The organism is Pseudomonas sp. S30 (genome assembly GCF_016518545.1).
In the GTDB taxonomy this organism is placed as follows: domain Bacteria; phylum Pseudomonadota; class Gammaproteobacteria; order Pseudomonadales; family Pseudomonadaceae; genus Aquipseudomonas.
Window position 1 is genome coordinate 57672 of the sequence record NZ_JACVTO010000003.1, and the last position, 56036, is coordinate 113707.

The 56036-nt window shown below is 66.3% G+C and carries 53 protein-coding genes (2 of these 53 cut by a window edge); 28 read left to right on the forward strand and 25 right to left on the reverse strand.

Annotated features, from left to right (window positions below; genetic code table 11):
• The 3 genes from purH to IAE34_RS04775 form a co-directional block, all read left to right on the forward strand.
• A protein-coding gene (gene purH, locus IAE34_RS04765) for a bifunctional phosphoribosylaminoimidazolecarboxamide formyltransferase/IMP cyclohydrolase (RefSeq protein ID WP_200137712.1) crosses the window boundary here: on the forward strand, positions 1–952 show its 3' portion. The gene continues 656 nt to the left of window position 1, outside the view; only the last 952 of its 1608 coding nucleotides appear in the window; its start codon lies beyond the left edge, outside the window; its stop codon occupies positions 950–952.
• A gap of 181 nt (positions 953–1133) precedes the next feature.
• A complete protein-coding gene (purD, locus tag IAE34_RS04770; RefSeq protein ID WP_200137713.1) occupies positions 1134–2429 on the forward strand; it encodes a phosphoribosylamine--glycine ligase in 1296 nt (431 codons plus the stop codon).
• A gap of 105 nt (positions 2430–2534) precedes the next feature.
• Entirely contained in the window at positions 2535–5297 is a 2763-nt protein-coding gene (locus IAE34_RS04775; protein WP_200137714.1) for a hybrid sensor histidine kinase/response regulator, read from the forward strand.
• A gap of 21 nt (positions 5298–5318) precedes the next feature.
• On the opposite strand, the gene IAE34_RS04780 is transcribed toward IAE34_RS04775, so the two are convergent.
• From IAE34_RS04780 to cobG, 7 genes are all read right to left on the reverse strand, one after another.
• On the reverse strand, positions 5319–5942 hold the full coding sequence (locus tag IAE34_RS04780; RefSeq protein WP_200137715.1) for a hypothetical protein: 624 nt from the start codon (positions 5940–5942) through the stop codon (positions 5319–5321).
• Positions 5935–6612 (reverse strand): hypothetical protein, encoded by a 678-nt coding sequence (locus IAE34_RS04785; RefSeq protein ID WP_200137716.1) that lies wholly within the window; start codon positions 6610–6612, stop codon positions 5935–5937. The genes IAE34_RS04780 and IAE34_RS04785 overlap by 8 nt, the downstream gene beginning before the upstream one ends.
• A gap of 59 nt (positions 6613–6671) precedes the next feature.
• Positions 6672–7352 carry a hypothetical protein gene (locus IAE34_RS04790; protein ID WP_200137717.1) on the reverse strand — a complete coding sequence of 227 codons (681 nt, stop codon included), beginning with the start codon at positions 7350–7352 and terminating at the stop codon, positions 6672–6674.
• 90 nt (positions 7353–7442) lie between these two features.
• Positions 7443–9164: a precorrin-3B C(17)-methyltransferase gene (gene cobJ, locus IAE34_RS04795; RefSeq protein ID WP_200137718.1), complete on the reverse strand. Its 1722-nt coding sequence runs from the start codon at positions 9162–9164 to the stop codon at positions 7443–7445.
• The gene (locus IAE34_RS04800; protein WP_200137719.1) at positions 9152–9883 is read right to left on the reverse strand and encodes a precorrin-2 C(20)-methyltransferase; all 732 of its coding nucleotides are present in this window, start codon (positions 9881–9883) and stop codon (positions 9152–9154) included. Before IAE34_RS04800 ends, cobJ begins: the two co-directional genes overlap by 13 nt.
• On the reverse strand, positions 9883–10509 hold the full coding sequence (locus tag IAE34_RS04805) for a precorrin-8X methylmutase (protein WP_200137720.1): 627 nt from the start codon (positions 10507–10509) through the stop codon (positions 9883–9885). Before IAE34_RS04805 ends, IAE34_RS04800 begins: the two co-directional genes overlap by 1 nt.
• On the reverse strand, positions 10502–11833 hold the full coding sequence (gene cobG, locus IAE34_RS04810) for a precorrin-3B synthase (protein WP_442793183.1): 1332 nt from the start codon (positions 11831–11833) through the stop codon (positions 10502–10504). Before cobG ends, IAE34_RS04805 begins: the two co-directional genes overlap by 8 nt.
• Positions 11834–11936: 103 nt before the next feature.
• Here cobG and cbiE point away from each other — a divergent pair, with 103 nt between their 5' ends.
• The 11 genes from cbiE to cycA all read left to right on the forward strand — a co-directional run bounded on the left by cbiE (position 11937) and on the right by cycA (position 23110).
• The gene (gene cbiE, locus IAE34_RS04815; protein ID WP_200137722.1) at positions 11937–13148 is read left to right on the forward strand and encodes a precorrin-6y C5,15-methyltransferase (decarboxylating) subunit CbiE; all 1212 of its coding nucleotides are present in this window, start codon (positions 11937–11939) and stop codon (positions 13146–13148) included.
• A complete protein-coding gene (locus tag IAE34_RS04820; RefSeq protein WP_200137723.1) occupies positions 13141–14247 on the forward strand; it encodes a cobalt-precorrin-5B (C(1))-methyltransferase in 1107 nt (368 codons plus the stop codon). The genes cbiE and IAE34_RS04820 overlap by 8 nt, the downstream gene beginning before the upstream one ends.
• A complete protein-coding gene (locus tag IAE34_RS04825; protein WP_200137949.1) occupies positions 14244–14963 on the forward strand; it encodes a cobalt-precorrin-6A reductase in 720 nt (239 codons plus the stop codon). The genes IAE34_RS04820 and IAE34_RS04825 overlap by 4 nt, the downstream gene beginning before the upstream one ends.
• 154 nt (positions 14964–15117) lie before the next feature.
• On the forward strand, positions 15118–15555 hold the full coding sequence (locus tag IAE34_RS04830; RefSeq protein ID WP_200137724.1) for an NfeD family protein: 438 nt from the start codon (positions 15118–15120) through the stop codon (positions 15553–15555).
• A gap of 24 nt (positions 15556–15579) precedes the next feature.
• Positions 15580–16434 (forward strand): SPFH domain-containing protein, encoded by an 855-nt coding sequence (locus IAE34_RS04835; protein WP_200137725.1) that lies wholly within the window; start codon positions 15580–15582, stop codon positions 16432–16434.
• A 94-nt stretch (positions 16435–16528) separates the two neighbouring features.
• Positions 16529–16915: a DUF2946 domain-containing protein gene (locus IAE34_RS04840; protein ID WP_200137726.1), complete on the forward strand. Its 387-nt coding sequence runs from the start codon at positions 16529–16531 to the stop codon at positions 16913–16915.
• A gap of 42 nt (positions 16916–16957) precedes the next feature.
• Complete coding sequence (locus IAE34_RS04845) at positions 16958–17443, forward strand: copper chaperone PCu(A)C (protein WP_200137727.1); 486 nt, start codon at positions 16958–16960, stop codon at positions 17441–17443.
• 19 nt (positions 17444–17462) lie between these two features.
• Positions 17463–17930, forward strand: coding sequence for a DUF2946 domain-containing protein (locus IAE34_RS04850; protein ID WP_200137728.1), 468 nt, complete (start codon positions 17463–17465; stop codon positions 17928–17930).
• Between the two features lie 67 nt (positions 17931–17997).
• Positions 17998–20052, forward strand: coding sequence for a TonB-dependent copper receptor (locus tag IAE34_RS04855; RefSeq protein ID WP_200137729.1), 2055 nt, complete (start codon positions 17998–18000; stop codon positions 20050–20052).
• A gap of 58 nt (positions 20053–20110) precedes the next feature.
• Complete coding sequence (locus IAE34_RS04860; protein WP_200137730.1) at positions 20111–21478, forward strand: PepSY-associated TM helix domain-containing protein; 1368 nt, start codon at positions 20111–20113, stop codon at positions 21476–21478.
• 225 nt (positions 21479–21703) lie between these two features.
• Positions 21704–23110: a D-serine/D-alanine/glycine transporter gene (gene cycA / locus IAE34_RS04865; RefSeq protein WP_200137731.1), complete on the forward strand. Its 1407-nt coding sequence runs from the start codon at positions 21704–21706 to the stop codon at positions 23108–23110.
• Positions 23111–23148: 38 nt separating this feature from the next.
• Here cycA and IAE34_RS04870 read toward each other — a convergent pair whose 3' ends face one another.
• Complete coding sequence (locus tag IAE34_RS04870) at positions 23149–23442, reverse strand: hypothetical protein (RefSeq protein ID WP_200137732.1); 294 nt, start codon at positions 23440–23442, stop codon at positions 23149–23151.
• A 520-nt stretch (positions 23443–23962) separates the two neighbouring features.
• Here IAE34_RS04870 and urtA point away from each other — a divergent pair.
• The 6 genes from urtA to IAE34_RS04900 all read left to right on the forward strand — a co-directional run bounded on the left by urtA (position 23963) and on the right by IAE34_RS04900 (position 30059).
• A complete protein-coding gene (gene urtA / locus IAE34_RS04875; protein ID WP_200137733.1) occupies positions 23963–25228 on the forward strand; it encodes an urea ABC transporter substrate-binding protein in 1266 nt (421 codons plus the stop codon).
• 107 nt (positions 25229–25335) lie between these two features.
• A complete protein-coding gene (urtB, locus tag IAE34_RS04880; protein WP_200137734.1) occupies positions 25336–26823 on the forward strand; it encodes an urea ABC transporter permease subunit UrtB in 1488 nt (495 codons plus the stop codon).
• Entirely contained in the window at positions 26823–27902 is a 1080-nt protein-coding gene (gene urtC / locus IAE34_RS04885) for an urea ABC transporter permease subunit UrtC (RefSeq protein ID WP_200137735.1), read from the forward strand. Before urtB ends, urtC begins: the two co-directional genes overlap by 1 nt.
• Entirely contained in the window at positions 27899–28756 is an 858-nt protein-coding gene (urtD, locus tag IAE34_RS04890) for an urea ABC transporter ATP-binding protein UrtD (RefSeq protein ID WP_200137736.1), read from the forward strand. The genes urtC and urtD overlap by 4 nt, the downstream gene beginning before the upstream one ends.
• A gap of 58 nt (positions 28757–28814) precedes the next feature.
• A complete protein-coding gene (gene urtE, locus IAE34_RS04895) occupies positions 28815–29513 on the forward strand; it encodes an urea ABC transporter ATP-binding subunit UrtE (protein WP_200137737.1) in 699 nt (232 codons plus the stop codon).
• 30 nt (positions 29514–29543) lie between these two features.
• A complete protein-coding gene (locus tag IAE34_RS04900) occupies positions 29544–30059 on the forward strand; it encodes a GNAT family N-acetyltransferase (RefSeq protein WP_200137738.1) in 516 nt (171 codons plus the stop codon).
• Between the two features lie 82 nt (positions 30060–30141).
• Here IAE34_RS04900 and IAE34_RS04905 read toward each other — a convergent pair whose 3' ends face one another.
• The 3 genes from IAE34_RS04905 to cbpA form a co-directional block, all read right to left on the reverse strand.
• Positions 30142–30471 (reverse strand): thioredoxin family protein, encoded by a 330-nt coding sequence (locus IAE34_RS04905; RefSeq protein WP_200137739.1) that lies wholly within the window; start codon positions 30469–30471, stop codon positions 30142–30144.
• 101 nt (positions 30472–30572) lie between these two features.
• A complete protein-coding gene (locus tag IAE34_RS04910) occupies positions 30573–30878 on the reverse strand; it encodes a chaperone modulator CbpM (RefSeq protein ID WP_200137740.1) in 306 nt (101 codons plus the stop codon).
• 2 nt (positions 30879–30880) lie between these two features.
• Positions 30881–31846 carry a curved DNA-binding protein gene (cbpA, locus tag IAE34_RS04915; RefSeq protein WP_200137741.1) on the reverse strand — a complete coding sequence of 322 codons (966 nt, stop codon included), beginning with the start codon at positions 31844–31846 and terminating at the stop codon, positions 30881–30883.
• A gap of 163 nt (positions 31847–32009) precedes the next feature.
• On the opposite strand from cbpA, the gene IAE34_RS04920 reads away from it, so the two are divergent.
• On the forward strand, positions 32010–33281 hold the full coding sequence (locus IAE34_RS04920; protein ID WP_200137742.1) for an Hsp70 family protein: 1272 nt from the start codon (positions 32010–32012) through the stop codon (positions 33279–33281).
• A 34-nt stretch (positions 33282–33315) separates the two neighbouring features.
• Here IAE34_RS04920 and IAE34_RS04925 read toward each other — a convergent pair whose 3' ends face one another.
• Positions 33316–34323: an AI-2E family transporter gene (locus tag IAE34_RS04925; RefSeq protein ID WP_200137743.1), complete on the reverse strand. Its 1008-nt coding sequence runs from the start codon at positions 34321–34323 to the stop codon at positions 33316–33318.
• A 70-nt stretch (positions 34324–34393) separates the two neighbouring features.
• Positions 34394–34675, reverse strand: coding sequence for a PsiF family protein (locus IAE34_RS04930; protein WP_200137744.1), 282 nt, complete (start codon positions 34673–34675; stop codon positions 34394–34396).
• A gap of 191 nt (positions 34676–34866) precedes the next feature.
• Between IAE34_RS04930 and osmE the strand changes: the two genes are divergently transcribed.
• On the forward strand, positions 34867–35208 hold the full coding sequence (osmE, locus tag IAE34_RS04935) for an osmotically-inducible lipoprotein OsmE (RefSeq protein WP_200137745.1): 342 nt from the start codon (positions 34867–34869) through the stop codon (positions 35206–35208).
• 48 nt (positions 35209–35256) lie between these two features.
• Positions 35257–35787 carry a ferritin-like domain-containing protein gene (locus IAE34_RS04940; RefSeq protein WP_200137746.1) on the forward strand — a complete coding sequence of 177 codons (531 nt, stop codon included), beginning with the start codon at positions 35257–35259 and terminating at the stop codon, positions 35785–35787.
• A 250-nt stretch (positions 35788–36037) separates the two neighbouring features.
• Here the strand turns inward: IAE34_RS04940 and IAE34_RS04945 are convergent, their stop codons facing one another.
• The gene (locus tag IAE34_RS04945; RefSeq protein ID WP_200137747.1) at positions 36038–38101 is read right to left on the reverse strand and encodes an AsmA family protein; all 2064 of its coding nucleotides are present in this window, start codon (positions 38099–38101) and stop codon (positions 36038–36040) included.
• Positions 38102–38430: 329 nt separating this feature from the next.
• Here IAE34_RS04945 and IAE34_RS04950 point away from each other — a divergent pair, with 329 nt between their 5' ends.
• From IAE34_RS04950 to IAE34_RS04960, 3 genes are all read left to right on the forward strand, one after another.
• Positions 38431–38796 carry a hypothetical protein gene (locus tag IAE34_RS04950; RefSeq protein ID WP_200137748.1) on the forward strand — a complete coding sequence of 122 codons (366 nt, stop codon included), beginning with the start codon at positions 38431–38433 and terminating at the stop codon, positions 38794–38796.
• A 124-nt stretch (positions 38797–38920) separates the two neighbouring features.
• Positions 38921–39553 carry a TetR family transcriptional regulator gene (locus IAE34_RS04955; protein WP_200137749.1) on the forward strand — a complete coding sequence of 211 codons (633 nt, stop codon included), beginning with the start codon at positions 38921–38923 and terminating at the stop codon, positions 39551–39553.
• Between the two features lie 108 nt (positions 39554–39661).
• Complete coding sequence (locus tag IAE34_RS04960) at positions 39662–40771, forward strand: AGE family epimerase/isomerase (protein WP_200137750.1); 1110 nt, start codon at positions 39662–39664, stop codon at positions 40769–40771.
• Positions 40772–40806: 35 nt separating this feature from the next.
• On the opposite strand, the gene IAE34_RS04965 is transcribed toward IAE34_RS04960, so the two are convergent.
• The 6 genes from IAE34_RS04965 to IAE34_RS04990 form a co-directional block, all read right to left on the reverse strand.
• Positions 40807–41574 carry an SDR family oxidoreductase gene (locus IAE34_RS04965; RefSeq protein WP_200137751.1) on the reverse strand — a complete coding sequence of 256 codons (768 nt, stop codon included), beginning with the start codon at positions 41572–41574 and terminating at the stop codon, positions 40807–40809.
• Between the two features lie 613 nt (positions 41575–42187).
• Positions 42188–42904: an ABC transporter ATP-binding protein gene (locus tag IAE34_RS04970; RefSeq protein ID WP_200137752.1), complete on the reverse strand. Its 717-nt coding sequence runs from the start codon at positions 42902–42904 to the stop codon at positions 42188–42190.
• A complete protein-coding gene (locus IAE34_RS04975; RefSeq protein WP_200137753.1) occupies positions 42901–43776 on the reverse strand; it encodes an ATP-binding cassette domain-containing protein in 876 nt (291 codons plus the stop codon). The genes IAE34_RS04970 and IAE34_RS04975 overlap by 4 nt, the downstream gene beginning before the upstream one ends.
• Positions 43773–45074: a high-affinity branched-chain amino acid ABC transporter permease LivM gene (livM, locus tag IAE34_RS04980; RefSeq protein WP_200137754.1), complete on the reverse strand. Its 1302-nt coding sequence runs from the start codon at positions 45072–45074 to the stop codon at positions 43773–43775. The genes IAE34_RS04975 and livM overlap by 4 nt, the downstream gene beginning before the upstream one ends.
• Positions 45075–45076: 2 nt before the next feature.
• A complete protein-coding gene (locus IAE34_RS04985; protein WP_200137755.1) occupies positions 45077–45991 on the reverse strand; it encodes an ABC transporter permease subunit in 915 nt (304 codons plus the stop codon).
• Between the two features lie 156 nt (positions 45992–46147).
• Entirely contained in the window at positions 46148–47284 is a 1137-nt protein-coding gene (locus IAE34_RS04990) for a branched-chain amino acid ABC transporter substrate-binding protein (RefSeq protein WP_200137756.1), read from the reverse strand.
• 453 nt (positions 47285–47737) lie between these two features.
• On the opposite strand from IAE34_RS04990, the gene pncB reads away from it, so the two are divergent.
• Together pncB and nadE are read left to right on the forward strand one after the other, a co-directional pair.
• The gene (pncB, locus tag IAE34_RS04995) at positions 47738–48943 is read left to right on the forward strand and encodes a nicotinate phosphoribosyltransferase (RefSeq protein ID WP_200137757.1); all 1206 of its coding nucleotides are present in this window, start codon (positions 47738–47740) and stop codon (positions 48941–48943) included.
• Positions 48944–48946: 3 nt separating this feature from the next.
• Positions 48947–49774 carry an ammonia-dependent NAD(+) synthetase gene (gene nadE / locus IAE34_RS05000; protein ID WP_200137758.1) on the forward strand — a complete coding sequence of 276 codons (828 nt, stop codon included), beginning with the start codon at positions 48947–48949 and terminating at the stop codon, positions 49772–49774.
• A 53-nt stretch (positions 49775–49827) separates the two neighbouring features.
• On the opposite strand, the gene IAE34_RS05005 is transcribed toward nadE, so the two are convergent.
• From IAE34_RS05005 to IAE34_RS05025, 5 genes are all read right to left on the reverse strand, one after another.
• Positions 49828–52290 carry a TonB-dependent siderophore receptor gene (locus IAE34_RS05005; protein ID WP_200137759.1) on the reverse strand — a complete coding sequence of 821 codons (2463 nt, stop codon included), beginning with the start codon at positions 52288–52290 and terminating at the stop codon, positions 49828–49830.
• An 88-nt stretch (positions 52291–52378) separates the two neighbouring features.
• Positions 52379–53332: a FecR domain-containing protein gene (locus tag IAE34_RS05010; protein ID WP_200137760.1), complete on the reverse strand. Its 954-nt coding sequence runs from the start codon at positions 53330–53332 to the stop codon at positions 52379–52381.
• Positions 53329–53844: a sigma-70 family RNA polymerase sigma factor gene (locus tag IAE34_RS05015; protein WP_200137761.1), complete on the reverse strand. Its 516-nt coding sequence runs from the start codon at positions 53842–53844 to the stop codon at positions 53329–53331. Before IAE34_RS05015 ends, IAE34_RS05010 begins: the two co-directional genes overlap by 4 nt.
• 156 nt (positions 53845–54000) lie before the next feature.
• Positions 54001–54450: an azurin gene (azu, locus tag IAE34_RS05020; protein ID WP_200137762.1), complete on the reverse strand. Its 450-nt coding sequence runs from the start codon at positions 54448–54450 to the stop codon at positions 54001–54003.
• 357 nt (positions 54451–54807) lie between these two features.
• A protein-coding gene (locus IAE34_RS05025; protein ID WP_200137763.1) for a YgiQ family radical SAM protein crosses the window boundary here: on the reverse strand, positions 54808–56036 show its 3' portion. The gene runs 1072 nt beyond the window's last position; only the last 1229 of its 2301 coding nucleotides appear in the window; its start codon lies off the right edge, out of view; the stop codon is at positions 54808–54810.

Genomic DNA, 56036 nt, shown 5'->3' on the forward strand with positions numbered 1-56036 from the left:
CCAGTTCGTCAAGGCCCAGGAAATGCGCTACGGCGAGAACCCGCACCAGAGCGCGGCGTTCTACGTCGAGGCGAACAAGGGCGAGGCCAGCATCTCCACCGCCACCCAGTTGCAGGGCAAGGAACTGTCGTTCAACAACGTCGCCGACACCGACGCCGCGCTCGAATGCGTGAAGAGCTTCGTCAAGCCGGCCTGCGTCATCGTCAAGCACGCCAACCCGTGCGGCGTGGCCGTGGTGCCGGAAGAACAAGGCGGCATCCGCAAGGCCTATGACCTGGCCTACGCCACCGACAGCGAGTCGGCGTTCGGCGGCATCATCGCCTTCAACCGCGAGCTGGACGGCGAAACCGCCACGGCCATCGTCGAGCGCCAGTTCGTCGAGGTGATCATCGCCCCGAGCATTTCCCAGGCGGCCCGTGACGTGGTCGCGGCCAAGCAGAACGTGCGCCTGCTGGAATGCGGCCAGTGGCCTGCCGAACGTGCGCCGGGCTGGGACTTCAAGCGCGTCAACGGTGGCCTGCTGGTGCAGAGCCGCGACATCGGCATGATCGGCGCAGACGACCTGAAGGTGGTGACCCAGCGCGCACCCACCGAGCAGGAGCTGCACGACCTGGTGTTCGCCTGGAAAGTGGCGAAGTTCGTCAAGTCCAACGCCATCGTCTACGCCAGCAACCGCCAGACCATCGGTGTCGGCGCCGGGCAGATGAGCCGCGTCAACTCGGCCCGCATCGCCGCCATCAAGGCCGAGCACGCCGGTCTGCAGGTGCAGGGGGCGGTCATGGCCTCGGACGCATTCTTCCCGTTCCGCGACGGCATCGACAACGCCGCCAAGGTGGGCATCCGCGCGGTGATCCAGCCAGGCGGCTCGATGCGCGACGCCGAGGTGATCGCCGCCGCCGACGAAGCGGGCATTGCCATGGTCTTCACCGGGATGCGCCACTTCCGTCACTGATTCATGCAATCGGCCGCACTGGGGCAGGCAGCTGCCGGGTGGGCGTCGGGTGCGCCGATGCACGTTGCCAACCGGCAACCGTGCTCGGCGCCGCCGACCGAGCCTGGCGCCCAGCCGCTTCGGTGCGACCTGGTACAGCGCGCGGTCCGTCCTCGCGCCCGACAGCATTCGAGGTTATGAAATGAACGTTTTGATCATCGGCAGTGGCGGTCGTGAGCACGCCCTGGCCTGGAAAGTCGCCCAGGACCCCCGTGTGGAAAAAATCTTCGTCGCGCCCGGCAACGCCGGCACCGCCACCGAAGCCAAGTGCCAGAACGTCGCCATCGATGTCTGCGCCCTGGAGCAACTGGCCGACTTCGCCGAGCACAACGTCGACCTGACCATCGTCGGCCCCGAGGCGCCGCTGGTCATCGGCGTGGTGGACCTGTTCCGCAGCCGCGGCCTGGCGTGCTTCGGCCCGACCAAGGGCGCGGCCCAGCTGGAAGGCTCCAAGGCCTTCACCAAGGATTTCCTGGCGCGTCACCAGATCCCGACCGCCGACTACCAGAACTTCACCGAGATCGAGCCGGCCCTGGCCTACCTGCGCGAGAAAGGCGCGCCGATCGTGATCAAGGCCGACGGCCTGGCCGCCGGCAAGGGCGTGATCGTCGCCATGACCCTCCAGGAAGCCGAAGACGCCGTGCGCGACATGCTTGCCGGCAACGCCTTCGGTGACGCCGGTTCGCGCGTGGTGATCGAGGAGTTCCTCGACGGCGAGGAAGCCAGCTTCATCGTCATGGTCGACGGCCACAACGTGTTGCCGATGGCCACCAGCCAGGACCACAAGCGCGTCGGCGATCGGGACACCGGGCCGAATACCGGCGGCATGGGCGCCTATTCGCCCGCCCCGGTGGTCACTGCCGACGTACACCAGCGGGTGATGGACCAGGTGATCTGGCCCACCGTGCGTGGCATGGCCGCCGAAGGCAATGTCTACACCGGTTTCCTCTATGCCGGCCTGATGATCGACAAGGCAGGTAACCCCAAGGTCATCGAATTCAACTGCCGTTTCGGCGACCCCGAGACCCAGCCGGTGATGCTGCGCCTGGAATCGAGCCTGGTACTGCTGATCGAGGCGGCCTTCGCCAAGGCGTTGGACAAGGTCGAGGCGCAGTGGGATCCACGGCCGAGCCTGGGCGTGGTACTGGCGGCCGGGGGTTATCCGGGCGACTACGCCAAGGGCGCAGTGATCAGCGGTCTGGACGCGGCGGCCAGGCTGGAAGGCAAGGTGTTCCATGCTGGCACCGCTCTCAAGGACGGTCAGGTGGTCACCGCAGGTGGCCGTGTGCTCTGCGCCACCGCTCTGGGTGACAGCGTAGCGTCGGCCCAGCGCCAGGCCTACCGCCTGGCCGAGCAGGTCACGTGGGACGCCAGCTTCCATCGCACTGACATCGGCTACCGGGCGATCGCCCGCGAGCGCGGTGAACCGTCACGCTGAGCGCCTGCGCGCGGCTCGTCGACAGGGCCCTGCGGGGCCTTGCCTTCGTTGCAGCACGCCGCGCATAGTTGTCGCCCGGCCCCTCAGCCCTGAAAGGATCTCGTCGTGCGTCGGCTTCGGATTGCCACTGCCCTGCTCGTCAGCCTGCTGACCCTGTTCTTGCCGCTGCCGGCTTCGGCCGAACAAGGCTCGGGGTGGTCGATGCTGCTCGACGAGCAGGCCAACCTGCAACTGTCCGACGTGCGCTCCGAGCGTTACCGCAGCCAGTTCAGTCCAGTGGAGCTCGAGGCACTGGACGCCGCCGAGCCCGGCCAGGCGCTGTGGCTGCACTATCGCCTGGAGCCTGGCGAGCAGGCCCGCGTACTGCGCATCTTCGCGCCGGATCTGTCGCGCCTGGACCTCTACGCGCTCGACGACGGCAAGCTGCTGCGCGAGTCGCATCCGGGAAATCACCCAGGCAAGGCCCGCACGGGGGTGAGCAGCAGCGACCAGGTGCTGGTATTGCCCAACGCCACCGCTGCCCTGGACGTCTACGTGCGACTGGTATCCGAGCACTATCTGCGTCCCGCCATCAGCCTGGAATCGGCGGCGCAGGCGGCCAGCGACCAGCGTCAGCCGCTGCTGTTCGGGATGCTGTTCGGCGCACTGGTGATGCTGATCCTGCACAACCTCATCCGCTTTCTCTACACCCGCTCCGGCACGACCCTGGTGTTGGCGCTCTACCATGGGCTGATGCTGCTCAGCGCGTTGATCCTGCTCAACCTGTTCGGGCCCTGGTGGCAGCTGTGGCACAGCGCGCAGACCCCTGCCGCCTACCTGGCGCTGGTCTTCGCCGGCATCGCCGGGCTGCATTTCACCCAGCGTTTCTTCAGCCCTTGCGCCAACCAGCCGTTCAACCGGTTGCTGCAGGTCGAGATGCTGGCCGCGGCGGTGTGCGGCCTGCTGCTGTTGTTCGTCGACACGCTGCCGCTGAACCTTTCGACCTATAGCCTGCTCGCCCTGGGCAGCCTGAGCATGCTGCTGACCAGCGCCTACCACTGGTACAAGGGCTACGCTCCGGCGCGCCTGTTCACGGCGGGGATGCTGGTGTTCACCCTCGGCGGGCTGGTGCTGCTGCCGGCACTGCTGGGCCTGACCCGCACGCCCACCCCCTGGCTGCTGTGCATCCTGCTGGGGCTGACGGTGGTCAGCGGCCTGCTGCTCAACCTGGCGGTGAGCGAGCGCCTGCGCAAGACCGACGAGGAGCGGGTCCGCGCCAGCCGCGCCCTGGCCGCCAGCAACGCCGAGATCAATGCCAAGGCCGAGTTCCTGGCCAAGATCAGTCACGAAATCCGCACCCCCATGAACGGTGTGCTGGGCATGACCGAACTGCTGCTCGGTACACCGCTGTCGGTGAAGCAGCGCGACTACGTGCAGACCATCCACAGCGCCGGCAACGAGCTGCTGACCCTGATCAACGAGATTCTCGACATCTCCAAGCTCGAATCCCGGCAGATCGAACTCGACGACGTGCAGTTCGACCTGCACGCCCTGATCGAGGATTGCCTGAACATCTTCAGGGCCAAGGCCGAGCAGCAGAGCGTCGAGCTGATCAGCTTCACCCAGCCCCAGGTACCGCGCGTCATCAGCGGCGACCCGACGCGTCTGCGCCAGGCGCTGTCCAGCCTGCTCGAAAGCGCGCTGAAGAACGCCGACCAGGGCGAGATCCTGCTGGTGGTCGCCCTGGATCAGCGCGGTGACACGGTGCGCTTGCGCATCGCCGTGCAGGACAGCGGCGAGGCGATGCCCAGCGCCGAGCGCGAGGCGCTGTTGCAGGCCGAACTGCACAGTCACCATTTCCTTTCCAGCAACAAGCTCGGCGGACACCTGGGCCTGGTGATCGCCAAGCAGCTGATCGGCCTGATGCAGGGCGAGTTCGGCATCAAGACCAGCACCAGCCGGGGCAACACCCTGTGGCTGACCCTGCCCCTGGACCCCAGCCGTCTCGAACAGCCGACCGCCGACCTCGACGGCTCGCTGCGTGAGGCGCGGGTGCTGGTGGTGGACGACAACGACACCTGTCGCAAGGTGCTGGTCCAGCAATGCAGTGCCTGGGGCATGAACGTCAGCGCCGTGCCGTCCGGCAAGGAAGCCCTGGCCCTGCTGCGCACCAAGGCGCACCTGCGCGACTACTTCGACGCGGTGCTGCTGGATCAGAACATGCCCGGCATGACCGGCATGCAGTTGGCGGCCAAGATCAAGGAAGACCCCAGCCTCAACCACGACATCCTGGTGATCATGCTCACCGGCATCAGCAATGCGCCGAGCAAGGTCATCGCCCGCAACGCCGGTATCAAGCGCATCCTGGCCAAGCCCGTGGCCGGCTACACCCTCAAGACCACCCTGGCCGAGGAGCTGGCCCAGCGCGGTCGGGAAACAGCGATCGCCGCCGCGCTGGGCAGCGCACCGGCGCCACTGGAGCTGCCTGCGGACTTCCGCATTCTGGTCGCCGAGGACAACAGCATTTCCACCAAGGTGATCCGCGGCATGCTGGGCAAGCTGAACCTGGAGCCCGACACCGCGAGCAACGGCGAGCAGGCGCTGCTGGCCATGCAGCGCCAGCGCTACGACCTGGTGCTGATGGACTGCGAAATGCCCGTGCTCGACGGCTTCTCCGCCACCGAGCGCCTGCGCGACTGGGAGCGCAGCCAGCAACGGCCACGCACGCCGGTGGTGGCGCTCACCGCGCACATTCTCGGTGAGCACAAGGAGCGGGCACTGCAGGCTGGCATGGACGGCCACATGGCCAAGCCCGTGGAGCTGTCGCAGTTGCGCGAGCTGATCCAGTTCTGGGTCAACCAGCGCGACACCGCCCGCGATTGCCCCTGAGCGCGCGCTGGCCGACGAGCCTCAGAGGTCGTAGTCGAGGATGCGCCGCAGGGCCACCTCCACCACGTTCTTCTGCACCTTGGGCAGGTGGCTGTTCTCGAATGCCAGGAGGTTGAACCGCACCAGCTCGGCGCGCACGTTCTTCAGGCTGCGCTGGCGCTTGATGAACCCCGCTTCCCAGGTATCGCGCTGGTCGATCTCATGGTACAGCACCATGTCGACGCGATGCTGCCCCGCAGGGGCACAGGGCAGCAGCTGGAAGTGCTGGCGCTCGCGGGCGTGGCGCTCCAGCTCGGCCAGGGGCCGTGCAGCGTTGGCCAGCCTGGCCAGCGAGACCTGTACCGAGTCGGCGAAATGCCCACCGGCGGTCTTCGAGATCAGGCTCAGCACTTTGTCCACCTGATCGGCACGGGCGCTGTCCGGCCAGTGGATCTGCTCGGCCGTGACCGCGTCCCAGCCCATGAACTTGAGCTGGTTGCGGTAGTAGGCGAACCAGTCCTGCACCAGGCCTTGCTCGAAGGCATCCTGGGTGGCGCGCTCGGCCAAGGCCAGGGCCAGTTTGACCTTGTCCCGCTGGCTTGCCGACACGCCCGACAGGAACGACACCACACCAGCGCCGATCACCGCGGCATGGGCTTCACTCATGGCGACCCCCTTCCACTGCCAGACGGCGTGGTTTGTCGCGCTCTTTCTGCGCGACCAGGGCATGCAGCTCGTCTCGCTGCGCCGCGAACAGCGCGCCGTCGAGTTTCAGCGACAACGCCCGCAACGTCAGCGCGGTGGCCGGCAGCGTGCGCCGCAGCGCGGCGATCAGCGCGGTGCGGTCGATCGGCTGCGGGCTGTGAGTAGAGATGCTGCACAGGTCCAGTGTGGGCCCGGCGCCGAGCAGGCCGAACTCGACGCTCAGGGCATGCGTGGAGCCTTGGTCGTGAACGGCGAAGGTCAGCAACTGATCAAGCGCCTCGGGTCGATCCAACAGCCGCTGGCTGATGGTGCTCAACAGGCCGTCGAAGTCGAGGTGGCGCTGCGTCGTCCATTCGGCCAGGGGCCGCGCGGCAGCGCCCTCGACAGATGCGCCGGTGGTACTCTCGTGGGCACTGGACAGACGAAGCCAGCGCAGCGAGGCGAAGCCCTGGCGATAAGCCATGGCCCAGGCATCTTCGTGGGCGAAGCGCTCGCCGGCCTGCTTGGTGGCGACCAATTGGCAGTAATGCAACGAGTCGAGGGCATCGGCGCGCTGCCGAGGGTCGAGGTCGGGCGGCATCAGCAGTGCGCTGTGGCCGATGAGCATCAGCCCGTGGTCATCGTAGGTCATGATCGAACTCCCTTGCGTGCAGGTCGCAGGTGCGGCGCCCGCAGACGCCGCGCCCCGGATCAGATGTCGTACTGCAGCACGTTTTCGACGCTGCGCACGCCCAGCTTGTCCTCGACGGTGGCGCGCACCTTGTCGTAGACGAAGCTGTTCAAGGTCAGTACCGCCTGCCCGGCGTAGTAGTCGGCGCGGTCGAGCTTGAGCTGCACGCCCAGCACGTCGTCGTCCAGGTTCGGCGCGGTCGACTGCACGCAGCTCATGACCATCACCACGTCCCCTTTCTCGGTTTCCAGGCAGGCCGCCATGCCGATCACGCCACGGTCCTTGCTCTTCTTCTTGTGATGGACGATGCGCGTGTCGTTTTCCACGGAGGTGAGCTTGTCGAAGGCTTTCTTGGCCAGCTCACCCAGCACAGTGCCACCGATCAGCGCGCTGCCAGCAGCACCGATGACCCGCACGGCGACCGCGCCCAGGGTGACGCTCAGCTCGGTCGAGCTTTCCTTTTCGAAACTGCGCTTAGGGGTGGTGAAGCCCAGGTCGCGCATGGCATCGAGGAACTTGTCGTACCAGGCCTTGCCGTCTTTCTCGATATCCAGCGTCTTGTCCGCCGCCAGGGTGGCGAAGTGGAAAGCGTTCTTCACGTCCCGACGGTGCTGCTCGGACATGCCGGCGCCGTAGGCCAGCAGGTTGCCTTCGACCAGCAGGCCGGCGTCGGTGCTTGGGGTAGCGTTGTCGTCGCTCATGGGAATCTCCTTGGTTGTCCCTGACCATCAGGGACAACCACATTAGCCAGAGCGCGCCGGCACGGGCGCTCTGAAGGAGTTCCTCTCAGGTCAGCGGTGCGGGGGGTACCAGCGTGGGGTATAGACCCACGGCGTGCCGCCGGGATGCTGAAACACGCAGGTGGTGGACGAGCCCAGCAGCACCATGGTGCGCATGTCGACCCTTTCGGGCGTCAGTTCGGCCAGCGTTGTTACCGTCAGCGTCTGCCCGGGACGGCCGATGTCGCGGCCCAGCACCACGGGCGTCTGCCCATCGCGATGCCGGCGCACGATGTCCAGGGCCTGGCCCAGCTGCCAGGGACGGGCACGGGAGATCGGGTTGTAGAACGCCAGCACCAGGTCGGCCTGGGCGGCCAGGTCCAGGCGTTTTTCGATGATCGACCAGGGTTTGAGGTTGTCCGACAGCGACATCACGCAGAAATCGTGGCCCAGCGGTGCACCGGCCTGGGCGGCGGTGGCCAGCGAGGCCGAGACGCCGGGCAGTATCTGCAGGTCGACCCGGTGCCAGGCAGGGTCGGTCGATTCGTGCAGCGCCTCCAGGACCGCCGCGGCCATGGCGAACACGCCCGGATCGCCCGAGGACACCACCACCACCGAACGGCCTTGGGCGGCCAGTTCGAAGGCGTGCCGGGCACGCTGCATCTCTTCGCGGTTGTCGGTGCAGTGCAGCACCTGATCGGCGCGGAACGGGCCGGCCATGCGCACGTAGGTTTCATAGCCGAGCACGTCTTCGGCGCGCGCCAGCTCGGCCTTGACCGCCGGCACCATCAGCTCGGCCGCACCGGGGCCGAGGCCGATCACCGCCAGGCGACCACGACCGCGCCCCACCTTCCGGGGCTCGAGGGGCGCATTGGCCACGCCGATCAGCAAGCCGTCGCGCGCTATCAACTGCGCGGCGCTGACCGTGCGCTGTACCGTGCTGGCCAGGCCGTCGGCGGTGGTGAAGCGCAGCGGCACGTCCAAGGCGCGAGCCGCCTCGTGCAGCGCCGGTTCGGCCATGGCCCGTTCATCTGCCAGCAGGCACACCAACGAAGCCTCGGCGAGGTGCTCGGCGGCCAGCGCGGCGCGCACGCGCGCGGCCAGGTCGCCGGCGTGTACGGACTGGGCGCTGGCCGCCTCGATGGCCACCAGCACCGAGCGCGGATGAATCAGCAGCTCGTCGCGACTCGGCGCGCGTGCCGTGCAGCTCACGTGCAGGCTCAGCCGCGCATCGTCGGCCTGGGTGAGGGCGGCCTGGGCCAGCCAGGGCGCGGCGCCTTCGATGCGCAACGCCTCGCCGGCCAGCAGGTCGGAAACGAAACGCTTGCCCTGCTCCAGGTCGGCCAGGGCATAGCCCGCTGGCGGGTTGAGCAGGCAGGTGCCGAACCGCAGCTCGCCGCTGGTGGTGATCGCCGCCGCCACGCCCAGCGCCTCGCCGATCTCGCGGGCCAGGCGGTTGACCCCGCTGAGCCCGCCCAGCAGCGGTACCACTGCACTGCCATCCTCGGCCACGGCCAGCACGGGTGGCTCAGTGCCTTTCTCGTCGAGTACCGACGCCAGGCTACGGATGACGATGCCGGCGGCGCACAGGGCGACGATGGGCACGCCCTCGCGGTACAGGCCGCGCAAGGTGTCGCCGAAGTTCTCATAGAGGTGGTCCACCCCTTCGACGCGGCCGCTCAGGCCATGGATGCGGGCCTGGGGCAAGCGCTGCTGCACGCGCCTGGCGGTGGCCAGGCTACCCGCACCGAGGATGACGATGGCGATGGCGTCGTGGTCGTTCATCCCTGCCATTTTTCCCCCGGCACCACGATCAGCGAAAAATACGGCGAGGATTGCGGATCCACCTCATCGAGGGCGACGATCTTCTGGTTGGCCATGGTCGCCCGTTCCACGTAGAGCGCCCGCCGATCCAGCCCCAGTTCGGCGAGCACCTGGCGCACCTTGGGGAAATTGCGCCCCAGCTTCATGATCACCGCCGCATCGGCCTCGGCCAGACGCCGCTTGAGGTCCTCGTGGGGCAGCACACCGCTGAGCACGGTCAGGGTCTGGTTGCGGTAGACCAGCGGCGCGCCCAGCACCGAGGCGCCGCCGAGCATCGAGCATACGCCCGGTATCACCTGCGCGTCGTAGCGCGGGGCCAGGCGATCGTGCAGGTACATGTAGGAGCCGTAGAAGAACGGGTCGCCTTCACAGATCACCGCCACGTCGCGGCCGGCGTCCAGGTGTTCGGCGACCTGCATGCTGGCTTCGTCGTAGAAATCGCTGATCACCTGCTCGTACGACAGCGGTGCCGGCAGCGCTTCGGTGGTCACCGGGTAGACCAGCGGCAGCAGGGTCTGCTGCGCGTGCAGGTGGCCCTCGATGATGCCGAAGGCATTGCCGCGCTTGCCCTTGGCCACGAAGTAGGCGATCACTTCGGCCTCGCGCAGCAGGCGCAGAGCCTTGAGCGTGATCAGTTCCGGGTCGCCGGGCCCTACGCCCAGGCCGAGCAGACGTCCGCGAGGCTGCATCACTCCACCTCCGTGGCCAGGGCGTTTACCGCCGCCGCCGCCATGGCGCTACCGCCCAGGCGACCCTGCATGATCACGAAGGGCACGCCACGGCTGTCGGCGGCGAGCATGGCCTTGGACTCGGCCGCGCCGACGAAGCCCACCGGGAAGCCGAGGATCAGCGCCGGTTTCGGCGCGCCGGCATCGAGCATTTCCAGCAGATAGAACAAGGCCGTGGGCGCGTTGCCGATCACCACCACGCTGCCCTGCAGATGGCTTCGCCACAGTTCCAGGGCCAGCGCCGAGCGGGTGTTGCCGGCCGCCTTGGCCATCGCCGGCACGCGCGGGTCGCGCAGGGTGCAGATGACCTCGTTGTTGGCTGGCAGCCGGGCGCGGGTGATGCCTTCGGCGACCATGTGCGCATCGCACAGGATCGGCGCACCGCTAGCCAGGGCCTCGCGCCCGGCGCGACCGGCGCCTTCGGAGAATTGCAGGCCGTCGACGGCCTCGACCATGCCACAGGCATGGATCACCCGCACCGCGAGCTTTTCCAGGTCGGCAGGAATACGTTCCAGGCGCGCCTCCTGGCGAATGATGCGGAAGGAATTGCGATAGATCTCCTGACCATCGCGAATGTAGTCAATCATCGAGGTGCTCCGTCGGCAGGTCGAGCATGGCGCCTGCTTCTTCTGGGGTAAGGTCGCACGCGCGCAGGCTGCCGAATCCCGGCAGGCGCGCGTCGCGCAGATAGAGGTCGTAGCGACCCGGCGCCCGGGCCAGCAAGGTGGCGGGCGCGACATGGGCCAGGGCGCAGGAACGTGGGCAGCCGGTCAGGTGCACGCTGGCGGGGGCGCCGCGGTGCAGCAGGGCGGCGACGACCCGTGCGTCGCGCTTGGTGTCGGCCAGACCGCGCGCGCAGCCGTTGGCGCCGGTGCAGGCCGCGACGCGCGCCAACGGGTGCTGCACCTGGTCGATCAGGCCCAGGTGGGCCAGGGCGGCCTGTACCGGCACCCGTCGCTGCGGGTCCAGGTTGGGCAGGACCAGGCTCTGCCAGGGCGTCAAGCGCAGGCTGCCGTCCCCTGCCAGACGAGCCTGCTGAGCCGCGCCGCGCAGCATCGCCGGGGTCAGGCGACCCAACGGCGGGGCCACGCCCAAGGCCATGCCATCACGCTGGGCCAGCAGGCCCAGCCAGGCGGACGTCGCCGGCGCACGACGCCAGCCACACACGGCGGCGTCGCGACGCAGGGTCAGGCCCAGGCCGTCGATGAACACCTGGGTCGAACAGTCCTGCAACAACTGGCGCATGCGCGACTGCTCAGGGCTGGCCAGGGCCAGGAAGCGCTCCAGCACCGCGTGCACCAAGGCCAGGCCCTGCGCCAGCGGCACGGCGCCCAAGGGCGCGTCGTGGCCCGGACAGCCGGCCAGGCCGAAGGCGAGCCAGGGCCGCTGCTCCAGGGTCAGCGCCGACAGCCACAGGTCATGGGGGTGGGCCAGCATCGCCAGGTCTTCGCCGCCGTCCAACTGGAGGGCGAACTTGGCCGACAGCGCGTGCAGCGCCGGAGTGGTTTCCAGCAGGTGCAGGATCTGCCCCGCCAGCGGGCGCACATCGACCACGCTCGCCGGGTCCACCCCCGCCAGGGGGCTGAGCATCAGGTTGCGCACATCGTCGCCGGCCGCCTCGCGCGGGCCGAGGCCGGCGCCGAGCAGGTGGTCGATCAAGGCGGCGTGCTGGGCGCCGATGCCGCGGATCTGCAGGTTGGCGCGGTTGGTCGCCTCGATCACGCCCGAGCCGTAGCGTTCGGCCGCCTCGGCCACCGCCTCGGCCTGCTCGGCCGACAACTGCCCGCCGGGCAACTTGACCCGACAGATACCACCATCGGCCGCCGCGACGATGCGCCACAACCCCGGACAGGCCGAGGGACGGGGTGCAGCGACGGGGGCGTGGGTGGGCTTCAAGCGGGTGTCCGGCAATCGTCAGGGCGCGCGTGGGCAATCGAGGCGCGGTATTATGCCTGCTTTGTCCGTCCGCATGAAAAGCCGGCGGTCGAGCAACCCATCGGGACGGAATCGAGACATGGCCCCCTGGCTGACGGTAGTAGGCATCGGCGAAGACGGATTCAGCGGCCTGGGCAAGCAGGCCCGGCGCGCGCTGCTGGGCGCGTCGATCCTCTTCGGCGGCCCGCGCCAGCTCGCGCTGCTGCCGCGCTGCGTGGTCGGTCAGCGCCAGCCGTGGCCGAGCCCGTTTTCCCTGGCACCGGTGCTGGCGCTGCGCGGCCAGCCGGTGTGCGTGCTGGCCAGCGGCGACCCGATGTTCTACGGCGTCGGCGCCAGCCTGGCGCGCCAGGTGCCCGCCGAACAGATGCGCGTGCTGTCGATGCCCTCCTCCTGCGCCCTGGCCGCTGCGCGCCTGGGCTGGCCGTTGCAGGAGGTGCAGGTGGTGTCGCTGGTGGCGCGGCCATTGGCCGCGCTCAACGCCCAGCTTTACAGCGGCGTGCGCCTGCTGGTGCTGAGCAACGACGGCGACAGCCCCGCCGCCATCGCCACGCTGCTGCGCGAGCGTGGCTTCGGTCCCAGTCGCCTGAAGGTCTTCGAGCACCTGGGCGGCGCCGAGGAACGCTGCCTGAGCGGCACCGCCGAACACTGGCCCCATGCCCGCCTCGCCGCCCTCAACCTGGTGGCCATCGAGTGCCAGGCCACGCCCCACGCGGCGTGCCTGTCGCCGATCTGCGGCCTGCCCGACAGCGCCTTTCGCCACGACGGCCAACTGACCAAGCGGGACGTGCGCGCCATCACCCTGGCGCGCCTGGCACCACAGCCGGGCGAGCTGTTGTGGGACGTCGGTGCCGGCTGCGGCTCGATCGGCATCGAATGGATGCGTGCCCACCCCAGTTGTCGAGCACTGGCCATCGAGGCCGACGAGGGCCGCCAGGGCTTCGTCGAATTCAACCGTGAGCAACTGGGCGTGCCCGGCCTGCACCTGGTGCGCGGCAAGGCGCCCGAGGCATTGCAGGGGCTGGAGCGTCCCGATGCGGTGTTCATCGGCGGCGGTGTCACCGCCGAGGGCGTGCTGGCGCACTGCTGGGCGCAGCTGCGTCCGGGCGGGCGGCTGGTGGCCAATGCCGTGACCGTGCAGAGCGAGCTGGCCCTGGCGCAGTTTCGCGAGCGCCATGGCGGCGAGCTGACCCGTATCCATGTGGCCCAGGCCCAGGCACTGGGTCGTTTCGACACCTGGCGCCAGGCCCTGCCGATCACCCTGCTCGAGGTGGTCAAGCCCGTCGATGCGTGAAGAGACCCGCGAACAGCCCGCGCCCCTGCGCAGCGGCCTGACCACCGGCAGTTGCGCCACCGCCACCAGCCTCGCCGCCGCACGCCTGCTGCTCACCGGCCAGGCGATGGATGCCGTGCAGATCACCTTGCCCAAAGGGCGGCAGGTGCAGATGCGCCTGGAGTTCTGTCGCGGTGACGGCGAGCAGGCCGAGGCGGGCACCCTGAAGGATGCCGGCGACGACCCTGACGTGACCCATGGCGCCCTGCTCTACAGCCAGGTGCGCCTGAGCGCCACGCCGGGCGTGCGCTTCTTCGCCGGGCACGGCGTGGGCACGGTGACGCGCCCCGGCCTGGTGCTGGCGGTGGGCGAGCCGGCGATCAACCCGGTGCCTCGGCGCATGATCGGCGAGCACCTGCAGCGCCTGGCCGAGCACTGCGCCTATGACGGCGGTTTCGAGGTCACGGTGAACGTCCAGGGCGGTGCCGAACTGGCACTCAAGACCATGAACCCACGGCTGGGCATTCTCGGCGGGCTGTCGATCCTGGGCACCAGCGGCATCGTCCGGCCGTTTTCCTGCGCCGCCTACATCGCGTCCATCCACCAGGGCATCGACGTCGCCCACAGCAATGGCTGCACGCACATCGCCGCCTGCACCGGCAACGCCAGCGAAGACACCATGCGCCGGGTCTACGGCCTGCCGGAAATGGCCCTGATCGAAATGGGCGACTTCGTCGGCGCCGTGCTCAAGCACCTGCGCAAGGTGCCGGTGGCACGCCTGAGCCTGTGCGGCGGTTTCGGCAAGATCAGCAAGCTGGCCGCCGGGCACATGGATCTGCACAGCCGCCATTCGAGCATCGACCTGCCGCAGCTGGCCGGCTGGGCGGCCGACATCGGCGCCGACTCGGCGCTGCAAGCCTCGATCGTCGCGGCCAACACCAGCCAGCAGGCGCTGGCCCTGGCCCATGCTGCCGGGGTGGCCCTGGGCGATGCGGTCTGCGCCCATGCCCTGGCCTTCGCCCGCAGCGTGGTGCCGGCGCGGGTACAGGTGGAAGTGTTCGCCATCGACCGCCAGGGCGGGGTGGTGGGTACGGCCGGTGTGGCGCCACGGCCATGGTGACGGGACGTATCCTGCTGCTCGGCGGCGTCACCGAGGCCCTGGCCCTGGCCCGCCTGCTCGGCCCCACCCACGTCTACAGCCTGGCGGGCATCGGCCGCGTGCCCGACGACCTGGCCTGCCAGGTGCGGGTCGGTGGTTTCGGCGGTGCCGAAGGCCTGGCCGACTACCTGCGAGCCGAACGTATCGACCTGCTGATCGACGCCACCCATCCCTATGCGGCCCGCATCAGCGCCAATGCGGCACTCGCGGCGCGGGCCGCCGGCGTGGCGTGCTGGGCCTTGCGACGACCGGCCTGGCAGGCGCAGCCGGGGGACGACTGGCGCGATGTCGAGGATTGGGCCGCATTGATGCAGGCGCTGAGGCCGTTCCAGCGGCCGCTGTTCACCCTGGGGCGCGAGCCGTTGCAGCACCTGGAAGCCATCCCCGCCCATCAGTTCTGGACCCTGCGCGCCCTGCAGGCCTGCCCCGGCAATGCCCGCTGCGAAGTGATCGGCGCCCGCGGGCCCTTTCACCTGGATGACGAGCGTGCGTTGTTCGCCCAACGGCGGATCGACGTGCTGGTGAGCAAGAACAGCGGCAGCGTCGCCACCGAGCCGAAGCTGCAGGTGGCGCGCGAACTCGGGCTGCCGGTGCTGGTGCTCAAGCGTCCGGCGCTGCCCGAGGTGGATAGGCAGTTCGCCTCGGTGGCCGCCTTGAAGGCCGCCTTGATGCTCTGACGCTGCAATGGACGACATCGCCTGGCCACGCCGTGAGAAAAATCTCCAACGGCAGCGGATCGGTCCGGTTTTCCGCAAGCGGCCGGGCGCCGAATGGTCTTGATCGACACAGTGCCGTAAACTTCGTTCTCCCTCAGCCCAAGGCCCTGCCCATATGGAAATGCAATGGTGGATCTGGCTCGTCTTCGGCATCGCCCTGATCCTGCTCGAACTGGTGCTGCCGACCTTCTTCATCCTCTGGTTCGGCATCGGCGCCGTGCTGGTGGGGCTGATCGCACTGGCCGCGCCGACGCTGCAACTGGACCTGCAGGTGCTGCTCTGGGTGATCCTGTCCTCGCTCACCACCCTGGTATGGTTCAAGCTGTTTCGCAACCGCAAGCCGGACGTGCGCTGGACCGCCGACAGCGTGATCGGCGAAGCGGGCCTGCTCACCGCCAGCGTGTCGCAATTCCAGAAAGGCCGCGTGCGGTTCCAGAAGCCCGTGCTGGGCAACGAAGAATGGACCTGTGTCGCCGACACCGACATCGCCGCCGGCGAGCGGGTACGCCTGGCGGCCATCGAAGGCAACATCGCGCGGGTCACCCGCCCCTGAACCCCCGTTGAAAGGAAGCTAGCAATGACCAGCCTCATCGTCGTCGGCGCCATCGCCCTGTTCGTGCTGATCACCGTGTTCAAGGGCGTGCGCATCGTGCCCCAGGGCGAGGAGTGGATCGTCGAGCGCCTGGGCCGCTACCACAGCACCCTCAAGCCCGGCCTGAACATCCTGGTGCCGTACATGGACGTGGTGGCCTACCGCCTGCCGACCAAGGACATCATCCTCGACGTGCAGCAGCAGGAAATCATCACCCGCGACAACGCGGTGATCGTCGCCAATGCGCTGTGCTTCGCCAAGGTGGTGGACCCGCAGAAGGCCTCCTACGGCGTACAGAACTTCTCCTTCGCCGTCACCAGCCTGACCATGACCTCGCTGCGCGCCATCGTCGGTGCCATGGACCTGGACGAGGCGCTGTCCAGCCGCGAGCAGATCAAGGCGCGCCTGCGCGAAGCGATGTCCGAGCAGACCGAAGACTGGGGCGTGACCGTGCGCTCGGTGGAAATTCAGGACATCAAGCCCTCGGAAAACATGCAGAAGGCCATGGAGCGCCAGGCCGCTGCCGAACGCGAGCGAAAGGCCGACGTGACGCGCGCCGAAGGTGCCAAGCAGGCAGCCATTCTGGAGGCCGAGGCGCGGCTTCAGGCCGCGCGCCTGGACGCCGAAGCGCAGATCAGCCTGGCCGAAGCCTCGGCACGCTCCATCTCGCTGGTACGCGAGGCGGTGGGCAACGAGACCACCCCGGCCATGTACCTGCTGGGCGAGCGCTACATCGGCGCCATGGAAAACCTCGCCGGCAGCGGCAACGCCAAGGTGGTGGTGTTGCCGGCGGACCTGCAGGAAACGGTGCGCGGCCTGCTGGGCCGGGCCAAGGGCTGAAGCCGGCGCCCCGCTGCGGCAGATCACCGCACCGGGGCGTTTTTCCCTATACTGCGCCGTACAATAGCCCCCTGATTCCTGACCGGATCTCTCCATGCCCCCACGTCGGCACATCGCCTGGATCGCCTGCCTTGCAGTGCTGTTCAACCTGCTGGCCATGCCGCTGTCTTCTGCCGCGCCCAAGGGCCCGGCCGAGCAGCTGCTGTGGGGGGCCTTCTGTTCCAGCGGCGGCGGCAAGGCCACGCTGGACGTGCAGGGCCTGGCCAAGATCGACCTCGGCCAGCAGGATGCCCATTCCAACATGCAGCACTGCTGGTGCTGCTCCGGTGGTGCGCCGATGCTGGCGCTGGGTGGCCAACCGCTGCGCATGCACGGCCCGCAACCGGTGGCCTTCAGCCCACCCCCGCCGCTCGCCACGCACCAACCCACGCCGCGCCAGCAGTGGCCGGCCCTCAATCCGCGCGCCTCTCCCCTGGCCTGAGTTCCCTGCCGTTCCCGAACCTGATCAGACCGGAGAATCCCAATGCTCAAGCACGCCCTCGTCCTGGCCGCCCTGCTGCTGCCCGGCGCTTTCGCCAACGCCCATGAATACACCGCCGGCGAGCTGCACATCGTCCATCCCTGGTCGCTGCAACTGCCGCCGAACGCGCCGAATGTCGCGGCCTACTTCGTGGTGCATAACAACGGGCCGGTCGATGACCGCCTGCTGGGCGCCGACAGCCCGCTGAGCGACGACACCCAGCTGCACGAGCACGTCAAGACCAGCAGCGGCGCCATGCAGATGCAGCAGGTGCACAGCGTGGTGGTGCCGGCCGGCAAGGACCTGGTTTTCGCCCCCAGCGCCTACCACGTGATGCTCATGCAGCCCAAGGACCGCAGCCTGCTCGGCGACGGCCAGCGCTTCCCGCTCACCCTGCACTTCGAGAAGGCCGGCGACGTCACCGTGCAGGTCGCCGTGCAGAAGCAGGCGCCTGCCGACCAGCCCGCAGGGCACGATCACGCCCACTGATCGCTGATCGGCGCTGGCCATGAGCCTGTCGCGACTGCGCTCGGCCCGCAGCACCCGCCCTGATCGCAGGCGCGTCGGTGGCGGCTGGCTGAGCCTGTTCGCCATGTGGATGATCTTCATCGGACCACTGGTTTCCCAGTCGATGCCGATGGATCATCACGCCGGTATGTCAATGCCCATGGACATGGACATGCGCATGCCCATGGCGCCTGCCGCGCCGGCGGTAATCGACCCTGCTGGTCAGCATGTCGAAGCGAGCACGGCCGAGCACTGCCACGACGGCCAACTGCACGCCGACTGGGAACGCTGCGGCTACTGCAGCCTGCTGTTCAACTGCCCCGCCCTGCCCCAGACCCTCAGCCCGCTCAGCGCCAGCCGTGTGCCGCCGCCGGTGCCGGGTAGCGCTCCCACCCGCCAGGGCCATGCCCTGCACGCCGTGTTCCCCGGTGCGCGCAGTCGGGCGCCGCCACCTTCGATCGTCGTCTGAACCGCCCATTGCATGTCCGAGGCCCACTGGCCTCGCGCTTCCTCACGACTGATCGACTGGAATCATTATGTCCGGCTGCACCCCCATGTCCGCGCTCCCGCGCACCCTCGCCCTGTTCTGCGGCTCGCTGCTCAGCCCCCTGGCACTGGCCGTCGCCGCCGTCCCGCAGGACCACGACAGCGCCGAGCTGAGCCCCACGGTCATCACCGCCGTGGCCCCTAGCTCGCCGCTGACCATCGTCACCAACCCCAAGGACCCGCGCCAGCCCGTACCGGCCAGCGACGGCGCCGACTACCTCAAGACCATCCCCGGCTTCTCCGCCATCCGCTCAGGCGGCACCAACGGTGATCCGGTGCTGCGCGGCATGTTCGGCTCGCGCCTGAACATCCTCACCAACGGCGGCGTGATGCTCGGCGCCTGCCCCAACCGCATGGACGCGCCCACCTCGTACATCTCGCCGGAAACCTACGACCGACTGACCGTCATCAAGGGCCCGCAGAGCGTGATCTGGGGGCCGGGCGGTTCGGCCGGCACCATCCTCTTCGAGCGCGAGCCGGAGAAATTCGGCAGCCTCGGCAGCCGGGTCAACGCCAGCCTGCTGACCGGCTCCAACGGCCGCTTCGACAAGGTGCTGGACGCGGCGGCCGGCAACGACCAGGGCTACGCCCGCTTCGTCGGCAACCAGTCGCGCTCGGACGACTACCACGACGGCCACGGCGACACCGTGCCGTCGCGCTGGGACAAGTGGAACGGCGACCTCACCCTGGGCTGGACCCCGGATGCCGATACCTTGCTCGAACTCACCGCCGGCAAGGGCGATGGCGAAGCCCGATACGCCGGGCGCGGCATGGACGGCTCGCAGTTCAAGCGCGAAAGCCTGGGCCTGCGTTTCGAGAAATCCAACCTGGGTGAGGTGCTCGACAAGGTCGAGGCGCAGGTCTACTACAACTACGCCGACCATGTGATGGACAACTACAGCCTGCGCACCCCCTCGGGCAGCGGCATGATGGGCATGCCGATGGTCAGCAACGTCGATCGCCGCACCCTCGGCGCGCGCCTCAAGGCCACCTGGCGCTGGGCCGACGTGCAGTTGATCAGCGGTCTGGACGCGCAGACCAACGAGCACCGCACGCGCGGCGGCATGGGTATCGATGCGCACAAAGGCCAGCCATGGACCAAGGATGCCGACTTCCATAACTACGGCGTGTTCGGCGAACTGACCTGGTACGCCACCGGCCAGGATCGGCTGATCAGCGGCGCCCGTCTGGACCGCGCCTCGGCACGGGATTTCCGCCAGGCCAGCGCTACCGGCGGCGACACCCGCGCCGACACCCTGCCCAGCGGCTTCGTGCGCTACGAACACGACCTCGCCTCCCTGCCCGCCACTACTTACATCGGCCTGGGCCACGCCCAGCGCTTCCCGGATTACTGGGAGCTGTTCTCGCCAAAGCGCGGCCCCGCCGGCTCGGTCAACGCCTTCGAGGCGATCAAGCCGGAAAAGACCACCCAGCTCGACTTCGGCATCCAGTACCAGGGCGAGCGCCTGGACGCCTGGGCGTCGGGCTACGTCGGCCAGATCCGCGACTACATCCTGTTCGACTACCGCACCGGGATGATGGGCATGAGCAGCTCCCAGGCGCAGAACATCGATGCGCGCATCCTGGGCGGTGAACTGGGCGCCGCCTACCGCCTGGACGAGCACTGGAAGGCCGACGCCACTCTGGCCTACGCCTGGGGCAAGAACAGCAGCGACGGCAAGGCCCTGCCGCAGATGCCACCCCTGGAAAGTCGGCTGGGCCTGACCTACAGCCGTGACGCCTGGAGCGTCGGTGGCTTGTGGCGCGTGGTCGCCGCGCAGCACCGCATCGCCGAGAACCAGGGCAATGTGGTCGGCAAGGACTACGAAAAAAGTGGCGGTTTCGGGGTGTTCTCGCTCAATGGCGCCTACAAGGTCAACGGCAATCTCAAGCTCAGCGCCGGGGTCGACAATCTGTTCGACAAGCCCTACGCCGAGCACCTGAACCTGGCGGGCAACGCCGGCTTCGGCTACCCGGCCCCGGACCCGCAGCCGGTCAGCGAGCCTGGCCGAACCTTCTGGACCAAGGTCGATTTCAGCTTCTGACCCAACCCTTCGGGGCGCGGCCACGACCGCGCCCCATCCTGTTTCGATCGGAGACACCGTGAGCACGCCGAAACCTTCTTTCTACAACCTGGCCTGGCGCTGGCATTTCTACGCCGGGCTGTTCGTCGCACCGTTCATGATCCTGCTGGCCATCACCGGCATCATCTACCTGTTCAAGCCGCAGCTCGACCCGCTGATGTACCGCGACCTGATGGTGGTCGAGGCCGGTGCCCAGCGCCAGAGCGCCGACACCTTGCTGGCCAGCGTGCGGCTGGCTTATCCACAAGCACACGTGGGCCAGTACCTGCCCCCGCCCAGCGCCGAGCGCAGCGCTCAGTTCGTGGTACACGACGCCGGCCGCGAGCTGAACGTGTTCGTCGACCCGTACAGCGCCCGGGTGCTCGGCGCCCAGGACGGCAAGCGCAACCTGCAAGCCATCGCCCGCGCCCTGCACGGCGAGCTGATGATCGGCACCCTCGGCGACCGCCTGGTGGAGCTGGCGGCGGGCTGGGGCATCGTGCTGGTGGTGTCCGGGCTGTACCTGTGGTGGCCGCGAGGACGCAGCGGCGCCGGGGTGCTGTGGCCGCGCCTGACGGCACGCGGGCGCCTGCTGTGGCGCGACCTGCATGCGGTGGTCGGCTTCTGGGGCTCGGCCCTGCTGCTGTTCATGCTGCTCAGCGGCATGACCTGGACCGGCCTGTGGGGCAAGCAGTACGCCGCGCTGTGGAACCGCTTCCCGGCGGCCATGTGGACCGAGGTACCGGTGTCCGACCAGCAGGCCGGTGCGCTGAACACGGCGCATCGCCAGACCGTGCCGTGGGCGCTGGAGAACACGCCCATGCCGGTGTCCGGCGCGCATGCCGAGCACATGGGCCACGGCCAGGCTCACAGCGCGCCGGCCGCGCCGCAGGTCAGCCTGCAACAGGTGCAGGACCTGGCCGATGCCCGTGGCGTGGCGCCGGGCTACAGCATCACCGCGCCGACCACCGCGCAAGGTGTGTTCACCGTATCGGTGTTCGCCGACGACCCGCGTCACGACGCCACCCTGCATGTGGACCAGTACACCGGCAAGGTCCTGGCCGATGTGCGCTGGCAGGACTACGGCACCGCGGCGCGTGCCACCGAGCTTGGGGTGATGCTGCACGAGGGGCGGATGTACGGGCCGGTGCACCAGGCGTTGATCCTGCTGGTGTGCCTGATGATCCTGCTGGGCGCTTTGAGTGGCCTGGTGATGTGGTGGAAACGCCGGCCCCAGGGCGGCCTGGGCGTGCCTCGGCTGCGCCATGACCTGCCACGCTGGAAGACGGCGGTGGGCGTCATGCTGGTGCTGGGCGTCGCGTTTCCGTTGGTCGGGGTGTCGATGGTGGTGATGTGGCTGATCGACGGTGTGGTGCTGCGGCGCAGCCGGCGTGCGCTGACGGCCTGATCGTGTCGAGCGAGTGTTCGCCGCACCGGCACCGGTTCGCGGCGTACGCGGCGTACCCGGCACTGAAGCGGTAGTCATCGGACTATTCCTTGATACCTATCAGCCCTTTCCGACGACCACGCCGCCAGAATCGTGCCGATCTGCCACACCCGCGTTCGGCGTGCAGCGTGGTAGCCTAACCGACTTTCGCTCACAAAAAGACTGACCCTCACCGGAATGCAGCCTATGACCCCAACCTCGCCTCCACCGGCAGACGACCAGCATCTGCAACGTAATCTGACCAACCGCCACATCCAGCTCATCGCCATCGGCGGCGCCATCGGCACCGGCCTGTTCATGGGCTCGGGCAAGACCATCAGCCTGGCCGGGCCGTCGATCATCTTCGTCTACATGATCATCGGCTTCATGCTGTTCTTCGTCATGCGTGCCATGGGCGAGCTGCTGCTGTCGAACCTGAACTACAAGTCGTTCATCGATTTCTCCGCCGACCTGCTCGGCCCCTGGGCCGGCTACTTCACCGGCTGGACCTACTGGTTCTGCTGGGTGGTCACCGGCATCGCCGACGTGGTGGCGATCGCCGCCTACACCCAGTTCTGGTTTCCCGAACTGCCGCAGTGGATCCCCGCGCTCACCTGCGTGGCGGTGCTGCTGTCGCTGAACCTGGTGACGGTCAAGCTGTTCGGCGAAATGGAGTTCTGGTTCGCCCTGATCAAGATCGTCGCCATCCTCGGCCTGGTCGCCACCGGCCTGTACATGGTGGTCACCGGCTTCACCTCGCCGAGCGGGCGCACCGCGCAACTGGCCAACCTGTGGAACGACGCCGGCATGTTCCCCCACGGCCTGATGGGCTTCTTCGCCGGGTTCCAGATCGCCGTGTTCGCCTTCGTCGGCATCGAACTGGTAGGCACCACCGCCGCCGAAGCGAAGAACCCCGAGCGCACCCTGCCGCGGGCGATCAATTCGATCCCGATCCGCATCATCGTGTTCTACGTGCTGGCCCTGGTGGCGATCATGGCGGTGACGCCGTGGCGCGACGTGGTGCCGGGCAAGAGCCCGTTCGTCGAGCTGTTCGTGCTGGCCGGCCTGCCGGCGGCGGCGAGCATCATCAACTTCGTGGTGCTCACCTCGGCGGCGTCCTCAGCCAACAGTGGCGTGTTCTCCACCAGCCGCATGCTGTTCGGCCTGGCCCAGGAAGGCGATGCGCCCAAGGCCTTCGAGCGCCTGTCGCGGCGCGCCGTGCCGGCCAACGGCCTGTACTTCTCCTGCACCTGCCTGCTGCTGGGCGCGGTGCTGATCTACCTGGTGCCGAACGTGATCGAAGCCTTCACCCTGGTGACCACGGTGTCGGCGGTGCTGTTCATGTTCGTCTGGACGCTGATCCTGCTGTCGTACCTGAGCTACCGCAAGCACCGCGCGGCGCTGCATGAACGGTCGAACTACAAGATGCCTGGCGGGCGCTTCATGTGTGGCGTGTGCCTGGTGTTCTTCGCCTTCATCCTGGTGCTGCTGAGCCTGGAGGCCGACACCCGCTCGGCGCTGGTGGTCACGCCGATCTGGTTCCTGCTGCTGGCGATCACCTACCAGTTCGTGCGCAAGAAACGCCAGGCGCGTGGGGCCGTGCGTCAGGGCTGAGCAAGCTGGGGCCGTCTCGCGGCGGCCCCCATGGACGCCTAGGCGGGCTCCAACCCCTCCAGCACCGCCTCGGTCAGGGCCACGCCCTTCTCCAGCGAGTTCTCGGTGGCCGTGAGCAGACTGCGCAGCGGCTCGGCCACCTGTTCCAGCGCCAGGGCGTTGGTTTCATACGCCGCCTTGAGCGCCGCGAGGGCGCAGACCAGCGCATCGGCGCTGTCGATGCCGGCGCGTACGGTGCAGATGGGATCGTGGGCCTGATGGCAGGTGCCGTAGTGCAGGGTGGCCGTGACGGGCCGGTGGCGATTGAATGTCTCGGGCGGGCTCTGCGTCATGGCCGGCCCTCCCGCTGAAGGATTGTGACGGGTGGATCTGGAACGATCTTCTTGAGCATGGTGCTTCTCCTTGCGGCTCTCCGTAATGACGCTCCGCGCCCATACGCCAATATGGGTGGGCGGAGCCGTGCGGGTTGGCGTGCCGGACAGAGAGAACCGGTGAGCCCGAAGGCTCCCACACACGGCCCCGCCCATGACGGGTGCAGCCATGCTGAACACCATCGCAGCAAGCGGCGGTGCTCGGTCTCTCTGTAGGCGGGACGCCAATCCCGAACCGCAGAATCTACTGCGGCACGGCACGGTACTCAACCGGCCGTTATGTGTCAAAAATCTTCAGAAAACTCTGACCCCACCCCCAGCCCCACCCCGGTGCATCCTGTCGCCGCCTGCACCAGCACGGCCCTCGTCCACGCCCCTTATCGAAGCGCAGGCCCTCTGCAACAAGGCTTCGCGCACCACGGCACAGCCTTTGCAATCGCCCTCTGCACCAGCATCACCCCCCATCCAGCGGAGAGAGCACATGAAGCGTCGCAGTCTGATCAAGGCCTTTACCCTCAGCGCATCGCTCGCGGCCATGGGCCTGAGCTGGAGCCTGCACGCCGCCGAGACCATCAAGGTCGGCATCCTGCATTCGCTGTCCGGCACCATGGCCATCTCCGAGACGTCGCTCAAGGACATGGCGCTGATGACCATCGAGCAGATCAACGCCCAGGGCGGGGTCAACGGCAAGATGCTCGAGCCGGTGGTGGTGGACCCGGCGTCCAACTGGCCGCTGTTCGCCGAGAAGAGCCGTCAGTTGTTGACCCAGGACAAAGTGGCGGTGGTGTTCGGCTGCTGGACTTCGGTGTCGCGCAAGTCGGTGCTGCCGGTGTTCGAGGAACTCAACGGCCTGCTGTTCTACCCCGTGCAGTATGAAGGCGAGGAAATGTCGCCCAACGTGTTCTACACCGGCGCGGCGCCCAACCAGCAGGCGATTCCGGCCGTGGAATACTTGATGAGCGAAGACGGCGGCAGCGCCAAGCGCTTCTTCCTGCTGGGCACCGACTACGTCTACCCGCGCACCACGAACAAGATTCTGCGCGCCTTCCTGCACAGCAAGGGTGTGGCCGACAAGGACATCGAAGAGGTGTACACCCCGTTCGGCCACAGCGATTACCAGACCATCGTCGCCAACATCAAGAAGTTCTCCGCTGGCGGCAAGACGGCAGTGATCTCCACCGTCAACGGCGACTCCAACGTGCCGTTCTACAAGGAACTGGCCAACCAGGGCCTGAAGGCCACCGAGGTGCCGGTGGTGGCGTTCTCGGTGGGTGAAGAGGAACTGCGCGGCATCGACACCAAGCCGCTGGTGGGCCACCTGGCCGCCTGGAACTACTTCGAGTCGGTGGAGAATCCGGTGAACGAGAAGTTCGTCGCCGACTGGAAGGCCTATGCCAAGGCCAAGGGCCTGCCAGGCGCCGACAAGGCGGTGACCAACGACCCGATGGAAGCCACCTACGTGGGCATCCACATGTGGGCGCAGGCCGTGGAGAAGGCCGGCAGCACCGATGTGGACAAGGTGCGCCAGGCCCTGGCCGGGCAGACCTTCGCGGCGCCGTCGGGCTTCACCCTGACCATGGACGCCACCAATCACCACCTGCACAAGCCGGTGATGATCGGCGAAATCCAGGACGACGGGCAGTTCAGCGTGGTGTGGCAGACCGAGCAGCCACTGCGGGCGCAGCCCTGGAGCCCGTTCATTCCGGGCAACGACAAGCGGCCTGATCATCCGGTGAAGGGCCAGTGAGACCCGGGGCCGCGCCGCGGCCCATTCGCGGCGGTGCCCGCTGCTGCAGCCTCTGAGGCAGCAGGTTCATCCGCGAAGCTTTTACCGTCGATTTCCAGGACTGCCGCATGCTCAAACTCCTGCTGACCCTCCTGCTGTTACTGCCCCTGGCCGCCCAGGCCAGCGAGGCCGAACTGTTTCTCGCCGCCAAGCCCGCCGAGCAGGCCAACCTGCTCGAGGGCTGGGCCGCGCAGCCCGATGCCGCACGCCTGCCGCTGCTGGAAAACCTGCGCGAAGGTCGCGTCGCCAGCGACGACTCGCGCAAGGTACGGCTGAACAACCGCCTGCGCGGGCTGATCGACAACGCCCTGGCCAGCCATCAGCTGTTCGCCCGGGACGCCGCCGTGCGCCTGGCCGCTGCGCAGCAATTGCAGAAGAGCGCGCAGCCGGCGCAGATGGCCGTGCTCGACCGCGCCTTCACCCAGGAAGCCGACCCTGCGGTGCATGCCGCGCTGGGCCTGGCCCTGGCCAACCTGCAACTGGGCGCCAGCGAGCCGCGCGTGCGCCTGGCCGCCGTGCGCCTGCTGGGCGAGACCGGCGACCCGCTTGCGCGCACCCGACTCGAAGCGCTGCTGCAACCGGATGCGGAAACCGATGCCAACGTGCGCATCGCTGCCGAGACCAGCCTGGCCCAGGTCAAGCGCAAACTGCTGGTCGGCGAGCTGCTCGGCCAGGCCTTCAGCGGCCTCTCGCTCGGCTCGATCCTGCTGCTGGCCGCGCTGGGCCTGGCCATCACCTTCGGCCTGCTGGGGGTGATCAACATGGCCCACGGCGAGATGCTGATGCTCGGCGCCTACAGCACCTACCTGGTGCAGGTGCTGATGCAACGCTACGCACCGGGCGCCGTGGCGTTCTACCCGCTGATCGCGCTGCCGGTGGCGTTCATGGTGAGCGCCGGGGTGGGCATGGCGCTGGAGCGCACGGTCATCCGCCACCTCTACGGCCGGCCCCTGGAAACCCTGCTGGCCACCTGGGGCATCAGCCTGATCCTGATCCAGGCGGTGCGCCTGCTGTTCGGCGCGCAGAACGTCGAAGTCAGCAACCCGGCCTGGCTGTCCGGTGGCATCCAGGTGCTGCCGAACCTGGTGCTGCCCTACAACCGCCTGGTGATCATCGGCTTCGCCCTGGCGGTGGTGCTGCTCACCTGGCTGCTGCTCAACCGTACACGGCTGGGCCTGAACGTGCGTGCGGTGACCCAGAACCGCCACATGGCCGCCTGCTGCGGGGTGTCCACCGGGCGCGTGGACATGCTCGCCTTCGGCCTGGGCTCGGGCATCGCCGGGCTGGGTGGCGTGGCCCTGAGTCAGGTCGGCAACGTCGGCCCGGACCTGGGCCAGAGCTACATCATCGACTCGTTCCTGGTGGTGGTGCTCGGCGGCGTCGGGCAGCTGGCCGGCAGCCTCTGGGCGGCCTTCGGCCTGGGCATCGCCAACAAACTGCTGGAGCCGCAGATCGGCGCCGTACTCGGCAAGATCCTCATCCTTGCGTTGATCATTCTGTTCATCCAGAAGCGTCCGCAAGGCCTGTTCGCCCTCAAGGGACGGGTAATCGACTGATGAACCAGCCACTGCTTGTCACCGCCGCGCGCAAGGCCGGTCCCCGGCTGACCCTCACCCTCGGCACCCTGGTGGTGCTGGGATTGCTGGCATTGCCGCTGCTTTCCCTGCTGCCAGCCGATAACCCCTGGCAGGTCTCGGCCTACACCCTGACGCTGGTGGGCAAGATTCTCTGCTATGCCATCGTCGCCCTGGCCCTGGACCTGGTGTGGGGTTACGCCGGGCTGCTGTCGCTGGGCCATGGCCTGTTTTTCGCCCTGGGTGGCTACGCCATGGGCATGTACCTGATGCGCCAGGCCGCTGGCGACGGCCTGCCCGCGTTCATGAGCTTCCTGTCGTGGAGCGAGCTGCCCTGGTACTGGGCCGGCACCCAGCACTTCGCCTGGGCCTTGTGCCTGGTGGTGCTGGCGCCGGGCTTGCTGGCGCTGGTGTTCGGCTGGTTCGCCTTCCGCTCGCGGATCAAGGGCGTGTACTTCTCGATCATGACCCAGGCCCTGACCTTCGCCGGCATGCTGCTGTTCTTCCGCAACGAGACCGGTTTTGGTGGCAACAACGGCTTCACCAGCTTTCGCACCCTGCTGGGCTTCGACATCGCCGCGCCAGGCACCCGGGCGGTGCTGTTCCTGCTCACCGTGGCGCTGCTGCTGGGCAGCCTGCTGCTGTGCTGGCGGCTGACCCACAGCAAGTTCGGGCGCCTGCTCACCGCCCTGCGCGACGCCGAGAACCGGCTGATGTTCTGCGGCTACGACCCGCGCGGCTTCAAGCTGCTGGTGTGGGTGCTCAGCGCCGTGCTGTGCGGCCTGGCCGGGGCGTTGTACGTGCCGCAGGTAGGCATCATCAACCCCAGCGAGATGTCGCCGACCAACTCCATCGAGGCCGCCGTGTGGGTGGCGCTGGGCGGGCGCGGCACGCTGATCGGCCCCCTGCTCGGCGCGGGCCTGGTCAATGGCATGAAGAGCTGGTTCACCGTGGCCTTCCCGGAGTTCTGGCTGTTCTTCCTCGGCGCATTGTTCATCCTGGTCACCCTGTACCTGCCCAAAGGGGTGGTGGGGTTGCTGAAGAAAAGGAGCCAGCCATGAGAGGCCTGCCTGCGGTGCATCCGGAATTCATGCTGGAGCCGGCGTTCGATCAGTTCGGCAGTGGCCGCGAGGCCATCGGCCTGGGCCAGCCACGCAAGCGCGGGCTGGACACCCGCCACGGCACGGTGCTGAGCCTGGAAGACATCAGCGTCAGTTTCGACGGTTTCAAGGCGCTCAATGCCCTGACCCTGTACATCGGCGTCGGCGAGCTGCGCTGCATCATCGGCCCCAACGGCGCAGGCAAGACCACGATGATGGACGTGATCACCGGCAAGACCCGTCCCGACACCGGCTCGGCGTTCTTCGGCGACACCCTGGACCTGACGCGCCTGAGCGAATTCCAGATCGCCCAGGCCGGCATCGGGCGCAAGTTCCAGAAGCCCACGGTGTTCGAAGCGCTGACGGTGTTCGAGAACCTCGAGCTGGCGCTCAAGACCGACAAATCGGTGTGGGCCAGCCTGGGCGCGCGCCTGAGCGACGAGCAGCGTGCACGCATCGACCAGGTGCTGAGCACCGTGCGCCTGCAGTCCCTGGCCTCGCGCCAGGCCGGGCTGCTGTCCCACGGCCAGAAGCAGTTCCTGGAAATCGCCATGCTGCTGCTGCAGGAGCCGCAACTGCTGCTGCTCGACGAGCCGGTGGCGGGCATGACCGATGCCGAGACCGAGTTCACCGCCGAGCTGTTCAAGGGGTTGGCGGGCAGCCATTCGCTGATGGTGGTGGAGCACGACATGGGCTTCGTCGGCAGCATCGCCGATCACGTGACGGTGCTGCACCAGGGCTCGGTGCTGGCCGAAGGATCGCTGGCCCAGGTGCAGGCCAACGAGCAGGTGGTCGAGGTGTACCTCGGTCGTTGAATTGATCTGAAACGGCGGTGGCCCCTCACGGTTCACCCCATTCACCAGGACCCATGCCATGCTCAACATCGACACCCTGCATCAATACTACGGCGGCAGCCACATCCTGCGCGGCCTGTCGTTCGAGGCCAAGGTCGGCGAAGTCACCTGCCTGCTCGGTCGCAACGGCGTGGGCAAGACCACCCTGCTGCGCTGCCTGATGGGCCTGGTGCCGGCACGCGAGGGCCGCATCGAATGGGAAGGCAAGCCCATCACCACGCTCAAGCCGCAACAGCGGGTCCAGGCCGGGATCGCCTACGTCCCCCAGGGCCGGGAGATCTTCGCGCGCCTTACCGTCGAGGAGAACCTGCTGATGGGCCTGTCACGCTTCCCCGCCCGCGAAGCGCGCCAGGTGCCGGCGTTCATCTACGAGCTGTTCCCCGTGCTCGAACAGATGAAGCAGCGCCGCGGTGGCGACCTGTCCGGCGGCCAGCAGCAGCAACTGGCGATCGGTCGGGCGCTGGCCAGCCGGCCGCGCCTGCTGATTCTCGACGAGCCCACCGAAGGCATCCAGCCCTCGGTGATCAAGGAAATCGGCGCCGTGATCGGCCGACTGGCGCAGCGTGGCGACATGGCGATCCTGCTGGTGGAGCAGTTCTACGACTTCGCCGAATCGCTGGCCGACCAGTACCTGGTGATGGCCCGGGGCGAGATCGTCCAGCGTGGCCGAGGCGAAAACATGCAGGCCGAAGGTGTGCGCGGGCTGGTAACCATTTAATCTGCGGCCTCGACTTCGCGAGACACTGCCATGAGCCACGACATCCGCGATGCCCGCCCCGACGAGGTGGCCGGCATCCTCGACATCTACAACGACGCCGTGCGCCACACCACGGCGATCTGGAACGAAACCCCGGTGGACCTGGCCAACCGCCAGGCCTGGTTCGCGGCGCGCGCCGAGCAGGGCTATCCGATCCTGGTGGCGAGCGATGCCAGCGGCGTGCTGGGCTATGCCTCGTTCGGCGACTGGCGCCCGTTCGAAGGCTTTCGCCTGACGGTGGAGCATTCGGTGTACGTGCGCAGCGACCAGCGCGGCAGGGGCCTGGGGCCGGTGCTGATGCAGGCGCTGATCGAGCGCGCGCGGGACTGCGGCAAGCACATGATGGTCGCGGCCATCGAGAGCGGCAATGCTGCGTCGATCCGCCTGCACGAGCGCCTGGGGTTCGTCGTCACCGGGCAGATGCCCCAGGTGGGCGTGAAGTTCGGGCGCTGGCTGGACCTGACATTCATGCAGTTGAAGCTGGACTCGGCGCAGCAGCCTGGGTAAGACGTCCTTCACTTGCCCAAGCGCTTGACGCCCAAGGCCGCGAAGGTAGCTCTGAGCCGAACCTTCTCGCAGGTGCAACGGCCTAGAGATGCCGGGCCAACAGGGTCTTGGGGCGGTCGATGTCGTAGTAGCCGATCAGCTCCTCGACCTGCTCCCCAGCGCTGAAGATCAATAACGTCGGCGCAGACTGCACCGCATATTTTTCCGCGATGGCTGGACTGTCGACCAATGAAAGGCGGAAGAAGTCCGCGCCATGCTCGCTGGATGCCCACTCGTCTACCACGGTACTCATGCGCTTGCTGGCGTTCTCGACGCCACCGGCCTTGTACTTGAAGAACTCGACCACCACTGGCCGGGTCGCCTTCAGCACCTTGTCATCGAATTGCGCTTGGTCGATCGTCAGCACACTCATGATTGACGCTCCACAGAAAGGACCTAGGGTTCATACCGCAGTCCTCACGCTAGAGTCGCGCCTGGCGCACGTCTACTGACACAATTGTCAGGGTGCGCCGCTCAGCCCTGCACGAAACGCCCCAACCGCTGGCGCAGCATGCTGTTCTCGCTGCGCAACTGCTGCACTTCCTCCAGCAGTTCCAGGGCCAGCGCCACGCCTTCCCACTCCAGTTCCAGCTCCTGATGCAACTTGACCGCCCGCTTGACCTTCACCGGGGCATGGTCGTCGAACAGCCAGTCGTCCGGCGTTCGCCCGGACGGCTCGACGATGCCGTGCTCGACGATCTCGATCACGCACTCGGCCGTGAGGTCGGCTTCCTGGCAGAGGGTTGGCATGTCCAGTCGAACGATCAGGGTGCTGCTCATGGTCACTTACTCCATTGAGTCCTCGGGTCGAACGCGGCCCGCTCGGCGAGCTTGGTCCACAGTTCGCGGGTGGTGGCGTCGGAGCTGCTGGGCATCACCACCTTGAGCTGGGCGTACAGGTTGCCGCGCTCGCCCTGCTTGTTGGTCAGGCCCATGCCCGGTACCCGCAGGCGCTGTCCGCTCTGGCTGTCGGGGCGGATGGTCAGATTGATCTTGCCGGTCAGCGTCGGCACCGCCACCTTGGTGCCCAGCGCCGCCTCCCAGGGGGCCAGCGGCACGGTGATGATCAGGTCGTGGCCTTCGACGTCGAACAGCGGATGCGGGGCCATGCGCAGGGTCAGGAACAGATCGCCGTTGGGACCGCCGCCGGCACCTGGTGCCCCCTGGCCCTTGAGGCGGATGCGTTCGCCGTCGGTGACGCCGGCCGGGATCTTCACGTTCAGCGTCTTGGTGGTGAAGCCGGTGCGCTGCCCGGCCGCGTTGGTCTGCGGCACCTGAAAGCTGATCTGTTTGGACTCCTTGCTCAGGGTCTCCTCGAGAAACACCGCCAATTCCAGTTCCACGTCCTGCCCTCGCCTGCCGGCACTGCGCTGCTGTTGCTGGCCGCGCGCGCCGCCAAAGGGATTGCCACCACGGGCACCGAAGATCGAGCTGAAGAAGTCGGAGAAGTCGCCGCCCTCGAAACCAGCGCCAGCGCCGCCCCCGCGGTTTTCCCAGCCGGGAGGCGCCTGGAACGGTCGGCCGTGCTGGCCGCCGTACTTGCGGATCTCGTCGTACTCGGCGCGCTTGGTGGCGTCGCCCAGCACTTCGTAGGCCTCGTTGGCCTCCTTGAACTTGTCTTCGGCGTCGCGTTCCTTGCTGACGTCGGGGTGGTACTTGCGCGCCAGCTTGCGGTACGCGGCCTTGATCGCCTTCTCGTCCGCCGCCGGATCCACGCCCAGTACCTTGTAGTAGTCTTTGAAGTCCATCTAAGGATCACCAGTGTGAATGTTCGTGTTGCATCTGAAGATAAGGGCCAAGCATAGCCTTTCAAGGTTCGCTTGGGGTTGCGATATGGCAGACGATCGGCCTTGATTCTCCCGGCCACTGGCATAAACTGCGCGGCCGTTTCGCCTCCGGAAGCTTTTCTCCATGTCTGACCTGTCCCCGGCCCGCGCCCTTGGCATCGACTTCGGCACCTCCAACTCCACCGTAGGTTGGCACCGTCCTGGCGTCGAGTCGCTGATCGCCCTGGAAGAAGGCAAGATCACCCTGCCGTCTGTGGTGTTCTTCAACCTCGAGGAGCGGCGCCCGGTGTACGGCCGCCTGGCCCTGCACGAATACCTGGAAGGCTACGAAGGCCGGCTCATGCGCTCGCTCAAGAGCCTGCTGGGTTCCAAGCTGATCAAGCACGACACCAGCGTGCTGGGCAGCGCGCTGCCGTTCAAGGACCTGCTGGGGCTGTTCATCGGCGAGCTGAAGAAACGGGCCGAAGCCAGCGCCGGGCGCAGCTTCGAGCAGGTGGTGCTGGGCCGCCCGGTGTTCTTCGTCGACGAAGACCCGGCCGCCGACCAGGAAGCCGAGGACACCCTGGCCGAGGTGGCGCGCAAGATCGGCTTCAAGGACGTGTCGTTCCAGTACGAGCCCATCGCCGCGGCCTTCGACTACGAGTCGGGCATCGCCCGTGAAGAGCTGGTGCTGATCGTCGACATCGGTGGCGGCACTTCGGACTTCACCCTGATCCGCCTGTCGCCGCAGCGCCACCGGGTGGCCGAGCGTCATGACGACATCCTCGCCACCGGCGGCGTGCACATCGGCGGCACCGATTTCGACAAGCAGCTCAGCCTGCAAGGGGTGATGCCGCTGTTCGGCTACGGCAGCCGCATGAAAAGCGGCGCCCTGATGCCCACCAGCTACCACCTGAACCTGGCCACCTGGCACACCATCAACGCGCTGTACGGGCAGAAGTCGCAACTGGCGCTGGGCAACATGCGCTACGACATCGAGGACACCCTGGGCATCGATCGACTGTTCAACCTGATCGAGCAGCGCGCGGGCCACTGGTTGGCAATGGAAGTGGAAGCCAGCAAGATCGAGCTGACCGAGCGCGACAGCCGCAACATCGACCTGAACCGCGTGGAGGCGGGCCTGGTCGCATCGCTCACCCGCAGCTTGTTCGAAGACGCCATCGACGGGCTGTTGCAGCGGGTGCGCGGCAGCGTCGACGAACTATTGGCCAAGGCTGGCGTCGGCGCCGCGCAGGTGGACACGGTGTTCTTCACCGGTGGCTCCAGCGGCATTCCGGCGCTGCGCGACAGCGTGGCGGCGATGCTGCCCAACGCCCGCCATGTGGAAGGCAATATCTTCGGCAGCATCGGCAGCGGCCTGGCGATCGAGGCGCGCAAGCGCTATGGCGTGATCTGAGACCCAGAGCCTGCGGCGCTGGTGACATGCGCGTCTACACCAGTTCCATGCGCCGCAGCTCGCTCTTGAGGTAGGCGTAGTAGATCGGCCCGGCCACCACGCCTGGTAGGCCGAACGCCGCCTCGAACACCAGCATCGCCAGCAGCAGCTCCCACGACTTGGCGCGGATCTGACCGCCGACGATCCGCGCGTTGAGGAAGTACTCCACCTTGTGGATCACGATCAGGTAGCCCAGCGCGGCCGCCGCCACCCAGATCGACAGCGACAACCCGACGATGGTGATCAGGGTGTTGGACATCAGGTTGCCGATCACCGGCAGCAGGCCCAGCAGGAAGGTCAGCACGATCAGGGTCTTGGTCAGCGGCAGGTGCACGCCGAACAGCGGCAGTACCACCGCGAGGAAGATGCCGGTGAAGGCGGTGTTGAGCAGGGAGATCTTGATCTGCGCGAAGACGATGTTGCGAAACGCCTGCACCAGCAGGCTCAGGCGCTCGAACAGCGCCGCGGCCAGGGGCTTGCGCCGCGACAGGTCGGGCAGGCGCTGCAGGGCGATGATCGCGCCGAGGATCATGCCGATCAGCAGGGTCACGAACATGTGCGCCATGCCCTTGCCCACCAGTTGCAGGTCGGTCAGGTGGCTGCGGATCCACTCGCCGATGGCCACCTTGAACTCGGCCGCGCTGGCCGGCAGATAGCTTTCGATGAACGGCGGCAACTGGCCGCGCGCCTGCTCCACCAGGGCCATGAACTTGTCCAGCGACGCACCGGGGTTCTCGGCCTCGTGCAGCAGGAAGCTGAAGGCGCCGGCGATCAGCACTGCCAGGCTGACCACCACCAGGGTGCCGAGCAGGGCCACCGCCAGCCAGCGCGCCCGCTGCCCGGCGATCAGCGGTTGCAGGCGCGGGGTGAGCATGTTCACCAGCTCGAACACCAGCAGGCCGGCGAGCAGGCTGGGAAGCAACTTCAGGGGCAACGCCAGGAGCAGGCCGGCAATCACGATGATGCAACTGGCCAGGGTGATCTGGCGGGGTGTGAAGGTCATACAGCCTCGGCGGCAGACAGCGGGAAGATCCGCAGTCTGCCAGCCTTCAGGCGACAGGCATAGGCGCCGGTCACTTCTTCTTCAGACAACTGCTCATGAAGGCTTTGCGCTCGTCGCCCTTGAGCGATTGGCCAGTGGCGTCGGCGTTGCAGGTCTTCATTTTTTCCTGCTGGGTGGGCGGCGCTTTCTTCAGGCACTGACTCATGAACGCCTTGCGCTCATCGCCCTTGAGTGACTGGGTGGTGGCGTCGGCGTTGCAAGTCCTCATCTTCTCCTGCTGGGGCGTGGCGGCGAATCCCTGCCCAGCGATCGACATGCCCAGCACCAGTAATGACACATGCAGCAGCTTCATGGAGTGGTCTCCTTGTCTGCGCGCCGAATGCGCGCTCGTGGCCTGAGTGTAGACAAGATTTTTTACAAACTCGCCGAACGTCCCGTTTCAGGGCATCTCGTCCCGTAGCTTGATGAATCGAACTCCTGGCGCGTCATGCGGTTCCAAGTTTCACAGCCACCCGCAACGGACCTTTTGCAAGGAGCGTGACCATGAGCAAAGCGACCCTGGCCATCCTGATCGCCAGCGCGGCCCTCGCCGCCTGCAGCAGCCGCCCGGAAAACCCGGTGGATTACGTGACCTACCGCGACGAGCCGCTGGTCAAGCAGGTCGAGAACGGCATGACCACGCAGAAAGTCATCGCCATCGGCGGCAGCCCGTCGAACATGATCGACCTGCCCAACGGTGGCATCTGCAACGACTACATCCTCAACAAGGATGGCAAGCAGCAGCCCTATTACGTGCGCTTCGATGCCAGCGGGCACGTCGACGCCAAAGGCTTCAAGACCTGTAATCAACGAGAAGAGGACCGCAAGGCCACGCCTGGCGCCTAAGCCTCTCCAATACCCTGACCCGAGAATCTGATTCGACTGGAGAATCCCATGAGCAATACCGTACTGACCGATATCGATACCCTGCGCCAGCGCGCCCGTACCAACGTCGAGCAAGGCGCTATCACCGAAGGCTACCAGGCTGATCGCGAAGAGATCATCCGCCTGCTCAACGAATCGCTGGCCACCGAGCTGGTCTGCACCCTGCGCTACAAGCGCCACTACTTCATGGCCAGCGGTATCAAGGCCAATGTCGCCGCCGAGGAATTCCTCGAGCACGCCACCCAGGAATCGGAGCACGCCGACAAGCTGGCCGAGCGTATCGTGCAGCTCGGGGGCGAACCGGACTTCAACCCCGACAACCTGAGCAAGAACTCCCACGCGCAGTACGTGGCGGGCTCCAACCTCAAGGAAATGGTACTGGAAGACCTGGTGGCCGAGCGCATCGCGATCGACAGCTACCGCGAGATCATCCAATACATCGGCGACAAGGACCCGACCACTCGCCGCATCTTCGAAGACATCCTGGCCCAAGAAGAAGAGCACGCTGACGACATGTCGGACCTGCTCGAAGGCCTGTAAGCGCTTCCAGGGCCCTGTGTGCGACGGGGCTATGGATGACCGCAAGCCGCTCCGCAAGGAGCGGCTTTTTCGTGCCTGAGACAAGGACATTGGCCGGGGTGAGCCAACCTCCAGAGATGGCGAGATAGTCCGGCGTCGCGCACCGCACAGGATACGGTGGACATAGGGCGGTGGTGGTGGCCGGCGCTGCACAGGGCAGCGGCCAGACGCCGTTTCTACACCCTGGCGACAGCTCGCTGCCGCCCCATCCTCACTTCTTCGGCTTCACCGCCGCCGGCGCCTTGCCCGCGCGCATGCGCTCCAGCAACGGCGTGCACTGGTTCGGCTCGCCGCCGCTGGGCGCGATGAGCGCCAGCAACCCGGCCGCCGGCCCGACCGCCACGCCCAAGGCGACCATGCCCGCACCGCGCAGGGCCAACGGCACCGCCTGCACACCAGCGCTCGGCTTGGCGAACGCGCCGCGCACGTACAGCGGCGAACGCAGGGAGAACAGGCGCAGCCCCTTGGATTCCGGCGTGACCTTCAGGTCCAGGCGCTCGTTGGCGAAGTTGGCCGTGCCGTCGATGTAGATGATCGCGTTCTCGGTGTCGAACACGAACAGCCGGGTGCTGGCCAGGCCATCCTTGATACCGACGTCCGCCGCCGCGCAGTTGATCTTCACGTCTTCGTCGCCGAACAGCTTGTCGACGATGTAGTTACCCACGTTCAGCCCGGCGATCTCCATGAGGCTGCGGCTGATCGCACCATCGTTGATCAACAGGCGCAGGTCGCCATTGGAGGTGCCGAGCAAGGCGGCGACCGAGTTGCCGCGCCCGCTGAGGTCGGCATCGCCATTGAGCTCGCCGAAGCTGGTCTGCATCGGGGCGAAGCCGGGGAACAGTTCCTTGAGCTTGAACCCCCGCGCGGTCAGGCGCGCGCGGCCCTGCATCGGCACCGAACTTCCGTCCAGGCGGATGTTGGCGTCCAGGTTGCCGCCGGCCACGCCGAAGCGCAATGGCACCAGGCGCAGCAGGCCATTCTCCAGCACCACATGGGCAGACAGGTCCTTGAACGGCAGCTTCTCGCTATGAACGATCCGCTTGCCATCGAAGGTGACATCGGCATCCATCGCCTGCCAGCGGTCGGTGCGGAACTCCTCCACCGGCAGCACCTTGTCGCCTGGCTGCTTGCTCGCGCCGCCACGGGCTTTCTGCTCGGCATTGGAGTCGGCCCCGATCAGCGGGGCGAGGTCCTTGAACAACAGCTGGTTGGACACCAGCTTGCCCGACAGCTTGGGCCGTGGCTTGCTGGCGGCGAACGCCAGCTCGCCGTGGATATCGCTGTCGCCGATCTTGCCGTTGAAATTCTCGTAGCGGAACCGCGCGCCATCGGGATCGTGCAGGTTCGCCGTGAGGTGACCGTCCGTGGAATAGGCGGGGGTATCGGGCAGGGTCACGCCGGTCAGCGGGTACAGGTTGCCCAGGCTGCTGCCGGAGAGCTTCAGGCGCAGGTCCAGGGCGCCCAGGTTGCGGGGGTCGGTCAGGGTGCCGGCGACTGCTGCGCGGGTGTCGCCGATACGCGCATCGACCTGCAGCGGGAACGGCTGCTGCGCGTCCTGCAGGGCGAGCAGGCCACCGATCTTGCCGGTGGCGCTCACCGCCTGGCCTTTGTAGCGGCCCTCGGCCTTGAGCGCGAAGGCGTAGTCCTGGGCACCGCCTACCTGCTCGGCCTTGGCCTTGCCGACGATCTCGCTGAACGGGATCGGCTTGCCCAGTGGATCGATCTGCACCTTCATGCGGGTCTTGAGCGTCTGGTCATCGAAGCGCACGTTGCCCTGGTCGAAGCCGATCGAGCCGATGTCGAGCACCCATTTCGACGGCTCGGCATTCTCGTCCTTGGGACCGAAGTCGAAGGTCCAGTTGGCTCGACCGTCCGCCAGTCGCGTGAGGCTGGCATCAGGATGGGTGAGGTCGATGCGCGGAATGGAAATGGTCTGCGCCAGCAGCGGCAGTGGCGACAGGCGGAACTCGACGCGTTCCAGGCCGACCATCTGCGGCTCCTTGAGCCACTCGGGGTTGCCCAGGGTCAGGTCCTCGGCAACGAATCGCGGCCAGGGCACCCACGCGCGCCAGCCCCCTTCGTCCGGTTCGCGCTGCCAGTGCACGGCCAGGTTGCCGTTGATGGCGAACGGACGGTGCAAGGCTTCGGAAACCTTCTCGTTGAGCAGCGGCTTGATGCGGTTCCAGTCGAATGTGGCGATCAGCACCACCAGTATCGCCAGCAAGGCAACGAGGCTGGCGAGGATCCAGGTGACAATTCTGGCGGGGCGCGTCATTGCGGGTTCTCCTGACTGCGTGACCTGAAGCGGTACGGCGCTTGGCGCTCTCTGCAATGGGACTGGCGAAAGCTCGCAGGGTTTTATCGATGACGATAATGATAGCGAAGTTTTTCCGCGATCCTGCATCGCCCCAGAGCCGGCGCATGCTCGACGCCCCGCGTCCGGCGACGGGCGCGAGGGTGTGCAGGCCCTGCGCCAGAGCCTCTGGCGGCGAACATCATTGGCGTCGATTGTCACCATTGACCGTATGAACTTCTCTGCGCAGCGCCCGAGCGTAGCATTGCCCTCGTACCCACTTTTTCGCATCCCACGAGGAGCACCGAATCATGAAACGCCCACTGCTGCTTGGCCTTACCCTGTCCCTGCTGGCTGCCAACGCGTTCGCCCTGCCGGCGGCTGAACAACACCTGAGCGCCGAGGCCCGCTCCGGCTCGGCTGTGATCTCCCAGCCCCTGAACACCCTGGCCGAAGGTGGTTCGGATCGCCTGATCGAACGCGACAACCGCGTCGCCGAAGGTGGCTCGGATCGCCTGATCGAACGTGACAATCGCGTCGCCGAAGGGGGTTCGGATCGCCTGATCGAACGCGACAACCGCGTCGCCGAGGGTGGCTCCGATCGTCTGATAGAGCGCAGCAACCGCGTCGCCGAAGGGGGTTCGGATCGCCTGATCGAAAGCCGTCGGCTGAGCTGATGCCCATGTGCCCCGACAGCCCGCGATCGACTGTCCACCCCTCGCCACCAGAGCCCGGTCCATTGACCGGGCTTCGTTTTATTCACTAGAGTGCCCAGCCGTACCGTCTCAGAATCCTGCGCCCATGCTCCCGCGTGCCGAACAGAAGCAACAGACCCGCCTGGCCCTGCTCGATGCGGCCTGCCAGCTCATGGAGAGCGGTCGAGGCTTCGGCAGCATCAGCCTGCGCGAAGTCGCCCGGGCGGCCGGCATCGTGCCCACCGGGTTCTATCGGCATTTCCCCGACATGGACGCTCTGGGCCTGGCGCTGGTCGCCGAAGTCGACGCCACCTTCCGCCAGACCATTCGCCTGGTGCGCCACAACGAATTCGAGCTCGGCGGCATCACCGATGCCTCGGTGCGCATCTTTCTCGACGTGGTCGCGGCTCATCACGCCCAGTTCCTGTTCCTCGCCCGCGAGCAGTACGGCGGTTCGCAGCCCGTCCGCCAGGCCATCGCACGCCTGCGCCAGGACATCAGCTCGGACCTGGCCACCGATCTGGCACGCATGCAGCGCTGGCAGCACCTGAACGCCGCCGCCCTGACGGTGATGGCCGACCTGGTGGTCAAGACCGTGTTCGCCACCCTGCCGGAACTGATCGACACGCCGGACCCGACCAGTGCGCAGACGCTCTCGGCACAGGAAAAGATCACCCAGCAGCTGCGCTTCATCTTCGTCGGCGCCCGCCACTGGCAGGGCCTGGGCAACCCCCTTTGACCACGGCGATACGCCATTGCTGCAAAGGGCTCCTTGCGGGTTTCCCTTCCTACATCCACCCCGCCAACTGTTAACATAGCCCCCTGCCCGACCGTCATGAGCGCTGCGATGTCCGCCCCCTCCTTGAGCTCCTCCGAACTCACCACCTGCCTGGCCCAGGTCCGCGAGCATTTCGCGGCGCGCATCGTGCCCTTGTGGCAAGGTCCGGGCTGGAACGCCGAGCTGGCGTTGCCCTACGAAGCCCTCGACGACGAACACCGGCCCCTGCCCGTGCAGCGCTATCGCGCCATGGCCTGCGCGCGGCAGTTGTTCCTGTTCAGCAGCCGCATCCACGAGCCGGGCGCTGCCGAACGCGCGGCGGCGTTGTTCCGTTCCCTGCAACGGCATTTCCACGATGCCGAGCACGGCGGCTGGTTCTACAGCATCGATGCCGACGGCAAGCCGCTGGACCGTCGCAAGGACCTGTACACCCACGCCTTCATCGCCTTCGCCTGCGCCCACTACTGGGGCCAGGTCCGCGAGCCTCTGGTGGCGTCCACGCTCGATGCCGCCCTGGCCGTGATCGCCGAGCGCTTCGCCCGCGACGATGGCCTGTACGAAGCCGTACTCGATGAGGACTGGTCGGATCTGGGCGCCGGCGCGCTGCAGAACCCGTCCATGCACCTGGCCGAAGCGTTTCTGCAGGTGCTGGCGGTGCGCGAAGATCCCTCGGTGCAAGCCGCCCTCACGGGGTTATGCACAGCCCTGCTCACGCATTTCATCGACCCGGACCATGGCGTGATGCTGGAGAAGCCGCGCACGGCTGTGGATAACTGGTTCGAACCCGGCCATCAATTCGAGTGGTTCTACCTGCTGGAGACTTCACCGTTGCTGCACGGTGGGACACTGCACGCCGCGATCACCCGCGCCTTCGAGCAGGCCGAGCAGCTCGGGGTGAGGGACTCGGCAGTGCTCGCGTCGCTGACGCTCGATGGCCAGGTGGTCGATGCCACCCAACGGATCTGGGCCCAGGCCGAGTACTTGCGCGCACTGGCGCTGCGACCGGGCGGCGAAGCGCAGGTGCTGCGGCAGTTGCGCGCGCTACAAGCGCGCTTTCTGCGCAAGGCCGGATGGTACGAATGCCTGAACGCCGAAGGCGCGGTGAGCCGAGATGACATGCCCTCTACCACGCCCTACCACCTGGCCACCTGCCTGGACGGTCTCAAGCATCTGGGCTGAGCGCCGGGTAGGCAGGCAGCGGGAGTGCCGCCGAGTCAGGCGCCCCGCGATCGATCGATGGCGAAGCCCGCCCAGTCCTGGCTCACCGGCATCAGCTCGAGGTTGTTGATGTTCACGTGGGCCGGCTGGTTCAGCACCCAGAAAATGGTGTCGGCGATGTCCTGCGGCTGGATCGGCTCGGCACCGGCGTAGGTCGCATCGTAGCGCGCCTGATCGCCACCGAAGCGCACCAGCGAGAACTCGCTTTCGCACAGTCCCGGCTCAATGGTGGTGACGCGCACGCCAGTGCCGCGCAGGTCGCAGCGCAGGCTCAGGGAGAACTGGCCGACGAACGCCTTGGTGCCGCCGTAGACATTGCTGCCGGGGTAGGGATAGTTACCGGCCACCGAGCCGACGTTGAGGATGCTCGCCCCTCGGCCATGGGCGATCAGGCGCGGCAGCAGCAGGCGGGTGGTGTACATCAGCCCCTTGATGTTGGTGTCGACCATGGTTTCCCAGTCGTCCAGGTCGCACTGCGGCGCGGGATCGGCGCCCAACGCCAGGCCTGCGTTGTTGACCAGGGCCTGGAGGGTGTCGAAGCTCGGCGGCAGGCTGGCGATGGCTTTTTCCATCGCCTGGCGATCGCGTACGTCCACCACCAGCCCCAGCACCTCGGTCTTGGCCGACAGTTCGGCGCACAAGGCCTCCAGACGCTCCTGGCGTCGCCCGGTGAGCACCAGTCTCCAGCCGGCATCGGCGAAGCGGCGGGCAGTGGCTTCACCAAAGCCTGAAGTGGCACCGGTGATGAATACGGTCGAGGTCATGCGGATCTCCTTGAAAGGGGCTGATACGGGCCTTGCAGCATGCCCGCAGCGTCGGTCGTCGGCAAGACGCAGCAGCATGGATCAAAATATGACCATTTGGCTCCCGGCCCAGCAGCACAAGGGCTGGAGGTGTCTATCCGCACCTTATCCACAGGGCTTTCCCCACGCGTTGGTAATAACTTCCGGCGCTGCATGAGGTGCTCTGTCCCATCGCGCTCCATCGTCGAAAATCCGCGACGCATCGCATCCCGCACATCAAGCGACGCAGGCATTTGTCCAAGGCTTTCCCACAGAGTTATCCACAGCATGAGCTGGCTGCTAAGGATCGGCCATAGAGTCTTGCATCAAGATCGCGAGCACGGGTAGGCCGGCATTGATCAAATATTGATCGAAAGCCTGAAGCCCTTGTACCGCATGGGATAGAGCGAGATATCCGCGTGTTTTCCACAGCCTGATCCCGCGTTTGTGTGGACAACCTCTGCGCCTTCGCAGAGGCCGCTGCAGCAGCGTCGATACACCGATGGACAGCGCGGCGCCGAGCAGTTGTCCACAAAGGCCGAGTGAACGCGACACTACGTCGCGCCCACCCGCCAGACGGCCCCAATGGCAGCCTTCAGTGGCCCCCCAGATACGCGTTGCGCACCTCTTCGTTGACCAGCAGCTCGGCACCGGTGCCGCTCATGCGAATCTGTCCATTGACCATCACATACGCCCGGTCCGACAGTTTCAGCGCATGGTTGGCGTTCTGCTCGACCAGAAAGATGGTCATGCCGGTCTGCGCCAGCTCGCGCAGGATCGAGAAGATCTGCTTGACCACGATCGGTGCCAGCCCCAGGGAAGGTTCGTCCAGCAGCAGCAGCCTGGGCCGGCTCATCAGCGCCCTGGCGATGGCGAGCATCTGCTGCTCGCCACCGGACATGGTCATGGCCCGCTGGTTGCGCCGCTCCTTCAGACGCGGGAACAGCGCATACATGCGCTGCATGTCCTCGTCGGCATGCTTGTCGCCGATGGGGATGGTGCCCATCATCAGGTTTTCCTCGACCGTCATGTCCGGGAACACCCGGCGTCCCTCCGGCGACTGGGCGATACCGCTGGAAGCGATGTAGTGCGACGACTTGCGGGTGATGTCGGTGCCGCGGTAGAGAATCTGCCCCGCCGTGGCCCGAGGCTGGCCGAAGATCGACATCAGCAGCGTCGATTTGCCCGCGCCGTTGGCGCCGATCAGGCTCACCGTCTCGCCTTCCTCGATATGCATCGACACCTGCTTGAGCGCCTGGATCGGTCCGTAGAACACGTCCAGGTCCTTGAGTTCGAGAATGGGGGCACTCATACCAGCTCCTCTTCATCGGCGCCCAGGTAAGCGGCGATGACCGTCGGGTCGTTGCGGATGTCTTGGGGTGCGCCTTCGGCTATCACGTTGCCATGGTCGAGCACCACGATGTGGTCGGAAATGCTCATGACCATCCCCATGTCGTGCTCGATCAGCACCACGGTGATGTCGTGCTCGTCGCGCAGCACCCGGATCATCGCGCTCAGCGCCTCGGTTTCCTGAGGGTTGAGCCCGGCGGCCGGCTCATCGAGGCAGATGATCTTCGGCCGCGTGCACATGGCCCGGGCGATCTCCAGCCGCCGCTGCTGACCGTACGACAGCTCGCCGGCCAGGCGGTTGGCACAGTCGACCAGGTCCACCACCTCCAGCCAGTAGAAGGCGTGGTCCAGGGCGTCGCTCTCGGCCTGGCGATAGCCCCGGGTGTTGAGCACCCCGGCCAGCAGGTTGCGGTTGACCCACATGTGCTGGGCCACCAGCAGGTTCTCCACCACCGACATTTCCTTGAACAGGCGGATGTTCTGGAATGTGCGCGCCAGACCCGCACGGTTCACCAGGTGGGTGCCGCCGAACATCTTGTAGTACAGGCGACTGGCGAAACGCGCCGGCGAAAAGAAGTCCGCGGCCTCGAAGCGCTCGCCCAACAGTTGAATCACATTGGTGCGCCCGCCGCGCACGTTGAGTTCGATGCGTCCGCCGCTGGCCTTGTAGAAGCCGGTGAGGCAGTTGAACACCGTGGTCTTGCCGGCGCCGTTGGGGCCGATCAGGGCGAAGATCTGGTTGCGCCGGACCTTCAGGCTGATATCGCTGAGGGCCTTGATGCCGCCGAACTGCATCATCAGGTTGTCGACCGAGAGAATGATGTCGTCGCTCATGGCGCCACTCCTTTGCGCGGGACCACGCCGGTGCGGCTTATGCGGATCAGTCCGCGCGGTCGCCAGATCATCATCAGCACCATCAGCACGCCGAACAGCAGCACCCGGTACTCGGAGAAACTGCGCAGCAGTTCCGGCGCCACGGTGAGCACGAACGCCGCGATCACCACCCCTACGGTCGAGCCCATGCCCCCGAGCACGACGATGGCCAGGATCAAGGCCGACTCGAAGAAGGTGAACGACGACGGGTTGACGAAGCCTTGGTAGGTGGCGAAGAACACCCCGGCCAGGCCTGCCGTGGAGGCGCCCAGGGTGAAGGCCGAGAGCTTCACCAGCACATGGTTCAGGCCCATCGCGCGACAGGCGATCTCATCCTCGCGCAGCGCCTCCCAGGCCCGGCCCACGGGCATGCGGGTCAGCCGATGCTTGATGTACAGCACCGCCAGCACCACCAGGAACAGCACCGCATAGATGAACAGGAACTTGTAGTTGGCGTTGTATTCCACGCCGAAGAACTCGTGGAAGGGCACCCCGCCATCCTTGGCCCGACGGCCGAATTCCAGGCCGAAGAAGGTCGGCGACGGGGCCGGCATGCCGTTCGGGCCGCCGGTGAACGACAGCCAGTTGTTGAGCACCAGCCGGATGATCTCGCCGAAGCCCAGGGTGACGATCGCCAGGTAGTCGCCATGCATGCGCAGCACCGGAAAGCCCAGGATGCACCCCGCCAGCGCCGCCAGGATCGCCGCCAGCGGGAGCACGCTCCAGAACCCCAGGCCCAGGTACTGGTAGCCCAGCGCCAGGCCATAGGCGCCGATGGCGTAGAACGCCACGTAGCCCAGGTCGAGCAACCCGGCCAGGCCCACCACGATGTTCAGGCCCAACCCCAGCAACACGTAGATCAGGCCGAGGATCACCACGGTCAGCAGGTACTTGTTGGCGAAGATCGGAAAGACCAGCGCGACCACGATCAGCGCCGGGATGATGTAGCGCAGGCGCGACTTGTAGTCCGGCGCCAGCACGTGCACGCCCGAGCCGCCACGGTCGAAGCCTTGTTGCAAGCGTTGGCCGGTCGAGGTCTGCAGGAACAGGCTGAGCACGAAGCGGCCGACCATCACGCCGCCTACCAGCCAGGCGACACGCTGGGGTTGCGCAGTGAAGCTGTAGCCGTCGAGCACCACGCCGACGACCGGTCCGAACACGATGAGCGCCAGCAGGCCGGCGACGAGGGTCTCGATCAGGCTGCGCTTGACGTCGAAGCCCGAATGGGAGGAAACGGAGGCAGTATTGGCAACGGACATGATCACACCTTGGCCACGAGAGGACGGCCCAGCAGGCCTTGCGGACGGAAGATGAGGATCAGCACCAGCAGCGAGAAGCTGAACACATCCTTGTAGTCGGAGTTGATCAGGCCGGAGAACAACGACTCGGAGATGCCCAGGATGATCCCGCCCAGCATCGCCCCCGGCAGCGAGCCGATGCCACCGAGCACTGCGGCGGTGAAGGCCTTGATGCCGATGATAAAGCCGGCGTAGAAGTCGAAGGTGCCGTAGTTGAGGGTGATCAGCACACCGGCCAGCGCCGCCATCACCGCCCCGATGATGAACACGTAGGAGATCACCCGATCGGTGTTGATCCCCAGGATCGAGGCCATCTTGCGGTCCTGCTGGGTGGCGCGGCACATGCGTCCCAGCTTGGTGTACTTGATCACGTAGGTGAGCAGGCCCATGCCGACGAAGGCTGCCACCAGAATGAAGATCTTGGTGTAGGTGAGCTGCACGAAGCCGCTGCCGATGTCCACGCGCCAGGCCCCTTCGAGCAAGGTCGGCACGCCTTGCTGGCGGGCGCCCTGGCTGATCTGCGCGTAGTTCTGCAGGATCAGCGAAATGCCGATGGCGCTGATCAGTGGCGCCAGGCGGGTGGAGTTGCGCAGCGGCTTGTAGGCGATGCGCTCGATGGTGAAACCGTACACCCCAATGACGACCACGGTGAACAGCAGCGTCCCGAGCATCAGCAAGGGGAAGGACTCGACGCCGAAATAGGCCAGCAATGCCAGGCTGATCGCCGCGAGGTACGCGGAGATCATGTACACCTCGCCATGCGCGAAGTTGATCATGCCGATGATGCCATAGACCATTGTGTAGCCGATGGCGATCAGACCATAGACCGACCCCAGGGTCAGCCCATTGATCAGTTGCTGCAGGAAAATCCCATCCATAACGCAATCTCACCTGTCGAGATTGCACGAGCGCCGACCACGGCTCGGACGAGGACGAATCGACCTCGCCGTGCAGGACTGTGCAGATCTACGGATAAAGTACGGATACCGCCGGGCCGGGCCCGATGCCGTGGGGCGATCGGGCCGCAACCGTTATTATTGTTGTTTTTCCAGCTGGTGGTACTTGCCGCTGGCGTCCCACTGGTACATCACGTAGTCGGAAACGGTCAGGTCGCCCTTGGCGTCCCACTTCTTCTCGCCCATGACGGTCTTGACCGGGTTGGCCTTGAGCCACTTGGCGGCGTCTTCGCCCTTGTTCGACTTGGCGCCGTTGAAGGCGGCCGCCAGTGCCTGCAACGAGGCGTAGGCGTACAGGGTATAGCCCTCGGGCTCGGTACCGGCCTTGCGGAACTGCTCCACCACCGTCTTGCTGTCGGGGAGCAGGCGCGGGTCGGCACCGAAGGTCATGTACACGCCGTCGGTGTATTGCGCACCGCCGGCGGTGGACACCAGTTCGTCGGTGACGATGCCGTCGTCGGACATGAAGGCTACGTCCTTCAGGCCCTGTTCGCGCAGCTGGCGAACCAGCGGACCGGCCTCGGGGTGCAGGCCGCCGAAGTACACCACGTCGGCGCCGGCGGCACGGATCTTGGTGACCACCGCGCTGAAGTCCTTCTCGCCGCGGGTCAGGCCCTCGTACAGCACCGGCTTGACGCCACGTTTCTCCAGCTGCGCCTTGGTGGCATCGGCCAGGCCCTGGCCATAGGTGTCCTTGTCGTGCAGCACCGCCACCTTCTTGCCCTTGAGCACGTCGACGATGTAATTGGCGGCGACGATGCCCTGCTGGTCGTCACGCCCGCACATGCGGAACATCGCCGAGAGCCCGCGCTCGGTGACCTGGGGGTTGGTCGAGCCAGGGGTGATGGCGATCACGCCGGCTTCGTCGTACACCTCCGAGGCAGGAATGGTGTTGGATGAGCAGAAGTGACCGACCACGCCGATCACCTTGTCCTGGTCGACCAGGCGGTTGGCCACCGCCACGGCCTGCTTGGGCTCGCACGCATCGTCGCCGGCCACCAGCACGATCTTCTGGTCATTGATGCCACCGTCCGCGTTGATCGCGTCGGCCGCGGCCTGCGCACCTTTCATGTACTGCTCGCCGAACGCTGCGTTGGCCCCGGTCATCGGACCGGCCACGCCGATCTTCACATCGGCCTGTGCATACGAAGACACACCCAGCGCCGTGGCGACGGCCAGTGCTAGAAAACCTTTCCTGTAGAACGTGTGCGACATGTGGTGGTGCTCCTGGAGTTTTTTTAATTAGCACGACGACTTCATCAACAGAATGGTCAGAGCAAGGCTCGTGCCATCGGGATAATCCGACGGGCATGTAGGTAATACGGAAGAATTCGGCAGCGCCACTGGTGGCTCCCTTCGCGGCGTGCAACCGTCTGGAACAGGCAAAGCGCCACCCTTGCGCCTCGCAGGCGCAACCTGCGGGTGCCATCATTGCAACCCTCGTGACCACCTCCGTGCAACCCGCCCGTTACGGCAAGACGTCACCTATGTGCACACGGCTGGTGCAGCAGTGCTACGTCCTGGCACCGACACGAGGCCAATTCGCACGGCAAGGGGCGGTACGCCGGAACAGCCACTGCCCCCTCGCCGGGCAAATGCGTGCAGGAATCCCGCGTCGGGCGAGAACACTGGCACAATGAGCGTCAATCGCCGCCCTGGAGCCTTTCAATGAGCGAGAGCGCATTCGCCGAGCGCATCGTGCACAACCTGCTCGACACCGACTTCTACAAGCTCACCATGATGCAGGCCGTCCTGCACAACTACCCGGATGCCGACGTGGAATGGGAATTCCGCTGTCGCAACGGCGAAGACCTGCGCCCCTACCTGGGCGAGATCCGCCAGCAGATCGAGCAATTGGCCGACCTCACGCTGGACGATGGACAACTGGTATTCCTGGAGCGCATCAGCTTCCTCAAACCGGACTTCCTGCGCTTCCTGCGCCTGTTCCGCTTCAACCTGCGCTATGTGCACCTGGGTATCGAGCATGACCAGCTGGTCCTGCGCCTGCGCGGCCCCTGGCTGCACGTCATCCTGTTCGAGGTCCCGCTGCTGGCGATCATCAGCGAGGTGCGCAATCGACACCTGCATCCGCAGATGCCCTTGAGCGCCGCCATCGACCAGTTGCAGCGCAAGTTCGACTGGCTGCGCAGCAACGCCAGCGACGAGGAACTCGAGCAGTTGCAGGTGGCCGACTTCGGTACCCGCCGCCGTTTTTCCAGCCGGGTGCAAGAGCAGGTGGTGCGCATGATACGCGATGGGTTCCCTGGTCGCTTCGTCGGCACCAGCAACGTCGACCTGGCGTGGAAGCTGGACCTCAAGCCGCTGGGCACCATGGCCCACGAATGGATCATGGCTCACCAACAGCTCGGGCCACGGCTGATCGACAGCCAGATCGCCGCGCTGGACTGCTGGGTGCGCGAGTACCGCGGGCTGCTGGGCATCGCCCTGACCGATTGCGTCACCATGGATGCGTTTCTCGGCGACTTCGACCTGTATTTCGCCAAGCTCTTCGACGGCTTGCGTCACGATTCCGGCGAACCGGTGGCCTGGGCTGAAAAGGCCATCGCCCACTACCGCAAGCTGGGCATCGATCCGATGACCAAGACCCTGGTGTTCTCCGACGGCCTGGACCTGCCACGTGCACTGGGCATCTTCCGTGCCCTGCGCGGTCGGATCAACGTCAGTTTCGGCATCGGCACCAACCTGACGTGCGACATACCCGGGGTGGCGCCGATGAGCATCGTGCTTAAAATGACCGACTGCAACGGCTCGCCGGTGGCGAAGATCTCCGACGAGGCGGCCAAGACCCAATGCCGCGACGACAACTTCGTCGCCTACCTGCGTCATGTATTCAAAGTTCCCAGCAAGGAGTGACCCATGCAAGCCGTCCAGCACGAAATCGCCCAGGCGCTCAACGTCCAGCCGCCCTTCGCCGACAGCGCCGTCCTCGAACAGGATGTGGCCCGGCGCGTGGCCTTCATCAAGGACTGCCTGGCCAACGCTCGGCTCAAGACACTGGTGCTGGGCATCAGTGGCGGCGTCGACTCACTGACCGCCGCCCTGCTCGCCCAACGCGCCATCAACGAGCTGCGCCATGAAACCGCAGATGACGCCTACCGTTTCATCGCCGTACGCCTGCCCTACCAGGTGCAGCACGATGAGCGCGACGCTCAGGCGTGCCTGGCGGTAATCAAGCCCGACGAAGTGCACACCATCGACATCGCCCCGGCGGTCAAGGCCCTGGCGGGCGAAGTGGAAGAACTGAAGAACGGCTCGCCCACCCTGGTGGACTTCGTCGTCGGCAACGTCAAGGCGCGCACCCGCATGGTCGCCCAGTACACCGTCGCCGGTGCCCGTGGGGGCCTGGTGATCGGCACCGACCATGCGGCCGAGGCGGTGATGGGCTTCTTCACCAAGTTCGGCGATGGCGCCTGCGACCTGACGCCGCTGGCCGGCCTGGTCAAGCATCAGGTACGGGCGATCGCCCGCAGCTTCGGTGCGCCCGAAGCCCTGGTGGAGAAAGTCCCGACCGCCGATCTCGAAGACCTCGAACCCGGCAAGCCCGACGAAGCCGCACACGGCATCACCTACCAGGAGATCGACGCCTTCCTGCACGGCCAGCCGGTGCGCCAGGAGGCCTTCGACATCATCGTCGCCACCTACCGCAAGACCCAGCACAAGCGCGAGCTGCCTTACGCGCCCTGACGCCCGCGGTTGGCCAGCCTGTTCGGGGCGCTTGCCGTGAGCCGACTGGCCACTCAGTAGGTCCAGGTCACCGTCAGGGTGGCATTGCGCGGATCGCCGTAGAAGTTGTTGCCACCGCGGTGTCGATTGGAGACCGGGATGTAATAGGCCTTGTCGGTGAGGTTGTTGCCGACCAGGCTGACGGTGGTGTGCGGATCCAGCCGGTATGCCAGGTTGGCGCTGAACAGGGTGTAGCCGCCCTGGTACATGTTGCGGGTGGTGTCGGTGCTGCTCTGGCTGCTCAGGCCACCGCCGACGCTCCAGCGATCGCCGCCTGCGGCCAGGCGGTAGTCGGTGTAGAGGCGCAGCAGGTGCTTGGGGAACCATTGTGCATAGGGATCACCGGCTTTGACACTGGTCGACGAATCGTCCAGATACTCGCTGCGACTGAACGTGTAGCCCGCATAGACCTGCCAACGCTCGCTCAAGGCACCGGACGCCTCCAGCTCCACGCCTTGGCTTCGCACCCTGCCGGACGCTTCGTTGCAGTTGTCCACACAGGCTGGATTGCCGTTCTCGATGCTGCGATTCTCCTGGAGGATGCGATACAACGCAGCCGACACATTCAGCCCGCCCTCGAAGTAGCTGCCCTTGACGCCGGTTTCATAGTTGCTGCCGACGATGGGCTTGAGCGGTGAGTTGGACTCGTCCACCACGTTCTGCGGTTTGAAGATGCTGGTATAGCTGGCGTACCAGGACAGGTGCTCGTCGAGGTCCCAGACCAGGCCGCCATAGGGCGTGAGCTGGCCGTCTTCGCGATACGGCGAGCGCGTCTCACGGCCGGTGGCCAGACTCCTGGAGCGGAAGTTGAAGTAGAACCCGCTGTAGCGGCTGCCCAGGATCAGCTTGAGGTCGTCGCTCAGGTTCAACCGCGTGGCGACATAAGCGGCGCGTTGGTAATTGTCGTACCGATAGCGACTGCGGTACGGCACGTGCGGTTTGGTCAGGCTGGAGGGGTCGAAGCGGTACACATTCACCCGCTCGGTGTTGGCCAGAATACCGACGCGGTTGTCGTAACGCTCCAATTGATAGTCCCCGCCCAGCACCACCTCGTGACTGCGGCCCAGCAGGTCGAAGCGGCCGGCGAGGTTCAGATTGCCAGCGTATTGGTCGCCAGCGTTGTCGCGGTGAATGACGTTGTTCAGCCGCGCCAGACCGTCGCGGCCAACCCCGGCCACATTGTTGCCGAAAACGCCGATGAACTGGCCATCGGCCTGGGTCGCGGTGTAGTTGAGCGACGCGCTGAGGGTCCAGTCCGGATCGAAGTGATGCTCCAGCTCGGCGAAGGTGTTGTGCTTCTCGAAGGTCATGCTGTTCCAGCTCGCACCGAGAAAGATCGAGCGCGACAGCGGCAGGCTGCTGTAGTCGGTGGCCATCGGCACGCCATAGAGGTTGGGCACGATGTGCGACTTCTGCCAGGTGTAGCCGGTGGTGAGGGTGGTGTCAGGGGTGAAATCGTAGGCCAGGGTGCCGAACAGCAATTGCCGGTCAGCGCCCACGTGGTCGATGAACGAGTTACCGTCCTGATACACCGTCACCAACCGGCCGCGCAGGTTGCCTTGTGCATCGAGCGGTCCGGACACATCGATTTCGTTGCGGTAGCGGTCCCAGGAACCGGCGCTGAGGCGGGTCGACATCTGCAACTCTCGGGTAGGCGCCTTGCGCACGAGGTTGACCGTGCCGCCCGGCTCACCGGTGCCCTGGGTCAGACCGGAAGCACCGCGTAGCACCTCGACCCGGTCATAGATGGCCAGGTCCGGAGAGTCGCTGGAGGCTTCGGCCGAACCCATGCCCGGGACGCTGCCCTGAAACGACGAACTGACACCGTTCTCCTGCACGTTGTCCATGGCGAAGCCGCGGGAGTAGAAGCGCACCTGATCGGCGCTCTCATACATCACATTGACGCCAGCCACCTGTTGCAACGCGTCTTCCAGGCGGGTCATGCCCTGATCGTCCATGCGCTTGCGGGTGACCACGCTCACCGACTGCGGGGTCTCGCGAATCGACAGCGGCAGGCGGGTGGCCACGCCCAGGCTGCCAGTGGTGTAGGAGCCGCTGTGCTCGGTGGTGCTACCCAGAACCAGGGGCGAATCCTGGACCTGGATGTCCTCCAGTGTGGTGGCGGCGCGGCGCTGCACGCTGAAATGGCTGCCCTGACCGATCAGTTCAAGGCCGGTGCCGCGTAGCAGCGTGGAAAATCCGTCGATGACCCCGTAGCGCCCGTGCAAGCCTGGACTTTTCAGGCCCTCGGTAAGACGCGTGTCGTAGAGCAAGGTGACGCCCTGGGCCGCAGCGAAGTTCGACAGCACGCGATCGAGCGAGGACGCAGCGATCTGCGTCTGCCGCGCGGCATCCTGCTCACGGGTCGCCGAGGCGGCACGGGCCATTTCGACCGGCAGGCACAGCATCAGGCAGGCCAGCACGCTGCGCCGTAGCGGGGACAAGCGAGCTGGAAAGGGTTTGAAAGGGGTATTCACCGCAAGTGCTCCAATTGATGAGTCGCACTTCCAATGCCAAGCGAAACGGCAAAAGTGTCAGGCGCTGCGCGGCTTTTTTTGCGATTGGCTAACCGAGCGCCTCGACCCGCACCCAATAGCGCGAGAAGTAGCGCACCCGAACCGGCAGGATGTCCGGCAGCTGCGTCAGCAGTCGATCGCTCTGGTCGAGACTGAAGACACCCGACACGCGCAGGCGCCCGGCCACGGCGTCGCAGCTCAACAGCCCCGTGCGGTACGGCGCCAACTGAGCCAGATAGTGCCGCAGCGGCATGCCCTCGGCGAACACCAGGCCCTGCTCCCAGGCCGCCACCTGCGGCTGCAGCGCGCCCACCGACACGCCCCGGCCAGGCAGCAGACGCGCTGACTGACCGGCGCCCAACGCCTGCCAGGGCGCCGCATCCGGTTGCAGCCGTAGCGCCCCCTCGAACAGCGACACCGCCACTCTGCCGGCACGCTGGCTGACCATGAAGCGCGCCGCCTCGGCCTCGATCCGCCCGTGCTCGGTCGTGATCTGCAGCGGCTGCAGGCCAGATCGCTCTGGCACCTGGAACACGAACTCGCCCGCATACAGGCGCACCTGACGCCGCGACCCCTGCAATTGCACGCTGGCCGCGCTGCGGGCATTGAGGTGCAGACGGGTTTGGTCAGCCAGGGTCCAGATGCGGCGCTCGCCGACCCCGGTCGACAGGTCGGCGAAGGTATGTTGGGCCAGTTCGCTGCGCAATCCCGCAGCGGCTGCCCCGCCAATGGCCAGCAAGGTGGCCAGTAGCTTGAGCGCGGCGCGCCGGTCCAGCGCAGGAGCGTTCAGGGTGTGTTGTGCCAGGGCCGGCGGCAGGTTGTGGAAACGTGCCACCACCTCCTCCACCTGACACCAGGCTGCCTCGTGCACCGGCGCGGCCTGGCGCCATTCGAGCCACTGGCGGCGCTCGTGCTCACTGGCCTCGCCGGACGACAGCAGCGCAAACCAGTCGGCGGCCTCGCGCTGTGCCAAGGCCTGATGCGGGCAGGTGGCGACGGTCATGCCGGGCCCATTTGGGGCGCGTGAGTCATGCAATGCAACAAGGCACGGGCGATGTACTGGCGTACCGAGCTTTTCGAAACGCCCAGGCTGGCCGCGATCTGTTCGTGGGACAGGCCTTCGAGTTGACACATCAGGAAGGCGCTTCGCACCTTGGCGGGCAGACCGTCGAGCAGGGCATCGAGGGCCTGAAGCGCCTCGAGCAGTTGCCAGCGCTCTTGCGCAGAAGGCGCGCAGGCCTCGGGGAGCTGGGCCAGTGCCTCGAGGTAGCGGGCTTCGAGCTGGCGCCGACGCAGCAGATTGACGAACAGGCCATGGGCGATGGTGGAGAGAAAGGCGCGGGGCTGCTCGATGCGAGCAGAGAGACTCTTGCTCAGTACCCTGACGAAAGTGTCCTGGGCCAGGTCGGCAGCGACCTCTCGACAACCGAGGCGGCGGAACAGCCAGGTTCTGAGCCAGGTGTTGTGCTCGCCATAGAGCGTACTGAACTGTGAGTGCAATTGGCTTTCTGGCATTGACCCCATTCCTCGAATGCCCGCACAGGCGAGGCCTGAACTGAGAATGAGATGCATTATTCCAGATTGGCGTGCGCGTGAAAATCTCTCTGCGCAGCCCGTAAAACAGCGGGGCCGCATAGCGGCCCCTGGGGTTTCAACGGTAAGGGTGGAGGCTTACTTGACCACCACCTTGCCTTTCATGATCGACACGTGGCCTGGGAAGGTGCAGAAGAAGCTGTAGTCGCCACCGGCTTCGAGCTTGGAGGTGTCGAACTTCACTTCGGTCTCTTTCTCCGGCGCACCGATCATCTTGGTGTGGGCGATGATGGCGGCGTTGTCGGCCTTGATGTAGTCCTTCTCCAGGCCTTGGGTCATGCCTTCGTTGGCGATGGCGCTCATGTCGGCGGTCTTGCTGATCACCAGGTTGTGACCCATCACGTTCTTGGGCAGGCTGCCGGAGTGGGTGAGCTTGACGGTGAATTCCTTGCAGCTCTTGTCGACCGTGAACTCCTTGGTGTTGTAGCTCATCTGGTCGGTGGAATCGACGGTGACCGAGCACTCGGCGGCGAAGACAGAGGCACTGGCGAGGGTCAGCAGGGATACCGCTACAGCTTTCGCGAACATCGTGAATCTCCTTGGCGAGGGTTATCCATTGCAGACTGCCTGAAACCGGTCAAGCCCTTGCTGATATGGGTCAAGGGCGATCATTGGCGGGCGATAGCATTGTTCAATGGATTGTATACAAAATTTCCAACGGCACATCATGCCTGCTTGATAGACGATGAGACAACCCGTCATTTAGGAGCAAGTGTGATGAATTTAGGAAATTTCATGCAAGGCCTGCTGGCTGCCTATGCGTGCGGAACGGCCGGGGCGGCCGTGTGCGAGTTCGCACGCCCTGAGTGAGGCTGGCCGGTACGAACCCCAACGTCTGTGCAGTCGCCAGGACTGCACAACCCCCTGCCCCTGGCTCGGCCGTTATCAGCGTGGAATGACCGGCTGACGTGGCTTCTTCTTGCCCTTGCCGGCCTTGACCGATTCCTTGCGCTCCTTGGCCGCCTGCTGGTTGCGGGCGAACGCCTCGGCCTTGGCCTTCTCGCGCTTGTCCCACGGCTTGCTGCCATCGCTGGCGCGTGGCGGCAGGCCGCTGTGCTGGGTGAGGATCTTCTGTTCCTTGGCCACCTTGTGGCTGCCAGCAGGCGTCGAGTTCTTGCGTCGGGCGCTCTGGTAGGTGTCGCTCTGCGGCTGGTGCAGCGGAATCAGCTGGTGCTTGCCCGGACCGATCAGGTCGGCACGGCCCATGCGCGTCAGCGCTTCGCGCAGCATCGGCCAGCCCTTGGGATCGTGGTAGCGCAGGAACGCCTTGTGCAGCCGGCGCTGCTCGTCGCTCTTGACGATCTCCACGCCTTCGCTCTTGTAGGTGACCTTGCGCAGCGGGTTCTTGCCCGAGTGGTACATGGCCGTGGCCGAGGCCATGGGTGACGGGTAGAACGCCTGCACCTGGTCGGCGCGGAAGCCGTTGCCCTTGAGCCACAGGGCCAGGTTCATCATGTCTTCGTCGGTGGTCCCCGGGTGCGCGGCGATGAAGTACGGAATCAGGTACTGCTCCTTGCCCGCCTCCTTGGAGAACTTCTCGAACATGCGCTTGAAGCGGTCATAGGTGCCGATGCCCGGCTTCATCATCTTGTCCAGCGGCCCGCGCTCGGTGTGCTCAGGCGCGATCTTCAGGTAGCCGCCCACATGGTGGGTGACCAGCTCCTTGACGTACTCGGGCGACTCGACCGCCAGGTCGTAGCGCAGGCCCGAGGCGATCAGGATCTTCTTCACTCCTGGCAGCGCGCGGGCCTTGCGGTACAGCGAGATCAGCGAGCTGTGGTCGGTGTTGAGGTTCTCGCAGATGCCCGGGAACACGCACGACGGCTTGCGGCAGTGCTTCTCGATCTCGTGGCTCTTGCAGGCGATGCGGTACATGTTGGCGGTCGGGCCGCCCAGGTCGGAGACCACGCCGGTGAAGCCCGGAACCTTGTCGCGCATCTCCTCGATCTCGTGCAGGATCGATTCGTGGGAGCGGTTCTGGATGATCCGCCCCTCGTGCTCGGTGATCGAGCAGAAGGTGCAGCCACCGAAGCAGCCGCGCATGATGTTCACCGAGAAACGGATCATCTCGTAGGCCGGGATGCGCTCCTTGCCATAAGCCGGGTGCGGCACTC

Excerpts from the sequence above, each read along its gene's own strand:
- purD (WP_200137713.1), top strand. The coding sequence starts at position 1,134 with ATGAACGTTTTGATCATCGGCAGTGGCGGTCGTGAGCACGCCCTGGCC.
- IAE34_RS04780 (WP_200137715.1), bottom strand. The coding sequence starts at position 5,942 with ATGAGTGAAGCCCATGCCGCGGTGATCGGCGCTGGTGTGGTGTCGTTC.
- IAE34_RS04785 (WP_200137716.1), bottom strand. The coding sequence starts at position 6,612 with ATGACCTACGATGACCACGGGCTGATGCTCATCGGCCACAGCGCACTG.
- IAE34_RS04790 (WP_200137717.1), bottom strand. The coding sequence starts at position 7,352 with ATGAGCGACGACAACGCTACCCCAAGCACCGACGCCGGCCTGCTGGTC.
- cobJ (WP_200137718.1), bottom strand. The coding sequence starts at position 9,164 with ATGGCAGGGATGAACGACCACGACGCCATCGCCATCGTCATCCTCGGT.
- IAE34_RS04800 (WP_200137719.1), bottom strand. The coding sequence starts at position 9,883 with ATGCAGCCTCGCGGACGTCTGCTCGGCCTGGGCGTAGGGCCCGGCGAC.
- IAE34_RS04805 (WP_200137720.1), bottom strand. The coding sequence starts at position 10,509 with ATGATTGACTACATTCGCGATGGTCAGGAGATCTATCGCAATTCCTTC.
- cbiE (WP_200137722.1), top strand. The coding sequence starts at position 11,937 with ATGGCCCCCTGGCTGACGGTAGTAGGCATCGGCGAAGACGGATTCAGC.
- IAE34_RS04820 (WP_200137723.1), top strand. The coding sequence starts at position 13,141 with ATGCGTGAAGAGACCCGCGAACAGCCCGCGCCCCTGCGCAGCGGCCTG.
- IAE34_RS04830 (WP_200137724.1), top strand. The coding sequence starts at position 15,118 with ATGGAAATGCAATGGTGGATCTGGCTCGTCTTCGGCATCGCCCTGATC.
- IAE34_RS04835 (WP_200137725.1), top strand. The coding sequence starts at position 15,580 with ATGACCAGCCTCATCGTCGTCGGCGCCATCGCCCTGTTCGTGCTGATC.
- IAE34_RS04840 (WP_200137726.1), top strand. The coding sequence starts at position 16,529 with ATGCCCCCACGTCGGCACATCGCCTGGATCGCCTGCCTTGCAGTGCTG.
- IAE34_RS04845 (WP_200137727.1), top strand. The coding sequence starts at position 16,958 with ATGCTCAAGCACGCCCTCGTCCTGGCCGCCCTGCTGCTGCCCGGCGCT.
- IAE34_RS04850 (WP_200137728.1), top strand. The coding sequence starts at position 17,463 with ATGAGCCTGTCGCGACTGCGCTCGGCCCGCAGCACCCGCCCTGATCGC.
- IAE34_RS04855 (WP_200137729.1), top strand. The coding sequence starts at position 17,998 with ATGTCCGGCTGCACCCCCATGTCCGCGCTCCCGCGCACCCTCGCCCTG.
- cycA (WP_200137731.1), top strand. The coding sequence starts at position 21,704 with ATGACCCCAACCTCGCCTCCACCGGCAGACGACCAGCATCTGCAACGT.
- IAE34_RS04870 (WP_200137732.1), bottom strand. The coding sequence starts at position 23,442 with ATGACGCAGAGCCCGCCCGAGACATTCAATCGCCACCGGCCCGTCACG.
- urtA (WP_200137733.1), top strand. The coding sequence starts at position 23,963 with ATGAAGCGTCGCAGTCTGATCAAGGCCTTTACCCTCAGCGCATCGCTC.
- urtB (WP_200137734.1), top strand. The coding sequence starts at position 25,336 with ATGCTCAAACTCCTGCTGACCCTCCTGCTGTTACTGCCCCTGGCCGCC.
- urtC (WP_200137735.1), top strand. The coding sequence starts at position 26,823 with ATGAACCAGCCACTGCTTGTCACCGCCGCGCGCAAGGCCGGTCCCCGG.
- urtD (WP_200137736.1), top strand. The coding sequence starts at position 27,899 with ATGAGAGGCCTGCCTGCGGTGCATCCGGAATTCATGCTGGAGCCGGCG.
- urtE (WP_200137737.1), top strand. The coding sequence starts at position 28,815 with ATGCTCAACATCGACACCCTGCATCAATACTACGGCGGCAGCCACATC.
- IAE34_RS04900 (WP_200137738.1), top strand. The coding sequence starts at position 29,544 with ATGAGCCACGACATCCGCGATGCCCGCCCCGACGAGGTGGCCGGCATC.
- IAE34_RS04905 (WP_200137739.1), bottom strand. The coding sequence starts at position 30,471 with ATGAGTGTGCTGACGATCGACCAAGCGCAATTCGATGACAAGGTGCTG.
- IAE34_RS04910 (WP_200137740.1), bottom strand. The coding sequence starts at position 30,878 with ATGAGCAGCACCCTGATCGTTCGACTGGACATGCCAACCCTCTGCCAG.
- cbpA (WP_200137741.1), bottom strand. The coding sequence starts at position 31,846 with ATGGACTTCAAAGACTACTACAAGGTACTGGGCGTGGATCCGGCGGCG.
- IAE34_RS04920 (WP_200137742.1), top strand. The coding sequence starts at position 32,010 with ATGTCTGACCTGTCCCCGGCCCGCGCCCTTGGCATCGACTTCGGCACC.
- IAE34_RS04925 (WP_200137743.1), bottom strand. The coding sequence starts at position 34,323 with ATGACCTTCACACCCCGCCAGATCACCCTGGCCAGTTGCATCATCGTG.
- IAE34_RS04930 (WP_200137744.1), bottom strand. The coding sequence starts at position 34,675 with ATGAAGCTGCTGCATGTGTCATTACTGGTGCTGGGCATGTCGATCGCT.
- osmE (WP_200137745.1), top strand. The coding sequence starts at position 34,867 with ATGAGCAAAGCGACCCTGGCCATCCTGATCGCCAGCGCGGCCCTCGCC.
- IAE34_RS04940 (WP_200137746.1), top strand. The coding sequence starts at position 35,257 with ATGAGCAATACCGTACTGACCGATATCGATACCCTGCGCCAGCGCGCC.
- IAE34_RS04945 (WP_200137747.1), bottom strand. The coding sequence starts at position 38,101 with ATGACGCGCCCCGCCAGAATTGTCACCTGGATCCTCGCCAGCCTCGTT.
- IAE34_RS04950 (WP_200137748.1), top strand. The coding sequence starts at position 38,431 with ATGAAACGCCCACTGCTGCTTGGCCTTACCCTGTCCCTGCTGGCTGCC.
- IAE34_RS04955 (WP_200137749.1), top strand. The coding sequence starts at position 38,921 with ATGCTCCCGCGTGCCGAACAGAAGCAACAGACCCGCCTGGCCCTGCTC.
- IAE34_RS04960 (WP_200137750.1), top strand. The coding sequence starts at position 39,662 with ATGTCCGCCCCCTCCTTGAGCTCCTCCGAACTCACCACCTGCCTGGCC.
- IAE34_RS04965 (WP_200137751.1), bottom strand. The coding sequence starts at position 41,574 with ATGACCTCGACCGTATTCATCACCGGTGCCACTTCAGGCTTTGGTGAA.
- IAE34_RS04970 (WP_200137752.1), bottom strand. The coding sequence starts at position 42,904 with ATGAGTGCCCCCATTCTCGAACTCAAGGACCTGGACGTGTTCTACGGA.
- IAE34_RS04975 (WP_200137753.1), bottom strand. The coding sequence starts at position 43,776 with ATGAGCGACGACATCATTCTCTCGGTCGACAACCTGATGATGCAGTTC.
- livM (WP_200137754.1), bottom strand. The coding sequence starts at position 45,074 with ATGTCCGTTGCCAATACTGCCTCCGTTTCCTCCCATTCGGGCTTCGAC.
- IAE34_RS04985 (WP_200137755.1), bottom strand. The coding sequence starts at position 45,991 with ATGGATGGGATTTTCCTGCAGCAACTGATCAATGGGCTGACCCTGGGG.
- IAE34_RS04990 (WP_200137756.1), bottom strand. The coding sequence starts at position 47,284 with ATGTCGCACACGTTCTACAGGAAAGGTTTTCTAGCACTGGCCGTCGCC.
- pncB (WP_200137757.1), top strand. The coding sequence starts at position 47,738 with ATGAGCGAGAGCGCATTCGCCGAGCGCATCGTGCACAACCTGCTCGAC.
- nadE (WP_200137758.1), top strand. The coding sequence starts at position 48,947 with ATGCAAGCCGTCCAGCACGAAATCGCCCAGGCGCTCAACGTCCAGCCG.
- IAE34_RS05010 (WP_200137760.1), bottom strand. The coding sequence starts at position 53,332 with ATGACCGTCGCCACCTGCCCGCATCAGGCCTTGGCACAGCGCGAGGCC.
- IAE34_RS05015 (WP_200137761.1), bottom strand. The coding sequence starts at position 53,844 with ATGCCAGAAAGCCAATTGCACTCACAGTTCAGTACGCTCTATGGCGAG.
- azu (WP_200137762.1), bottom strand. The coding sequence starts at position 54,450 with ATGTTCGCGAAAGCTGTAGCGGTATCCCTGCTGACCCTCGCCAGTGCC.